Consider the following 57,671-nt stretch of genomic DNA (forward strand, 5'->3'; position numbering starts at 1 on the left):
CCCCGAGTGAGTCACCCACCCCGAGTGAGTCACCCACTCCGAGTGAGTCACCCACTCCGAGTGAGTCACCCACTCCGAGTGAGTCACCGACCCCGAGTGAGTCACCCACTCCGAGCGAGTCACCCACTCCGAGCGAGTCACCCACTCCGAGCGAGTCGCCCACCCCGAGTGAGTCACCGACCCCGAGTGAGTCACCTGCTCCCAGTGAGTCTGCACCACCGGCTCCGACACCAAAGGAGCCAGGCCGTACACTGGCACATACCGGCGCTAGCGCACTTCCTCTTGTGGGAGTAGCAGGCCTTTTGGTTGTAGCCGGTGTAGCGCTCCTTATCCGCCGTCGTTCACAGAGCTGAACATAACGCACACAGTGCTCGTGCATGACTCCTGAACACAGGTGAAAGTTATCCCCGGCCCCAGAAGAAGAGGGTGCCGGGGATACTTTGCTTAAGCAGATACGAGCAGCCGGACCCGTCTATTACACGGTCGGTTGCTGCCGGGTATCGGGGAGCGGTTCAGGCGTGTAACTCCACAGGGCAGGAACAGCCACCGTAGCCACAGCAATGGTCACAATGACCAGCCCACCACCCACAACAGCTGCCAGCGGTGAACCCACCAGTTCAGCAGCGCCTCCTACAAAGGCCATGCCCAGATTGGGGCCACCAGCCACCGTAATAATGAAGAGGCCCTGCATGCGTCCGCGTAGGGCGTCCGGCGTTGCCAGCTGAATAATGGTGGAGCGGTAGACCGAACCGAGCGCATCCGCCCAGCCCATGAAGGCCAGTGCAGCAAAAGCCAAACCCAGCGGCACCACATTCTCAGAGACTGAGGCAGTCGCTGCGCGCCCCTCATAAACCCAGGCAAGCAGGCCAAAGGCGATAAAGCCCAGCCCCCAGCCCGCATAACTGAGGGTGAGAAAACGGCCCTGGCGCCGAACGTCCTTGAGGAAGCCAGAGAAAGACACGCCCACCAGGGCACCTACCGGAGCAGCCGCCAGCAGTAGGCCTGCGCCGGCCTCGCCGCCGCCAAAGGTGAGGGCCGCCAACGCCGGAATGAGGGGGCGGGCCTGGGCGAAGAGCATGCCGAGAAGATCCACCACAAAGGTCATGCCCACCACCCTATTGCGGCGCACAAAGCCCAGCCCCTCCTGAATAGATTTCAGAGCTGACGGGCGCGCTGACCGGCCCTGCTCCGGGAGCATGGCCGGTAGCCGGTAGAGGGCCCAAATTCCGACGGTCATAGCAAAGACGTTAATGGAGTAGGTGAGCTGGTAGCCCACCGAGGCTACCAAGAGGCCGCCCAGGAGGGGCCCGGCGCTCATGCCCAGGGTTCCCACCGACATCATAAGGGTGTTGGCGGCAGGGAGCAGACGCGGCTTAATTAGGCGGGGGATAATGGCACCGCGGGCGGACTGGTTGATGGGCTGAAGCAGGGACTCGGCGGCAATGAGGGCATAGAGCACCGCCACGCTTTGGATGCTGAGCCAGGCGTGCAGGGCAATGAGCAGGGTAACGCCCCACATGCCCAGGGTTGCAGCTAAGGCGACCTTGCGTCGGTCGTAGCGATCGGCAATCACACCGCCGTAGAGGCCGCCGATTATCAGCGGCATAACAGAGACCAGGCCCACCAGGCCCACTGCCCCGGAGGAACCTGTCAGGGCGTAAATCTCCAGAGCGATGGCCACCGAGGTGATAGCAAAGCCTATGGTAGAAAAGAGCCCGCCCAGCCAGATGCGCCTGAAATCGGGGGAGTAGGTGAGCGGGGTGAAGTCCATCAGAACCTTGCCCACGGCTTACTTTCCCTTCTCCTCTGACAAGGCGACACCCTGCTCGGGCTCGGGTGCCGCTAGCAGGTCTCGAATCTGGGCGGCGGTGAGCTGAGAGGCAAAGAAGGATCCCTCATCAACCACAGCGTCAAAAAGGGCGGCTTTAGATTCCTTGAGTTCCATGACCTTCTCTTCAATAGTGCCCGCCGATACCAGGCGGTAGACCATCACATTCTTGGTCTGCCCGATGCGGTGCACCCGGTCAACGGCCTGCTGTTCGGCAGCCGGGTTCCACCAGGGATCCATGATGAAACAGTAGTCGGCGCTGGTCAGGTTCAGACCAAACCCGCCGGCTTTGAGGGAGATCAGGAAGACGGGTACGGTGCCCGACTCAAACTCTTCGAGAAGCTCCCCGCGATTGCGGGTGGAGCCGTCCAGATAAAGATAGGGAATGCCCAGATCAGAGAGTCTCGCCGCGATTTTCCTCAGGTAGCCGGTGAACTGGCTGAAAATCAGGGCCCGATGGCCGTCGTGGATGATTTCTGGCAGGTTCTGCTCCAGGTAGTCCAGTTTTGAGGACGGTACCTGCGCGTATTTATCACTGTCAATGAGCGTGGCATCCAGGGCCAGTCGGCGCAGGGTGGTCAGGGACTGGAAAATGGTGAAACGGTTCTTGTCGATATCGTCCAGCAGGCCCAGAATCTTCTGGCGCTCGCGTTGCAGGTGGGTGTCGTAGGCCTTGCGGTGGGCCGGGGCCAGAGGCACATCGATCCGCATATCGGTCTTTTCGGGCAGGTCGGCGGCCACCAGTTCTTTGGTGCGGCGCTTCATGAGCGGACGGATACGGCGGCGTAGGCGCCCCAGAGCCTTGGTTTCTTCCCCCGATTCAATGGGGGTGGCGTAGACGTCCTTAAAGGCGCGGGCGGAGGGGAAGAGGCCGGGGGCGGCGATAGAGAACATGGACCAGAGCTCCATGAGGTTGTTCTCCATAGGGGTGCCGGTAACCGCAATTTTGACGCGGGCGGGCAGGTCGCGGGCGGCGGCGTGAGCCTTGGTTTTGGCGTTTTTGACGAACTGGGCCTCATCGAGCACCAGGCCTTCAAAGGGCTGCTGGCTGCCCATCTCAAAGTAGTGGTCTTCATCGAGGCGGAAGAGGGCGTAGCTGGTGACCACCACGTGGGCCCCGGCGACGGTATCAGCAAGCCGTCGCTTCGATTTGCGCACAGATTCCTCAACTCCCACCACCTCTAGGGAGGGAGCGAAGCGCCTAATCTCCCGCACCCAGTTGGGCACCACAGAGGTGGGGGCGACCACCAGGAAGGGGGCGGACGCGCCTGCCCCGGCTTCAGCCCCGCCGGGCTGGCTGGCGGCATCAAGCGGGCTGGCAGTATCCTGCTTCTTCTGCTGGGCGTGTAGGAAGAGGGCGATGGTTTGCAGGGTTTTACCCAGGCCCATGTCATCGGCTAGCACACCTCCTAAGCCGTGCTCCCAGAGGAAGGCCAACCACTGGTAGCCCTCCACCTGGTAGGGGCGCAGAGTGGCCTGCAGGGTAGCGGGGACGTCGGCGGGGGAGTGATGATCAAGGTCGAGCAGGGCGGTAACCTGCTCGTCCCAGGCGGCAACGGTCTGAGTTTCAGCGGCCAGCTCTTCGAGTTCCTCCCAGAGGCCCACCTGGTGGCGGTTGATTTCTAGCGGGCCGGTCTTGTCGGTCAGCTGGGCAGCTTCGCGGAGCAGTTCTTGTAATTTCATGAACTCCGGGCGGTCAAGCGCGAAGTACTGGCCATTGCCCAGTAGCAGGTGGGTCTGGTTCTTAGCCAGGGCGGCAACAACCTCTGAGAAGGCCACATGCCATTCACCAACCTTGATGGCAACACCCAGCCCAAACCAGTCGCGGCGGCGGGTGTCGTCCACGGTCACGACGATCTCGGGGGCTTCGTCGAGCTCCCGGAACTCGGGGGCCGAGCCGTGGACGTCCACGCGCACGCCTTCTATTTCGCGGTAGGCGGGTAGGTAGGTTTCTAGCAGGGTGCGGGTACCCCAGTTCTCTGTTGTGTGGTGGGTGAAGGGAACACCCGGGCGAACCTTTTTGACCTCTTTGAGTACCCGGTACTCATGGGCGGTATCGCGAACATCGGCCCTGTCTTCGCCCGGGTAGCCCAGGGCATCGAGCCTGATAAAGTCTGACGAATCGCCGATGGGATCTGTTGGGTACTCCCAGTGCCAGAGCGTGGTGGCGGTGAAGGGCGGGCCTGGCTGGTCAAAGGTGACGGTCAGTACCAGGGTGGGCGTGCGCACCTCGGGCAGGTCAAGCTCTTCTGAGGTGGTGACCACCGGTAGCGCCCGGGTGAGCGCCGGGTAGAAGTCAGAGAAGAATGCCTGCACGTCGGCAGCCGGTACGGTTACCGAATTTTCGGAGATAAGCGACTCCGCTGTGGCATCCACCGGATCGGCTGCCGGGATAAGCACCAGCTGGGCTTCTGGGCCCAGCCAGGCCGGGCGGGCTTGCTCGTCAGCCAGGTGAGCCAGGGCCTTTGCGCTGGGCTGGCTTTCTTCAATGTGAGCTAGGGCGGACGGCAGCGCTGACTCCCAGCGGGCGTCCGCCGCTGCCTTGACGTAGTGCTCCTGGGCGGTTCCGCCCAGGGCAATGAAGCCCCGCCGGGTAGTGCCCATCTTGTGGGTCAAGCTGGCCGGAATCGTGTAGGGGCCCCAGCGTAGCAGGGGGGTGAGCTGCAGGGCATCTGAGGAGCTACCGCGCTCGGGCACCGGCGTCAGCGCCAGCTCGAGGTGGGCCGGGTCAGCGATCATCAGGCCGGTCTCCTGGCCCTCCAGCAGAATCGGCAGGTCGATATCTTTGGTGGCTTCTAGCAGCTGCCACAGCAGTGAGGAGTCCACGTTAGACACCGACGCCCAGTCACGGTGAGAGGAGTAGATTGACTGTGACCCGCGAATCACCGCATAAAACTCATTGAACCAGGCGGCATGTTCAGCCAGTAGCCCCGTACCGGCGCTACCGGCGGCTGAACCCGAGAATTTCTCCCAGGTTAAACCGCCCTTAATCCACTTGCCGCGGGCCCCCATCATGACCGGGCGGGCCTCTAGCGAGATGCGAGGGGCGCCAATATTCTTGGTCCACCCGTACTTGCCGGGCACCACCACTCGCAGATCGAGTGCACCGGAGACCCGGTGGTGGCGGCTATCGTAGCCGGGCCGGGCCGCCAGTGAATGTGCCAGTGACCGGCGCCAGCTGGGAAGTGGGCTGGTCGCGGTAGCTGTAACCTGCAGGAGGCTGTCTGCGTCCTGCCCTTGGCTCTGTAGCATCTCAGATGCGCGTTGCAGGCCTACCTGCCCGGCCCACTCCAAAATAGTGTCAACCTTCCCCTGCGGTGACTCTGGTCCCTCGGCCGCTGAGGTCTTCCAGCTGCTTGATGAGGCAGTCATCGCGCGTTTGGCCTTGGCCGACCGGTCTATCGCGGTCAGCATCAGAGCAACCGCGTGCTTACAGTTATGCGCAACAGGGCAGGAGCAGGCCGCAGAAAAAGCGTACGAGCCGCCCTGCACCTCGGCAGGGAAGGCCACCCGGGTTGTGTACGGGGCGGAGCCACTACCGGCGACCTCCCCCTCAAGTACACGGTTCTGTTCATCGTAGTGGTAGCGGATTACGTTTCCCTCGCGCATATACCGTTGCCCGCGTGTATATGCCTGAGAGCCCACCTGGCGAATAATGGCGGGGGCAGTCACCGGAATCTCGGGGAAAGAAGCAGACACAGGCATACCTTCGGATCAGAAGCAAACACTAGTCTTCTAGCGTATCGCACCGCCTTTCGGGGGAACCCGATAGGGTGGTTGGTCATAGCACGAAAAGTTTGGCAAACCGGTGTTTACACGGTGCAGAGGAATGCGCTATGCTTTTACCAGCTTCAAGAGATTCAACTGTCAAGCTCCGACTTTGGTTGAACGCCAACCCCATGTTCACGGGTGGCTCGGATGACGAAGCGGTCTGCATCGCGCCTTTTTGGCGCTGTTGGGTGCAGGCAAGAGCAAGTATTTGAAAGGAACGCGCACTTTACGCGCAACGACGGCATGTCAAACGCTCGACCTCACGCCCACCGTCCCCACATCACCGTTCAGAAGAACATCTCTGCCGCTTCTGTACCCGCCCGTGGCGGTTACACCGCAATGAGCATTCAGGACTACACCCGCATCTCTAACGAGCGCAGCGAATTCCTCAACTTCCTGCTGGCCCCTAACCCCAGCGGCATCCCTGCAACTGAGTACGGTGTTCTTAAAGCTGCATGAGCCAGGTAGGTCTGCTTCTCGATTCCGACGTCCTTGCCGAAATTCGCAAGGCGACCCCTAACCCGCAGGTGGTCAGCTGCCTGCGCCGCCGCTCCTACCGAACCATGTACATTTCGGTGCTGAGCCTGGGGGAGCTGAGGGGCCTCTACCCCTACCCCGAGACCGAGCGCTGGCTGGCGGAGCTCATGGACCGTTTTGGTCACCATGTGCTGGACGTTGATGCGCAGGTTTCGTTGGAGTGGGCCGGGCGGCACGCAGAGAAGCATCTTTACGCAGTGGGCGGGCAGCGCCCCGCCCCGCTGGCAACCGCAGCTCTTGAGGGGCTCATGGCCGCCACCGCCACTGTGCACCAGCTTGAAATTATTTCGGGTAAGGCACAGATTTACCGAAGCTGGGGTGTGAGCGCGGTTGACCCCTGGCAGGATGAGACTGAGGTTGCCCTGCACAGATAAAAGCGGATAGTGGCGCTCACAAGGGCATTGAAGAGCTCCATGACCGCTGTACCCTTTTTGGAGGGCACTGCCAATCGTCCGCGTTGCGTTACTTTTTTGGCGCGGGTCAGCGTTAGACTTCTTGAGAACCACATGTCTCATGTGGCTTCACATTCGCATCATAGAAATGAAAGGTGGAACCTATGGGTTTCGATTTGAACGGCACCATCGACGGTGGTGTTGATAAGGCTAAGGACGCAGTCAACGAGAAGGCTGGCAAAGAAGTAGTTAATGATGAGAAGGCCCAGCAGGCCAAGGACGTTGCATCCGACACCGCTGGCAAGCTCACCGAGAGATTCGGTAAGTAGACCATGAGAGACCGGCCGCTTCACCCGCATTCTTGCGGAGTGAGGCGGCCGGTTGCTTGTATGCCCCTTAGGGCGGGCCCGCGCGGAATAAGACAACGATTCCGGGCGCTATAGCTGATAGACCGTATACCAGCCGAAAGGAAGAACCATGCCTACTGTGTCACAGACCCATGCTGATGCCGAGAAGTTTGTTGCCGAGGGCGGTGTCGCGATTTATTGGCGCCCTGGCTGCCCCTTCTGCCAGCGTTTGGATGAGGGGCTAGGTGAACTGGGTGAACGGGCCGTGTGGGTCAATATCTGGGAGGACGCGGACGCCGAGGAGTATGTGAAGAGCGTGAACGAGGGTAACGCGGTGGTTCCAACCGTCCGCACTGCTGATACAGCTTTTGTTGCCTCTGCCCGCAGTGCGCCGCAGACCGTAGCCGAGCTCCTCGAGGGCTCAGGCAAGTAAATCAGGCGCAGAAAGCGGTTTATTTTAATCTTGGGTTCATCTTTTCCTGACAGACTGAGGGCATGATGACTTCTGTGAAAAAGACTGTTCTTGTATCTGCTATAAGCCTGGTGGCTCTAACCCTGGCGGGGTGCTCCCAGGGGGCCGAGACCACCTCTGAGCCTAGTGTCACCACCGTAACCGCTACCCCTGACGCAACAGCGTCCGCGTCAGCTAGCTCTCAAAGCACCGATGAGAGCACGGCCTCTGGTGCTGACGGAGTCGCCGATACCGCGGGCTTGCTGGCCGTCATCGATGCGGCCCTGAATGCTCACCCGGGCGGTGTTGTGGTGCAGGTTGACCGAGACGATTCTGGGTCTGAGAGCTACGATGTTGATGTAGTTCTCAACGATGTGGTGCACGATTTGACCTACGATGAGGCAGGTAACCTCACCGAGGAGCAAACTGACGATGATACTGACGACGGCTCCGGTGATGACTCTGATGAGGTTGCTCGCGCTTCAACCGCGCAGGTTCTAGCTGCGGACGCTGTTCGTACCGCTGCTGAGGGCCGGGCCGGGCAGGTTGCCACCGATGTTGACCTTGATGATCAGAGTGGGGCTCTGGCCTGGGAGGTTGAGTTTGATGACGCTGACGGCCAGGATGCCGGGACCGTGCATGTTGATGCGCTTACCGGGGATGTTATTCCTGAATCGTAAATAAAACGCTGTGGAACCTGGTATCGCCGTTGAAACTAAACCGTGCCGAAAGCGCCTGTTTTTGCCGAAGGTGCCACTTAGACTATCGCTTTCGGCAAAAACAGGTACTTTCGAGAAGCCGTACTGAAGAGTCTTTTGAATAAGCTTCAGAGGCGGGCACCACAGAATGAGCTCGGCTAGTAGTCCCGCGTCCGGGCAATCGCGGCCGCTACCACCTGGCGGGGGAGCGCCCGCGAAGCGGCAACCGCAATCTTATAGGGCAGGGACGGCACCACCACTGGCCTGCCCGCATTAACGGCAGCAATTGCCTGGCTGACTACCCGTTGCGGGGTCAGCCACAGGAAGGACGGTAAGGCAGGCTCCGCCTGCCCCATCGCGCTGTGAAACTCTGAGCGAGTCAGGCCGGGGCACACAGCCGTCACGTGGATGCCCCGCCCCGAGTACTGTAGGTGCGCCGATTCACTGACGACCACCAGAAAACGCTTAACTGCCGAATAGGTGCCGCCGGGAGTAAAAGCGGCGACCGAGGCCACGTTAATAATTCGGCCCCGCCCGCGCGCTAGCATGGCCAGGATCGCCGCGTGCATCAGCTGTAGCGGAACCCGCGCTAGCACGTCAACCTGCTCTAGGTGCCGTTCCACGGGCGCGGCGTCAAAGGCCTTACCCAGCCCAAACCCGGCGTTGTTGACCAGGATCTCTACCGGGTCTTCACTCTGACGGATACGCTCGGCCAGGGCATCGACGTCCGTGGGAAGCCGCAGGTCGGCGGGGAACACCTCAACTCGCACATCGTACCGGGAACGCAAGGTCGCGGCCAAACTTTCGAGAGGTTCAAGCCGGCGGGCTGTGAGCACTAGGTTGTACCCTGCCTCAGCGTACTGCCGGGCGAACTCCGCCCCAATACCCGCCGAAGCACCGGTGATTAAAACACACGAAGAATCAACATTCATAGGCCCACCCTACACCCGCAGTGGGGAGAAAGTGGGGGTAATATTCACCGCACTCACAGGGCACGCGCCCGCCCCCACCGGGCAGGTACCGGCGAAACGTGACATGATGAAAGACGATGAATACCACCGCGCACCCCAAACGATCCTTGCCCATGCCCCTGTGGCTCCAGGGCACCGTTGAGCTTGCCTTCGTGGCAGCGGGCTCCTACCTGGTTGTTGCCCTGCTCCTCGCGGCCGTCTGGTATACCAACGGCTTTAACAGTGGCACCCTGGCCGAGGCCATGTCTGTTGCTGGGCACGTGTGGCTACTGGTTCACGGGGTGCCACTCACCATGAATATTCCCGAGCAGGGGGGCTTCTCAGCGATTTCGGGAACCATGAGCCTGGTTCCGCTGGGCCTGACTCTGATTCCTCTGGGCCTTAGCTACCGGTCGGGCCGTAGGCTGGCGCGCGCTAGTTATGAAGGGCAGTTCTGGCAGCCCCTGGTTGGCGGGCTCGTCGCCTATGCACTGGTTAGCGTTGGAGTCAGCCTGATTTCTGCGGGCGACTCCTTCAAAACTTCGCCGCTGCTTGCGGCCATTGCGCCCCTGTGGGTCATAGCGCTGGGCATTCTAGTGGGCGGGTACTCCGAGTCGCGTTCTCTAGCCGCCATGATCGGTGTGAACGCTGCTGACTGGGTTAAGAAGTTTAGCCAGTACTCGCGGTGGGCAGGGTCTTACGCCTGGGCGCTGGTGCGTGCGGCCTGGGTTAGTTTTCTGGCCTTTGTCGCCGGTGGGGCGCTCCTGCTCGTAGTTTCTCTAATCTGGCACTGGGCTGACATCATATCGCTCTACCAGACGCTCCACGCCGGCGCGGTGGGCGGCCTGGCCCTGACTCTTTTGCAGCTGGGGCTACTGGTCAACCTGGTGGTCTACACCATGGCCTGGAGCTCGGGTGCGGGGTTCGCGCTCGGGGAGGGCACCAGCGTTGACCTGGCCGGTACCAACGTGGGGGTCATGCCGTCACTGCCGGTGCTGGGGGCGCTACCGCATGCCTCTGAACCCTGGGGGTACCTGGCCTTAGCTGTGCCGCTGGCCGCAGGTGCCCTGGGCGGCTGGTGGTTTTTCCGCGAGGGGGAGAACCATTTCGATGAATGGGTGAGCCTCAAAATCCGCTTCCGCTGGCTTTCGTGGCCGCTGTCTACCCTGGGGTTGGGGGCACTGACCCTGCTCCCCACCTTTCCTCTGGTAGCTCTGCTGGGCTGGGCCGCCAACGGCTCGCTGGGCCTGGGCCGCTTCACCGCAATAGGCCCTAACCCGCTCATATTCGGCCTTTTTTCGGCCGTCCTGCTAGCTGTGGGCACTATGGTCGGGCTGGGTGCGGCGCACCTGCTGGTGCGCGATACGTCCGGGGAGTTAGAGCGGTTTGCCGCTGCTCCCACCGCTCGTCAGGCTAAGCGGGAGGCGCGTAGAAGGCGCGCGGCAGCTCATGCTAGTCTCACGGTTCAGCAGGACGCTGACGCCCCCGCTGCTGAGCAGGAAGCTGCCGGAGACGAGCAGGAGGCGGCGGAACCCGCGCCGGCTGACGCTGAACTCGGCGGCCATGCGGACACAGAGTTTAAAGAGAGCACAGAGGCTGGAGAGGGCACAGCGTCTGGAGAGAGCACAGTGCCTGGGGATCCCGTAGCCACTTCGATACCCGGCTCCGACCCTGAACCCGAACCCACCTTCCGCCCGGTGGTCAAACGACCCAAGTCTTTACGCACCCGCCGCGAAAATCGGCTTAAAGAACTAGCTGACCGGGCAGAGAACCCCGGCTCCCGCGACTAGCGCACCGGCCCCGGGCGGCTCTGCACCATGTGCGTCAGAGATTCCGCCCGGCTCCTGGATGAACTACTGCCCGAGTAGCTGCCTCATGAGCCCGTCGCTCATATCAGAGGTGCACTGCTGCTGGCGGCTGAGCGTCAGCGCCCGCTGCAGGCAGTCGGCGTAGGCTACGGTGGCATCAAAAAAGAGAAGCTGAACGCCGGCGGCAAAGCCCAGAAAAAGGGACCAGCCAACCACCATAATCATCACAATAATTGAGAAGGCCGGGAACTTGGCCTTCGCCATTTTGACCAGAGTTATCAGGCCCACGGTAGCGGTGGCTAGTGCCAACACCAGTGTAGCTAGGGCACCCCAGCCGGGAAAAGCCGTGGAACCTACCGTCACCACTATGAGCAAGAAAGCGCACCTTGACCACACCTTAATACTCTCAAGGACGTGCTCTGGGCGGCTCGGCTGGGTAGGGTTCACGGTCTCAGACATATCCACCACCTTACCCGCCGTGAGATGCCTTCTGCCACCGGCTGACCCGGTGCTATACACTGGGGTATATGCGCATTGTGGTGATGGTGTCAGGCTCTGGCACAAACTTGCAGTCAATTCTCGATTCAATCTCAGCAGGTCAGTTGCACGCAACCGTAGTGGCCGTGGGCGCCAACAAGCCCTGCCTCGGCCTGGAGCGGGCAGAAGCTGCCGGTATCGAAACCTTTCTGGTTGAACCTAAAAATTATCGGAGTCGAGAGGCCTGGAATCGGGCCCTTGAAGAGCAACTTGCCGGCTACGGCGCCGACTACATCGTCTTTGCGGGCTTCATGCGCATTGTAGATGCCCAGCTGGTTGACCGCTTTGCGAACCGCATTATTAACACCCACCCGGCCCTCCTTCCCTCCTTCCCCGGTGCCCACGGTGTGCGCGACGCCCTAGAATACGGGGTGAAAGTTACCGGCCTGACCGTGCACCTGGTGGATTCTGGAGTCGATACCGGCCCGATTCTGGCCCAGGCTGCCGTCGAGGTGCTCGACGGCGACACCGAAGAGACCCTGCATGAGCGCATCAAGGTCAAAGAGCGGGCGCTCCTAGTGCAAACCATTGCAGATATGGCCAGCACGCTTCAAAGTCAGAACGCCTGACCCGAAGGTTTAGCCCCGATGACGGGCTGGGCCCAGGGTCGGGGCCCCACAAAACGACTCACAATCCCACGCAACCACCTGCTGAGCCGGGCCAACCCCGGCAGCACACGAAACGGAGAAAACCTGTGAGTCTCATCGAGCTCGACCGCGTCCCCCTCAAACGAGCCCTCATCTCGGTCTATGACAAAACCGGACTCGAGGACCTAGCCCGCGGCCTGCACCAAGCGGGCGTCGCTATCGTCTCCACCGGTTCCACCGCCTCCACCATCGCCGCAGCCGGCGTCCCCGTCACCGAAGTTTCAGACGTCACCGGCTTTCCCGAATGTTTAGAGGGCCGCGTTAAGACCCTGCACCCGCGCGTGCACGCCGGTATCCTGGCAGATCGCCGCAAGCAGGAACACATCGACACTCTCAACGATATGGAGATTGAACCCTTCGACCTGGTCGTCGTCAACCTCTACCCCTTCGTTGAGACCGTAGCCTCCGGCGCTGACCAGGATGCCATCATCGAAAAAATCGACATCGGCGGCCCCTCCATGGTGCGCGCAGCAGCCAAGAACCACGACGCCGTAGCCATCGTCGTTGACCCCGCCAAGTACGGCCAGGTTGTGGATGCCGCCAAGGCAGGCGGCTTCAGTCTGGCAGAGCGCCGCCGCCTGGCGTCCGCCGCCTTCGCCCACACCGCCGCCTACGACACCGCCGTCGCCACCTGGACCGCCGCCCAGCTCGAGCAGGACGAGGACGCCAACTACTGGCCCCCCTTCGCCGGTCTGGCCTTCGAACGCTCCGAGTCCCTGCGCTATGGCGAGAATCCCCACCAGGCCGGCGCCCTCTACGTTGATCCCGCCGCAGCCCCCGGCATCGCCCAGGCAGAACTACTCGGCGGTAAAGCCATGAGCTACAACAACTACGTTGACGGCGACGCCGCCCTGCGCGCCGCCTACGACTTCGACGAACCCGCCGTCGCCATCATCAAGCACAACAACCCCTGCGGCATCGCCGTCGGCGCAGCAGATGCAAACGACCCTATTGCGGACGCCCACGCCAAGGCCCACGCCTGCGACCCCCTCTCCGCCTACGGCGGCGTCATCGCAGCCAACCGCGAGGTCACCGTAGCCATGGCAGAAACCGTCAAGGGTATCTTCACCGAGGTGATTATCGCCCCCTCCTTTGCCCCCGAAGCCTTGGAGATTCTGCAGACCAAGAAGAACTTGCGCATCCTGCAGCTACCCGAAGGTTTTGCCCGCGAGGCCATCGAATACCGCCAGGTATCCGGGGGCGCCCTCTTCCAGGACGCCGACCGCCTGCACGCCGACGGCGATCGTGGAGAGAACTGGCAGCTGGTTGCTGGTGACGCCGCCGACGCAGCCACCCTCGCCGACCTCGAATTTGCCTGGAAGGCCCTGCGTGCCGCCAAGTCCAACGCGATTCTGTTGGCTCATGACGGCGCCGCCGTTGGCATCGGCATGGGCCAGGTCAACCGTGTAGACTCCTGCCGACTCTCTGTAGAACGCGCCAATACCCTGGCCGAGGGGGCCGAGCGCGCTCGCGGTGCGGTGGCTGCATCTGACGCCTTCTTTCCCTTTGCTGACGGCCTGCAGGTACTCCTGGACGCCGGTGTGCGTGCCGTGGTGCAGCCCGGTGGTTCTATTCGTGACGAAGAGGTAATTGAAGCTGCCAGGGCCGCCGGCGTGACCATGTACTTCACCGGAAGCCGCCACTTCTTCCACTAAAGGCCCTGCGCCTTCGAAAGTGCCTGTTTCTGCCGAAAACACCGGAGAAACAGGCACTTTCGGTTGTGAGCCCCGAGGCTATGCCTGGGGCCTGCGTTTCACAGCTGGGGCGCGCTGGCACTACCGGAGATACCGGTGAGAGCCTCAATGAAAATACGCTGAATATCGGCGGGTGAGTTGGCGCGGTGGGCCTCACCGCCGACGCCGTGGGCGATAGAGTTCAGTAGCTCCATATGAGCGTCATCAGAGATACCGATAAGAATGATAAAAACGGGGCGATCCGGATTCTGCTGCTGCTGGATGCGGGCAATAAGGTCTTCCTGGCTGGTGCCCCCGGTGAAGTTCTCACCGTCAGTCAGCATGATGACGCCGTTGACGGCACCGGGTTGATAGTTGGCTGTGGCGGCTTTAAAGGCAGAGAGCAGGGTGGCATTGAGGTCGGTGACGCTGTTGGGTTCCACGCTACTTGCGATAGAGATTCCCGTCTCTTGAAGAATCTCCCGCTGGGTTTTACCGTCAACGGTTTCCTCTAGGCCGCGCACGGGGACGAGCTCCCGGTAGCTGGCGGAGCTACCGTCGGGCTGGGCAGCTTTAGGTGAGGACTTCCAAAGACCTATAGAGTCGCGGGCGGGGAAGAGCTGGGAGCCTGCCAGGGCTGACTCGATGGTCAGCTCCATGCGGTTTTTGCCGCTTCCTGCGACGGGGGTGAGCATGGAGCCCGAGGAGTCGATGACAACCAGGGCGTTGAAAGGCGCGGACTGGAGGGAGTAGAGGTTCCAGATCTGGGTGAGGAAGCCTTGATTGCTGGGGGTGAGGGCGGTGTAGGCTCCTAGGCCGTGCTCGTTGCCGAGGTTTTGGCCGTCTGCGGGTCGTAAGCCCACGTGAGCAAGGGCTGCGCGGCCCTCCTCCGAATCCATGAAGTCGATAATGTGTAGGGCTGCTGTATCGATGGTGGTGTTGTTACTGTTGCTCCTGGTTTGGTAGAGGGGGTAGTCGAGGGTGAAGGAGCTCCGGCCGGGGAATGTAGCGGTCAGCCCGGAACCGGGGTGAGCAGAGGTGTAGGAGACGTAGTCTGCTTCGGTGACGAAAGCGGCTTTTTTGGTGCCCTTGTCAACGTCAGTGAGGAGTTGGTTGGCGTTCTGTATAGCTTCGGTGGCGCCGACGGATTGGGCGCGCGCGGCGGTGCCTAGAGTTAGATCTTCGAGAGTGATGGTGCCTGCAGAAGCCTCGGCTACACCGCCCATGAGAGCCGCAAAGGCTGCGGAATCTTCTCTGGGGTCGCCCATAGAGACGGTTTCACTCGCCTTGAGGGCGTCAAGCCAGGTGAGGTGAGTGAATTCGGTTTCAGAGGCAAGGACGCAGGGGGTTGAGGCCAGCGATTCGGCCAGGGGGGCGAGGCTGATACTGGCTTCGTCCATGGCAAGTTGGGCGCGTACGGTGGAGTCAGGAATCCAGAGGTTGGTAGTTACGGCACCTTCTGCTGATTCGCTCACAATGTCTTGGGCGGTCTTGCTGGTAACAAGGTTGAGGGTGATGCATGTGTCGGCGTTGACAGGCATGGTTTTGAGTGCTGCCGCCATGGGCTCAGTGGTGGCTACGGTGACGGTCTGTGTGGTGGAGCAGTTCGCGGGTATGGTGGGGACGCTAGCGGCGTCTTGGGGGTTGCCGGCGAGGTGCTGGTAGGTGAGTGTGCCACCGAAGAGCAGAATGAGAGTAGCTGCGCCAGTGGCAACCCACTTTCGGGCGTCCTTTTTCCGCTGTTCGAGGCGTTCTTGGCGGCGTGTTTTGGGGGCGGTGATAGACATGGGGTGGCGCTTCTTCCCTAGTGCGATGGGGTGCTCAGTGTGAGCGGTTACACCCGGTGTGTTTCGGGCGCTCGTAACTGGGGGAGGGCGGCCCGTTTAACGTTTTTAGTTTAGCAGGAAAGTTTATGGGGTGAGAGGGGGCTGGTAGAATGCTTCTGCTTGGCCCGGTAGGGCCTGGGCAAATGCTCTCATTAACCCGGTTGCGGCCAGAAAATGTCTCAAAGTGACAGCCACATACGGTGTGAGGCAGTGGCTTCCCCTACACTTAAAGAGATGAGAGCCGCTGTGCCCCTGCGCCAGATGGCTCCTTCAGCGTCACGTGCTCTTCTGTAACCCTCATACAGAGCCCTCGCTCATTTCTGAGCGCAGAAGAAACTGATCCACCAAAATTTATAGGAAGCGGCATGACCAACCTTTCACCCAACGTCACCAACCTGCCCCTGGCCGAGGTAGACCCCGAGGTCGCTGAAGCTATCCAGCACGAGCAGGAACGCCAGCAGAACACCCTCGAAATGATTGCTTCAGAGAACTTCGCCCCCCGCGCAGTTCTTGAAGCTCAGGGCTCTGTTCTGACCAACAAGTACGCCGAGGGCTACCCCGGCCGCCGCTACTACGGCGGCTGCGAATTTGTTGACGTGGTGGAGCAGCTGGCTATCGACCGCGCCAAGGCCCTCTTCGGTGCCGACCACGCTAACGTGCAGCCCCACTCCGGCGCCCAGGCTAACAACGCTGTCATGCATGCCCTGCTGACTCCCGGCGACAAGATTATGGGCCTCTCCCTGGCTCACGGTGGTCACCTGACTCACGGTATGAAGCTCAATGTTTCGGGCAAGCTCTACGAGGTTGTTGCCTACGGTGTGGATGAAGAAACCGGCCGCGTGAATATGGACGAGGTACGCGAGCTGGCCCTTGCAGAGAAGCCTAAGGTCATAATCGCCGGCTGGTCTGCCTACACCCGCCAGCTGGATTTTGCTTCCTTCCGCGAGATTGCAGATGAGGTTGGTGCCTACCTGTGGGTCGATATGGCCCACTTCGCTGGTCTGGTAGCAGCTGGCCTGCACCCCAACCCCGTCCCCCACGCCCACGTGGTGTCCTCCACCGTCCACAAGACCCTGGGTGGCCCCCGTTCCGGCTTTATTCTCTGCGTTGAGGATTTGAAGAAGAAGATTGACTCAGCTGTCTTCCCCGGCCAGCAGGGCGGCCCCCTCATGCACGCTATTGCAGGTAAGGCTACCGCCTTCAAGATCGCTGGCTCTGACCTCTTTAAGGACCGCCAGGCCCGCACTCTGGAAGGCGCCAAGATTCTGGCTGACCGCCTCAACCAGTCCGATATGGCAGAGGCCGGTGTTAAGGTTATCTCCGGCGGCACAGACGTGCACCTGGTCCTGGTTGACCTTCGTGACTCAGAAATCAACGGCCGCGAGGCAGAAGACCTGCTGCACGAGGCCGGTATCACCGTCAACCGCAACGCCGTGCCCAACGACCCCCGCCCGCCCATGGTCACCTCCGGCCTGCGTATCGGCACCCCAGCCCTGGCAACCCGCGGCTTCGATACAGCCGCCTTTACCGAGGTTGCTGACATCATCGCTGAAACCCTCAAGCCCGGCGTGGACGTTGCCGCCCAGCGGGCCCGCGTCACCGCCCTGTGCGAGAAGTTCCCCCTCTACTCGGGTATTGAGGAGTGGTAGAGGTGCCACAGATTCTTGACGGTACAGCAACCGCTGCCCAGATTAAGAGTGAACTGGCCGAGCGGGTTACCAGGCTCAAGGAGCAGGGAATCACCCCGGGCCTGGCGACCGTGCTGGTGGGCGATGACCCGGCCTCCCGCTCCTACGTGGGCGGTAAGCACCGCGACTGCGCTGAGGTTGGTATTGCCTCCATCAAGGTGGAGCTGCCCGAGACCGTCAGCCAGGAAGAGCTTGAAGCTGAGCTGGTCAAGCTCAACAACGACCCGGCCTGCACCGGCTACATTGTGCAGCTGCCCCTGCCCAAGCACATTGACACCCACCGGGTTCTTGAGCAGATTGCCCCCGAGAAGGACGCCGACGGCCTGCACCCCATGAACCTGGGCCGCCTCGTCCTCAACGTGGGTGAGCCCCTGAACTCGCCCCTGCCCTGTACCCCTAACGGTGTGATCGAGCTGGTGGAACGGCACGGGCTCTCCTGGAAGGGTAAGAAGGTTGCTGTGCTGGGCCGCGGTATCACCGTGGGCCGCCCCCTGGGCCTGCTGCTGACCCGCAAGGACGTCAACTCCACCGCCACCCTGGTGCACACCGGCACCAGCGATGTGGATGCCGCCCTGCGCGATGCCGATGTGATTGTTGCGGCGGTGGGTGTTCCCCACGCTGTGAAGGCGGATCAGGTTAAGGACGGCGCAATCCTGCTGGACGTGGGTGTTTCCCGTATTGAGGACCCCGAGACCGGTAAGAAGCGCCTGACCGGTGATATTTCCCCCGAGGCTGTCGCTAAGGCGAGCTGGTACTCACCCAACCCCGGCGGTGTGGGTCCCATGACCAGGGCAATGCTGCTGGTGAATGTGGTGGAGGCAGCCGAGCGCACGGCAGCTCAGGGCAGCTAAAGCTACCAAGAAAAGGGTGCCCACCCCGTTTCGCAGAGTTTACAAGGGCGGTTCACACCAACCTCGGACAATAGGCAGGTATGTGCCGCCTCTGCCGGTATAGTAGTTATCCCTTATGTATAAGTCTCTACGAATAACGAGGCTTATTCAAAAGGTTCAGAAAGAGCACCGCGGACGAATGCCCGCCTGCTAACCCTACGCCCTGGTTCGCTAGCGCTCACAAGGGCGATTCATGCCAGCCCCAAAGCCAGCAGGCGGGGGCTACGCCCGCTCTGCTCGGCACGGGTGTCACTACTTTTGGATAAGCCTCAATATTTAAATATTTTCACAGTTATTATTCTATAGAATATTTAATATAGTTTGCTCTTATGTGAGATTGTAGTGTATCTTGGAAAACGTTTAGAGCTTGTTTAATTTCTTAAATCAAGAGCGATTTTTCCAGGAACACAAGTTAGGTAGGAGCATATGACATCGGTAGCTGTTGTGGGAGCAGGCCCTAATGGATTGAGTGCAGCATGTCGCCTCGCTCAAGCAGGTTTAAATGTTACTGTCTATGAACGCTCCTCTGTGGCAGGTGGTTCCTGTAGGTCAGTGGATCTTTTTGGCAACGGCTCGGTAGTAGATTTAGGTGCTGCCGCGCATCCATTTGGGGTAGCTAGTCCTGCGTTTAAAACCCTAAAGCTTGAGGCGCACGGTTTAGAATGGATTCACCCCAAGTATCCTATGGCTCACCCTTTTGCAGGAGAGCCTGCTGCCCTGCTACATCAAGACATTGAGGCAACTGCACAATATTTGGGGCGTGATTATATAAATTGGAAAAATCTGCACGCTCCATTTAGTAACTACCCGGAGGGTATTGGTTTAAATTTAATGAATCCGTTATTAAAGTGGCCCAATAATCCAATTCTGATGGCTAAGTTTGGAGCTAAAGCAATATGGAGCGCTAAATCAGTTGCTAATACATTTTTCCATTCTGAACAGGCTAGGGCCTTGTTTGCTGGCTCGTCTCTACACTCAACATTGCCACCTAGCTATATATCAACATCCGCTTTCGGTATAGTCTTTGGTGTGTTAGGTATGACGACGGGTTGGCCGGTAGCGAAAGGTGGGTCACAGTCAATAATTAATGCGTTGCTGGAAGTTTTACATTTGAGTGGAGGGAGGGTTCAATACAATTCAGAAATTTTAAATATTAGAGATATTTCAGACAATGATATTATTGTTTTTGATCTAGTTCCATCAAGAATTCTTGGTATAGAAGGGATAGAAATATCAGAACAATATAAGCGTCAGCTAAAAAAATGGCGGCATAAATCTGGTGTTTATAAAGTCGACTATCTCTTAGACGGCCCTATTCCTTGGGAAGATTCTCGTGTTAATCAGGCAGGAACAGTACACGTAGGTGGTTCTCTCGAAGAGATGAATAATGCGGAAAAAACAGTAGCGAAAGGCAAAGTTCCAAGTAACCCTTTTGTGATGCTTGCCCAACAGCAAAATGCCGATCTATCACGAAGTGCGAGAAATGGTGAGAACATAATCTGGACCTATGCACATGTTCCTAACGGCTGTTCCCAAGATATAAGGCCTTTAATCGAAGGTCAGATTGAACGGTTTGCTCCAGGATTCAGGGAACGAATAATTACTGCTGTAGAGCATACTCCACATGATTTGGAACGGTGGAACCCTAACTTAATTGGAGGAGATATTGGAGGAGGTGCCTTGGATGGTACACAACAGATATTTCGACCGATAGCAGGAAGGCAACCATATCGATTGTTGAAAAACCGTATATATATCTGCTCATCCTCAACTCCTCCCGGGGGCGGCGTGCATGGCATGGGGGGATGGCATGCTGCTGAGGCTGTTTTAACAGACTTATTGCGGTGATGGCTGAGGCTTATTCAAAAGTAGGAACACACCCCACAACCCACCAACTAGACAACAATCCCACCAGGTGGCAAAAACTGAGTGTTAAATCGCCAGATATATCCTCAAACCGCCGGAAGCACCGTTGCTACACCAGCGTACAACCGGGCTCACCGCTACGCAATTCACCACGCTGCTAAACAGCCCTGCCCCACCACATTACCTGGGGAAAACCGTGCGGCAGACCACCAGCACCCACCTTTACTCCTCATAGCAACCCTTTTCTACCACCGGCACAACATCACCGAAGAACTTCTAGCTAACCTCTTTAACGTCTCTCAACTGACCTTTTCCGGAACCTGTTCTTTGTGTTCGGTGGGGTATTTTTTGGCGTGGTGTTTGTTATTCCTTCCGTTGGTTATGGACGGAAAGTGAAGTGCCCCGGGTTTTGTTCCTAAACAAATACCTTAGTCTCAATTATTTCCTCTTCAGAGCAACTACTCCAAAACCCCTCCTCCACCCCAACCGGGCAGCGATAACCAAGACCCTGATGCAGCCTCCTCTCATTCCACCACGCCACCCACTCAAACGTCGCGATCTCTACCTCAGCGACATCACTCCACTTCCGTGTGTGGATGAGCTCATTCTTATACGAACCATTAACGTTCTCGGCCAGAGCATTATCGTAGGAATCACCCACAGTCCCAGTAGAAGGCACAATCCCTGCTTCAGCAAGCCGCTCATTGTACACAAGACTGACATACTGGGAACCATGGTCTGAATGATGCACCAGACCTTGAGTTTTCTTCGCTGAGATAATCGCCTGATTCAGGGCCTGCAACGGCAAACGCTTCCGTCTGCATCGAATCCGACAGAGCCCAGCCAACAATTTTTCGGGAGAACACATCAGTAACAAACGCGGCGTACACAAACCCTTTCCTCGTGCGCACGTAAGTAATATCAGCCACCCACAACTTATGAGGGCCCTGGGCTTTGAACTTACGATTGACCAAGTCCGGGCGCACATCAGGCACGCCAGGCTGACGAGTGGTAATAGGCGAACGTCCCTTACCCTTTCCAGAAACACCAGCTAAGCGCATCAGCCTGGCAGTTTGCTCCCGACCAATGTCAATACCTTCCCGGCGCAAAGCATGCCACATTTTACGCACACCATACACGCCATAGTTATCAGCGTGAATCCGTCCAATAGTTTCTACTAGTGCGACATCACGCAGTGCACGGGTACTGGGGCCCCTGGATGTGACCTGGCGGTAGCCACGAGAAGAGATGAAGCCACCTTCACGATGATTCGTCAACGTCCTACAGATGAACTCGACACTGAAACGATCTCGGTGCTCATTGATGAACCGGATCATGTCCGACGTTTGGGGTCGAGTTCCGAGGCGAAAAAAGCCGAGGCGGCTTTCAGTAGCTCGTTGGTATCACGTAGTTCTTGGTTCTCTCGGCGAAGACGGGTGTTTTCGGTTATCACGTCTTCTTCTGATCGCTGTACTTGGCCGCCGTTGTCGCGGCGGGCTTGTTGGACTCATTGGCGGGCGGTGTGCCAGGATACTCCTAGTTTGGGGGCAACGTGCTTACAGGCAGCTTGGATTGTGAGTCCTTCGGCCAGGATGCGGTCCTCGATGAGGCGCACGGTGCGGTCTTTGGCTGCTTGGTTGAATTTCTTGGGCATGTTCCTGATTTTTCTATCTTGTTGGGCGGAACAAAACCTGGGACACTTCACTTTGAGACAGGCTTCGAGTTGGGGTCGTGCCATAGTGCGTCCGGTGACGCCGTGGTCTGAGTAGGTCTGGTAGCAACCGGCTTGGGTGAGGGCTTGGTGTTGGAGGTCTAGGGATTGATCTGTGGTGGAGACACGGGCGTAGCCGATTTTGGTGGAGCGTTGGGTCATAGTTTGAGGGTACCGAAAAGGCTCCCTGGTGTGTTTACCAGGGAGCCTTTTCGGTGCAGGTTTTCGGAACAGGTTTATCGGGCGTGTTGGTTGCTCAGTATTCCTGTACCGAAACCGGTGGTGCGGGGGTTGGTGTTTTATGCTGCTGGGAGGACTTTTGAATAAGCCTCAAGGCTTCTTCAAAGGCTCGGAAAGAGCACCTCGGACGCACGCCCGCCTGGCTCTCTAGCCCCGAGCCTGCTAGGCCGGGACTATATCCGAGCCTAGCAGCGCGGGTATAGTCACTCTTGAACAATTTTCTTTGAACCTTTTGCGTTCAAAACAGAAAATGGTGAATGATTCCAAAATCCATTTTTTAGCACGACACTAAAATCTCCGCGAGAAATATCCAAATAGATAGTTTCTGGATCGCACCCCAGCAATCTACCTTTAGAGAAGTAGCGTATACCTGCACCAATTTTAAATTCGTAATTGTCGATTTTAATTAGGGCTGGCGATGAAAATTCTACTGGAATCTCATTTCCATCGACCCAAAGGAAAGGTTTTGAGAAAATTTTAATAAACCATCCATTGAGCCAATTTGTTTTGACAGTTACTTGAACGTCAGGCATTCAATCCTCCTCTAAGTTTTCGAAAACTCGGCCTGAAAATATCTCTGATGTAAACATTCGGCCCCGTCGCAACCAAAACAGAACCAATCATAATTATTGCAAACGACCAAAGACCTATCATAAAAATAAAAGAAACATGAAGGAACAATGCTAGCCAAAACGAAAATGGCCTATTCTTTGATGTCCCCAATAAGAAGTACGCTATAAGCAATTCTATAACAATTGCACCCCAGGTCATACCCAAAGAAATTACCGGCACTCCTGCCATCCAGTCAAAAAGAAATGCAAACGGACCTGAAGTTCCGAACATCGGGTCTAGACTTATATAATATACTGCCGTCCCATCTTTCCACTCAGGGACAGCTGTTTTTGCGATTGAAGCATTAATATAGATCCAGACGAGCTGAATTCTCAATACATGGGAGGCAGCCCAGGAGGCCGGTTGAAAAAAAGAATTTTCAAAAGAATCTTTATTCCAATGGTTTAACCTACGATCCGACAGCGAGATAATAGCAAGAAACGCAACAACTATCTGCGCTACGGCTTCCCCACCATCTGGGAGTTTTATAGAAGACGATATTGATAGGGTAATCCACAGATGCAAGAATCCCGCGTACCTAGGATAGAATCCCGTCAATACAAATATCAAACCTATAATTAATAAAATAGAAGGAAATTCAATACCTGTATAATCAAACAATAGGCAATAAGCGCCAATATTTGATATGCCCTCACACTTCGGCCCATAAGGATTTTTATCAACAGGGACAAAAAGCGATTTCCAGTCAGTAAAAATGAGCAGAGAAATCTGTGATGCCGCTATTAAAGATCGTCCTAATGCTATTTTCCTTGAGCCTGTTGGCATTGAAGATATAGAATTATCAACATACTTCAACAATTTATCTAAAACATTCAGCATTGAATATTTAAACTAACAATGTTCTTCGGAATATAAGTGTCATTCACTAGATCTCGGTAGGACCAAGGCGTGGGAAGGGCGTTGGAAACCAAGACATCACCGCAAAGAGTTTTGATAGGTGAATTATTTTCTAGGTTGTAAGCTTCATAATTGTTTGCTTTCATAGCATCAAAACATTCATAAATGCTTTCACCAGAATTACAGCTATACCAGTCCTCGTCAGCGATGTCCTTAAGTAATTGAGCTACTTCGGGCCCTTGCGCCCGCTGTGTACGGCTGATTCCAAATAAATTTTCGATACGCCCCTGCGGGGTAACTAACAAAGATTCAAGAGAATCAGAACTGTAGTATAATAGCTCACCTTCCGAAGGAGGTTTAGTAAAAAATGCCCATCCTTGAGGCGCCATGTCGATACTTAGTATTCTAATAGGATTTTTAGCCCCTCGATCAGAAACGACATTACTAGGCAGGGAGTAAAATACTGAAATAGATAGCAGGAAGAAACCAAAAATTAAAAAAGTTAAACCAGAAATAGCTCGCCTTGACATGACCAACTCTTATGAAGCCATAGCTTTCGTAAATTCAGCAATAAGCTCTGTCTTAACCAAATCTCCATCTACTGAATTAGAGTCCATAAGATAAGAGATGGCTGCCGGTACGATAGCAAGGGCAACAGCAGCAAATGTGGCTACCGCAGCATTAGCATAAACAGCGGCGTTAGCTACAGCAACCGCAAAAACTACTACACAAACTTTTGCTCCTGCAGGACATCCAGATGTAGTAACCATCGGACGATTTGAAACACCATACTTTTCATTCATCATGCTGAAGTAATTTTCAGTTAGATTAGTTAGCGCAAGCTCAACTTTATAAGGGTTACCAGATGTCAGCGGGATGACAACTTCCTCTTCAAAATCTGAATGGTACTCAAGGTAATCATCAATTACTCTTAGAAGCAGCTTTTCATTCGCGAGTGGTCGTTCATCTGAAAAATTTAGACGCTCAAGCAACCTCGGATTTTCGTCAGCAATGGGACCAGTTCCATCGAGCAGGAGACGTAATATTTCTTTATCTGAATACCGCTCTCCTAAGCTAGAAGACTCGCGCGACAGACCACCCATATCACTAGCATTCGCGGGGAAACTGGAGTAAGCGGAAAAGATTAAAGCGAATGCAGCAAACATAGCTACTATTTTCCTAGCAAGACCCATCATCATAACCTTTCTAGACACCCATAGAGTGACTCACGTAACTGTCACCCCTAGTCTAAGGTTGCCTGTGAATAGAGTCAATAAGGTCTGGTCAAAATTTTATTCAGCACATACCGAACAGTGATCTGAGTACCGCCCCAGTTGGCAAAATGATGTTCCACATCATCGCCTCCCTTGCTGAGATGGAATCTAACCTGATTTCAGAGCGCACCCGTGCAGGGCTTGCAGCCATGAAAGCCCGAAACGGTGGGCGCGGTGCTGGTCCAGGACGTCCGGGAAAGCTAACCGTTGGACAGCAGGTCATGTTAAATACATAAATCTGCCTATCTGTTTATACAGATAGGCAGATTTATGTATTTACAGACTATCGATGTACCCGCTTACCAATTCGGTAATCGTTGTCCCGTTCTGGCTCGCATAAGTCTTGAGCTTCCGGTGCCTTGCCTCATCTAACTTAATCGTCAGCTGCTTCTTAGGCGCCGACTCAGCGGACGTGAAGGACTTCTTGAAATCTGCTTTCGTTGCACCTTGGGCGCTCGGGGTGCGGGTCATCAGATTCTTCTTTTCAGTCATTATTTATTCTCCGATCAGTGAAGTGCCCCGGGTTTTGTTCCTAAACAAATACCTTAGTCTCAATTATTTCCTCTTCAGAGCAACTACTCCAAAACCCCTCCTCCACCCCAACCGGGCAGCGATAACCAAGACCCTGATGCAGCCTCCTCTCATTCCACCACGCCACCCACTCAAACGTCGCGATCTCTACCTCAGCGACATCACTCCACTTCCGTGTGTGGATGAGCTCATTCTTATACGAACCATTAACGTTCTCGGCCAGAGCATTATCGTAGGAATCACCCACAGTCCCAGTAGAAGGCACAATCCCTGCTTCAGCAAGCCGCTCATTGTACACAAGACTGACATACTGGGAACCATGGTCTGAATGATGCACCAGACCTTGAGTTTTCTTCGCTGAGATAATCGCCTGATTCAGGGCCTGCAACGGCAAACGCTTCCGTCTGCATCGAATCCGACAGAGCCCAGCCAACAATTTTTCGGGAGAACACATCAGTAACAAACGCGGCGTACACAAACCCTTTCCTCGTGCGCACGTAAGTAATATCAGCCACCCACAACTTATGAGGGCCCTGGGCTTTGAACTTACGATTGACCAAGTCCGGGCGCACATCAGGCACGCCAGGCTGACGAGTGGTAATAGGCGAACGTCCCTTACCCTTTCCAGAAACACCAGCTAAGCGCATCAGCCTGGCAGTTTGCTCCCGACCAATGTCAATACCTTCCCGGCGCAAAGCATGCCACATTTTACGCACACCATACACGCCATAGTTATCAGCGTGAATCCGTCCAATAGTTTCTACTAGTGCGACATCACGCAGTGCACGGGTACTGGGGCCCCTGGATGTGACCTGGCGGTAGCCACGAGAAGAGATGAAGCCACCTTCACGATGATTCGTCAACGTCCTACAGATGAACTCGACACTGAAACGATCTCGGTGCTCATTGATGAACCGGATCATGTCCGACGTTTGGGGTCGAGTTCCGAGGCGAAAAAAGCCGAGGCGGCTTTCAGTAGCTCGTTGGTATCACGTAGTTCTTGGTTCTCTCGGCGAAGACGGGTGTTTTCGGTTATCACGTCTTCTTCTGATCGCTGTACTTGGCCGCCGTTGTCGCGGCGGGCTTGTTGGACTCATTGGCGGGCGGTGTGCCAGGATACTCCTAGTTTGGGGGCAACGTGCTTACAGGCAGCTTGGATTGTGAGTCCTTCGGCCAGGATGCGGTCCTCGATGAGGCGCACGGTGCGGTCTTTGGCTGCTTGGTTGAATTTCTTGGGCATGTTCCTGATTTTTCTATCTTGTTGGGCGGAACAAAACCTGGGACACTTCAAAGGGACGGACAGAGCGTATCACCGTAACAGGGGAGGAGAACCAGCTAGCGGGATAAAGCCTTCTACACTTCTTGAATAGCCTTGTGAAGAGGCTTCTTCGACTTTCTTCTGTTTTCATAACATCAGATGGATGCTGGGCTTAGCAACTTTGCAAATTTGTACGAAAACTCTTGACAGGGGAGATTTTCAGCACTTAGTCTGGGCGTGAGGAGGAAGAACTTCCACCTCCGTTATGAAGCCAAATACTTCCATAGCGACGACAACCCAGAGGAATGGTCCGAATGGAGCAGAATTTATCCTGCGGTTAAACCTACACTACGTGAATCATTTTTTTCACCAAACTCAAGGCTTGATAAGGGGATACTCGATATCGTTCATTCATTGCAGGCAATCGCTGGGGACGAGTACTATGAAGAACAATTTATAGCAGGAAAGAGACTTCTTAGGAGTGTAGTGAAAAAATTTATAAAACCTAGAAAAGAAGATACACATTATCAAACAATGCTTACTCGAGGATTTGGGTACCAAACAGAAAAACCGCCTGCATATGATATGATTTTTGAACCAGAAGAAATTTATTAATATGAAAAACAATATCATTCAAAAGATAGGGTTTGAAAAAAATCTTACATTCTATACCCTTGGTCTAGTACTTATTGCTGTGAGTGCGTTCTCAACAGCGGCCCAACCAATGTTGGTAGGATATATCACGGAAAAGTTTACATCAGGAAATGGTCTGGACAGTTTAATTCTTTGGATTTTAGGGGGGGTGTTTATTGCTGATATTGTATCATCTCTGCTGGGAAAAGTTTTTCTAGGAAAATCTTCAGAAAAATTTGTTTATAATTTACGTGTAGGAATATCAAAAACTATCTTATTTACTAATTTTGAGAATGTTCAAAAATTTGATAAAGGTGATATAAACAATCGAACTATCGAAGATGTTCCTATCGCTCAGCAACCCTATTTTGAAACGTACCCTAATTTAATAAATTCGGTGATAATAGTTATTATATGTATTTTTGGTTTGTTTTTTAGTAGCTGGCATCTGGCACTTTCTGTTATTGCTACATTTGCTATTTTTGGATTTTTTATGCTTCTAATTCTTTCTAGAATAGAGTCTAGTGCCCATCTTTCTAGGCAGACAGATTCGAAGTATTCCTCATTCCTGTATGAAACTCTATATAACTTTTTGTTGCTTAAGTCTACTAAATCTGAAGGTTGGGCTTTAAATCATCTTAGAGTGAGAGCGGCAGAAGCTAAACAGGCTGGTCAAAAATTAGTTATATGGAGTGCCTTGCTTTTGCCTGTCGTTAATATCGCAACTCAAATTAGTCTTGTACTGGTTATCGTTGGGGGTGGATATTTAATTACCCAGGGACAGCTATCATTTTCTTCTTTAGCAACTTTCCTCCTGTTTCTCATTTATATGGTATCACCTTTAGTTTCTATCGCAACTGTAATGGGCGAGCTTAAAGAATCTAAAGTTTCTCAGAATCGTTTACTTGAAATATTTAAGCATATGCCTATAGTTTCAAAACGCGGAAATAATCCCAATATTAAAATTAGTAAAAATGGATCAATTTTTATTAAACCTTTCTCCTACTCTTACGACGAGAGTGCTAGGATTAGCTATCCGGAAATACGAATAAAGGGACCTACTATTCTAGCTATTATTGGAAGTAATGGCTCTGGGAAAAGCACGTTGCTTAATTTGATAAGCGGTGTTCGTGGTGCATCTTTGGATAGTGATGGAAACGGTGGCGATACTTTCGAGAATCCTTCTATTTACTATTTGCCACAGGGAAACGACGTATTTTCTGTATCTGTTCGTGAGAATATTCTTCTTGGTTTGGATAAAACCGATGATGATATTTTCTTAGCTGCAGATATTATTGGTGTTAGAAAATTTTTAAATTCGTTACCCTCTGGTCTAGATACTCTAATTGGAGGTGAGGGACATGGGCTTTCTGGGGGGCAAAAGCAAATTATCCACATGTTAAATATGATTTTGTCCAGTTATGATGTTCTAATGCTTGATGAGTCTACTTCAAATATTGATATTGGAACTCGCAGTTTAATATCCGAGTACTTAAATGACCTCTCGACTAAAAAATTGATAATCGTTATTAGTCATGACTCAGAGATTATTGGAAATGCTCGAGAATTTGTTAATCTAACTAAGAAAGATTAAAAAGAAAGATTTATTAAAATGGTTGAGATTGTTGACTCTTACTCTGATAAAGTCAGTAAAGTATATAATACCCTATTAGGGGGCGACGAGGTTGCTGATGTAATAGCCGAGGAATGTGAGAGGTTTTTTTGAGAAAGATGTTTTAGATGTTGGGACTGGCACCGGTGACATTCTCTGTAGATGGAGTCACCTTGCAAATTCTGTATGTGGCATTGATTTATCTCATGCCATGCTTGAGCAGGCTGAGAAGGTTATCGATAAATCGCGAGTAAAACTGTATCAAGCTGATTTTATGAAGGATTTATCCTGGCTCGGCGTTTTTGATGTAGTGATATCTAACCGTGGGTCGCTTGCTTGCGTACTTTCACCTGAGCAGTTGGAATTAGCTTTAAAAAATATTTCTGCGGTTATTTCGCCTGGGGGTAAATTGGTTGTTGAGATGTATTCCTATCTTGCATATAAAAAAATATCTGAATCTCAAAAAATCCCCTTTGCTTTTGAAGGTCTCAGAGGGGTTATGTTTGCAGATATATGTGGAGATATTCTTTATTTTAATACGAGACTTGATGAGTCTCCAGTCGGGGAGATACAATTTGCAGAACGTGTTATTTTGCTTCCTGTTCAGAAAATAATTAATATTTTTGCGCGAGCGGGGTTTGTGTATGACGAAGAAGGGAGCTTTATTAGTGATGGTGATGAAGCATTTGACTGGCTTGTTTTTGATTATGCTAATTAATGAATAGCTTCTTTGAATAAACTATGCGAAAGGAATTCCCTTGGTATATATAGATTTTGCCGATGTCAGCTACGTACTACCCAACTCACGCCCCCTACTCACAGGAGTATCTTTCAAGGTTACAAACGGACAGCACCTTGCCCTTATCGGAGCTAACGGAGCGGGAAAATCAACGCTCATTAGATTACTAGAAGGTGCCGTTAGCGCTTCATCCGGACAAATCAACCACAGCGGCAATATCGGCTACCTCAGACAGTTCACGTCAAGCGGTACGGTCCGGGATTTGCTCCTTAACGTAAGCCCACAAAGAATACGTCAGGCCGCACACCGGATAGAGGAAGCTCAGCGACAACTAACGAGCAACACCGACAAAGTAAATATAGAATACGCTGATGCCATTACAAACTGGGGCGATATTGGCGGGTACGAATACGAACTCCTGTGGAACCGATGCACCAAAGATATCCTGGGCAAAGACTACTCAGAGGTAGCTAACCGCCAAGCTCAGACCCTATCGGGAGGTGAACAGAAACGGTTAGCACTCGCAGCTCTCTTCGAGAGTGAATTCGACATTCTGGTTCTTGATGAGCCCGATAATTATCTCGATGTATACGGAAAACAGTGGTTTGAACGCACCCTTAACGGTTCTGCTAAAACTGTGCTCTACATTAGCCACGACCGTCACCTTCTAGAACAGACTGCTCACACAATTGTCTCTCTAGAGCTCAACGAATCCGGGAACGTTGCCTGGACCCACCACGGCAAATTCTCGTCCTTTTTAGAAGCCCGCAAAAGGCGTTTCGATAGATTTGAGGAAATTAACCGGCGCTGGCACGAGGAACACCTCAAGCTCATAAACCTGGTAGAACGGTACCGAATTAAAGCCGTTTACAACGACAACATGGCTTCACGCTACAAGGCAGCCCAAACCCGTCTGAAAAGGTACGAGAGCACAACTGCTTTACAAAAATTACCGCGCCCACAAGATATCACCATGAAATTTCCGGATATTGAACCCGGGAGCCAGTCTGTGGTCTGTTCATCGCTTTCGATTGATGGGTTAACCGGACCGTTGAGCACCACTATCCGCACCGGAGAGAGAATCGCAGTGAGCGGGAAAAACGGTGTGGGTAAGTCGCATTTTCTTAAGCTTTTGGGTTCGACAGCTGATCTAACTGAACATGAGGGGCTGGTGCCTGCTGGTGAGCTGTATGAACCGGTGAGATACTCGGGTACCTATTCTTTGGGTGCGGGGATTCGTCCTGGCTGGTTTTCTCAAACGCATGAACGTCCTGATCTTAAGGGGCGTTCCTTGGTGGATATTCTGCATCGGGGTACCTCTATACGTGAGGGGATGCCGGAGGATGAGGCTTTGGAAGCCCTAGCAAAGTATGAGTTGCAGTTTGTTGCTTTCGATAACTTTGAGAATCTATCGGGTGGGCAACAGGCGAGGTTCCAGATTTTGTTGTTAGAGCTGGGTGGTGCGTCGCTTTTGCTTTTGGATGAGCCTACAGACAACCTTGATTTGGAGTCTGCTCAGGCTTTGCAAGCAGCGCTGAGGGATTATAGGGGTGCTGTTATTGCTGTGACTCATGATAGATGGTTTGCTCAGGAGTTTGAGAGGTTTATTATTTTTGAGCGAGATGGTGAGGTTCGTGAAAGTTACCATCCAGACTGGGAGATGAGCTGAAGGGCTAGCGGGTCGAATGAGCTGAGCCGTGCTGGTGCGTAGCGTGTCTGTTGCTGCGGTGGGTGAATATTTCATATTAGTGCAATAGAACTCTTTGCAGATTAGCGAAACTGGCTGCAAGTCGGAGGCCTATAAGCCTAGCGTTCGACCCGCACCTCAAAGTCGTAGCGGTCAGCCCGGTAGAGGGTCTGGGTGCTTTCCACCGCCAGCCCGCGGCCGGTAAAGCCCACCTTCTCCACCCGCAGGGCGGCGGTGCCCTGGGGCACTTCTAACCAGGCCGCCTCCTCCTTGGTTAGGTTGGTGGCCGAAAGACGCTGGACGGCAGACTCAACGCTAAACCCGCTCCGGCGCAACTGGGCGTCCAGGGAGCCGGTCATCTCGGGTTCCAACTGAGCAAAAGCCTCCGGTAAAAAGTGGGCGGTTTCAAAGGCAATGGGGGAGCCATCGGCACTGCGCAAGCGCCTAATCTCAATGACCTTAGCCCCGGCGTCCAGCACCAGGTCTCTAGCAACCAACGGGGGAGCCTCCACCATATGGCAGGAGAGCGTCACCGACTGGGGGCGGTGCCCGCGAGCCTTCATATCCTCGGTAAAAGAGCGGAGGGAGGGCGCCTTGACCGTATCGTGCCGCTGCGCCACAAAGGTGCCAGAGCCCTGCACCTGGTAAATCAGGTTGAGCTCAGTTAACTCGCGTAGGGCGCGGCGCACGGTATCGCGAGAGACTCCGAATTCTTTTTGGAAAGCCTGTTCGGTGGGTAGGGGAGTGTGCGGCTGGCTCTGCTGCACGTACGTATCTTGGACGGCACGTGCTACCCACCGATACTTGGGTTCTGGGCGCTCAGAGTTCATAGATTCCACTTTACGCTGACCGTACCCATGCTCGATTCAGCGCGGTGCCTTTTCCTTTGACATAATAGAAGCCATGCACTCTAACGGTCACGAAAATTCAGCCCAAAAACAGAACACCAAAATCGTCGTGGTGGGGGCCGCCATCGGTATGGTTACCCTGGTGCTCCTGCTGGTGTGGGCTATTATCCAGGCAGCTAACGAAGCCTCAGCTCTGGGCTGGATTCTGGCCGGTATTATCACCGCCTGGCTGGGCATTGCCGCCTACCTGCTAGGCAACGTGAACCGTACTCTGGCCGCCCAGCGTAGGGCCTATGAGCAGCACGCCGTGGCGCGGGCCGAGTATGAGTCTAATGTGCACACCGAGAAGCTGGCCCACTCCTTCCAGATCTGCCTGGTACAGTCCAAGGTAATTGCCGAGCAGCTTGAGGCCAACAACGATGACTCCCGCGACATGATTGACCGCGCTCTAGACACCATCAATTTCACCGCCAAGAACGGTATGGAACTGGCCCGCGAAGGGGCCTAAATACAGCGAAGGACGCCCCGTGAGCGATTCACAGAACACCCCCGAAGAGACCAGATTCGAGGCCGCCATCCCCAACGCATCGACGGGGAAGCCCCGCGCCTTTTCGGGTGCGCAGCCCTCGGCAGATTCCATGCACCTGGGCAACTACATCGGTGCGGTCAACAACTGGGTGGGGCTGCAACAGGATCATGACTGCCTCTACTTCATTCCCGATATGCACTCGATTACTGTGCCCCAGGACCCGGCGGTTCTACTGGAGCGTACCCGTACGACCGCTGCCCAGTATATTGCAGCCGGTATCGACCCCGAGAAGACCCCGCTCTTTGTGCAGTCGCACGTTCCTGAGCATGCTCAGCTTGCCTGGGTGCTCAACTGCATCACCGGCTACGGTGAGGCGGCCCGCATGACCCAGTTTAAAGATAAGTCAGCCAAGCAGGGTGCCGACAAGGCCTCGGTGGGCCTCTTCACCTACCCGGTGCTCATGGCGGCCGATATTTTGCTCTATCAGGCTGACGTGGTGCCGGTAGGCGAGGATCAGCGTCAGCATCTGGAGCTGACCCGTAATCTAGCTCAGCGCTTCAACTCCCGCTTTGGCGATACCTTTGTGGTACCCGAGCCAATTATCCTTAAAGAGACCGCCAAGATTTATGATTTACAGAGCCCCGATGCCAAGATGAGTAAGTCGGCGGCCACCGATAAAGGCATTATCTGGTTGCTCGATGACCCCAAGAAGACCGCCAAGAAAATTAAGAGCGCGGTCACTGACGCGGGAACCGAGATTACCTACGACCGGGTCAACAAGCCCGGTGTCTCTAACCTGCTCTCCATCTATTCTGCCGTGACCGGCAAAGCCATTGACCGGCTTGTGGCCGAGTACGAGGGCAAGATGTACGGCCACCTCAAGGTTGATGTGGCTGAGGCCGTGGTAGAGGAGCTTGCGCCGATTCGCGAGCGCGCCCTTGAACTGGTGGGCGACCCAGCTGAGCTTGACCGTCTACTGGCTATTGGCGCCTCCCAGGCTCGTGAGATAGCGTCGGTCACCGTCAAACGTGTCTATGACGCGGTCGGTTTTCTGCCCGCCCTCTAGGCCATAGCCTGCCTGAATTGTGATTTCTTCGCCGACGATAGACCCAGACCGCAGGTATCTCAGCATTGTTGCTGGGGTGCCTGCGGTGGTGGCTGAGCGCCTGGTGGCTTGGCGGGCAGGCCAGGGCCTGGTGGGCCCTGCTGCTGAGAGCTGCCATATTACTGTGCTGATTAGTGAGGACGCCGGTGGTAACCCCCTGAACGCTCTTAGGCGGGCTGTGGCCGGCTTGGGCCCGGTGCAGGTGGGGCTAGGGCCTGTGGCGAGTTTTGAGCCGGTCACTCCAGTGACCTACCTGCCGGTCGTAGTCGGGAGCGACCGGCTCAACCTGATCCATACAGCCTGCCAGAAGGCGGTGGGGGAGTCAGTGTCACCCTTCCCCTATGAGCCGCATTTGACCCTGGCTAACCATGCCCCGGTTCCTGCCCTGGAGGCGTCCTTGCGTGACTTTGCGGCTCTGCCTGCCGAGCTTGCCCGTTTCACTCTTACCGACTTGACGGTCTATCGCTTTAGGGAGGGTAGCTGGCAGGAGCTGGGCAAGGTAAGACTCTAAACAGGGGCCCTGTTGGCTGGCATGAAGCGCCAACCAACAGGGCCCTGATGGTGAGGGCTTAGTGGTTGTGTTCAGCCTCGGTGGTAGTGACCAGTTCGGCGGTGCGGGAGATGCCGTTGATTTCGTTGGGTACCTGGGGCAGGTCAACTGAAGCGAAGACTTCGGCTGAGCCTGAGGCGATGTTTGCCAGCGAAACAACATGGAGCTTCTTGGCGGCGGGGTCGGTCACGTAGGCGGTTTCACCGTCAACCCAGATAGCTGGGCGGGGGTCTTGCCAGACGGTTGACTCGGTCCAGGAGTCCATGATGTCTACGGAGCCGAGTTCGGTGCCGTCCTCAGCCCAGAAGCGGAGCTTACCGTCGGTGGTCAGCAGCAGGTGGGAGTTTTCGGGGCCGCGGGCCAGGGAACGGAAGGTGTAAGAGACACCCTCAGGCAGGGCAATTTTGGTGCGCTCTGCGGTGTCGGTGTTGATGAGGGAGAACTGTTCGGGGCGTTCAAGCTCGGCTTCTTTGTCGGTCTTGTAGTCGGCTAGAACGATGGCCGAGTCGGGGTCACCTGCCTGATTGCCGGAGCGGGAGTAGGGGTCTTCGGGGTTGGTGATTTTGGTGAAGGAGCCGTCCTTGTAAATCAGGGCACCATCCTGGCAGCCGAGGGTAAAGGCACCGTTTGCGGCGATGGCTTCGCCGTGAATACCGGGGCAATCGTTGTTTTCTGTGACCACGGAGCCGTCTGCATCAATGACTGCCGCGCCGGTGCGGGCGTCCTCGGTACCCACGGAGACCAGGTACTGGTCATTGTCGAGGGGGATGGCTAGGCCGTGGTGGGCGGCGGGCAGGGTGATGGTTTCGGTGCTGATGCTGGTGGCGGTGTACTGGTCGTCTGCGGTGAGGTCGGCGGGGTGGTAGACCTCGATGGTGCCGGTGTTGTCTGCGAACATGGCGCTTCTGCCGTGGTCGGTGATGACGTGGCCGGTACCGTCCGCTGCAAAGGAGAGCGAGGTGAGGGTGGGGGCGGTGGTGTAGTAGTGGTCGTGATCCCCGTGAGCCTGGGTCCAGGCTCCCATATCGAGCATGGTGTAGGAGGAGCCGTCTGCTACGACCAGGTGGCGGTTGTCGCCTGCTGGCTGAAGGCGCAGAAAACCGTCTTTTTCGATGGTGTCGATGACTTCGAAGGTCTTGCCGTCCAGAATCATGACGCCGCCGTCATAGGTCAGGGCAATGCGGGAGGTGGGTGCCGAGGCTTCGGTGATCTCGGCGCGTTCTGCGGATGCGCTGGTAGCTGCGCTGGCGCTCTCGGACGGGGCAGATGAGGATGTGGTGCCGCAGCCTGCGAGAGCTAGGGCGGCTATGGCGGTAAGTGAGGTTAAGGTAAATCGTACTGTAGTGTGCATACCCACCACTCTAAACTAAATGAGAATCATTTGCATATTTAAGGCCCGAGGGCTCAATTTTGTGTAAAAAACGGGCGTTTTACTACACAAAATTGAGCCCTCGTGTGGGGTGCCCTCTGCTAGAGCAGGTTGCTGAGCCCGCGTTCCTTGAGGGTGTTCACCGTGTTTTTGACGCTCTGAGCGTCGTCGCGCACGGTAACCAGTAGGGCATCTGCGGTGTCAACAATAACTACATCCTCAATACCAATCACCGAAATTTTGCGGCCGGTATTGTTGACGACAATCCCGGTTGACTCTTCACTAATCACGCTGGCTTTATCGCCCAAGACAACGAGGTGGTCGCCGCTTTTTTCGATGTTGAGTCGAGCGACGGCGTCAAAGTCTCCCACATCGTCCCAAGAGAAGGAGCCGGGTACCATGGCAACGTCACCGGCGGCGGCAGCGGGCTCTGCTACAGCGTAGTCGATAGCGGTTTTGGGGAGGGTGTTCCACAGCCGGTTCATGCAGGCTTCGCGGTGCGGAGTATCCCAGGCGCGAGCAATCTCGGTGATGCCCGCATGGAGTTCTGGCTCGTTGGCTTGGAGGTGCTGCAGCATGAGAGCTGCTGGAGCCACGAACATGCCAGCGTTCCAGGTGTAGTCGCCCGATTTGAGGTATTCGGTGGCGGTAGCCTCATCAGGTTTCTCAACGAACTGCTCCACCGCGAGCACGTTCGGGGCGTCGGCTAGGCCCAGGTTCTGGGTGGCCTTGATGTAGCCAAAGGCGGTGGAGGGTTCAGTTGGCTCAATACCGATTGTCACAATCTTGCCTGCCGCAGCTGCCTGCACGGCCTCGCGGACTACGGCCTGAAAATCCTCAACCGGGCTGATTACGTGGTCGGCGGCAAAGGAGCCGATAATGGCTTCTGGGTCACGCTCGTGCAGAATTGCGCAGGCCAGGCCAATAGCCGCTGCGGAGTCGCGGGGGGAGGGCTCAAGCACTAAATCTGAGGCCCGTAGTTCGGAGAGCTGTTGGGTGACGGCGTTGACATGGGCTTGCCCGGTGACGACGAGGACGCTACCCGAGGCTAAATCCACGAGACGGTCGTAGGTGGATCGAAGAAGGGATGATCCTGTTCCGGTCAGGTCAAGCAAAAATTTAGGTTCTACAGCGCGAGAGAGGGGCCATAGGCGGGATCCTACGCCGCCGGCCGGAATGAGGGGGTAGAACCGTTCAAGTGGTGTTCTCATTATTTCTACAGTGTACCCAGAATCGAAGTCATAATGACGAAATCTTTTGTGTGCTCTGTACGGCACCGCTCACTTTTACGGAAAATCGCTTTCGAACCTCCCCTGTGATACCGCCGCTGGTGGGCATAAGGGCATTAAAATCTTTTCTATTTGGGGCTAGTTGAGGGGTGCAAGGATGCTGACATGGTGTAAGTAAGCAGCCTCAAAACCTGGTAATCTTGCTGTTGAGTAGAACACACACAATAGGTATGTTGCGTGGGTGTGCCGGTGGCTGAATGCATCGGTGCGCCGTTACTGCATCACACAGGAGGTTATTCAGTGCCGAATACATCCAAGGGCACGCTGTATCGCGGCCGTGAAGGTATGTGGTCGTGGGTTGCCCACCGCATTACCGGTATCGCCATTTTCTTCTTCTTGCTGGTTCACGTGCTTGATACCGCAGTCGTTCGTGTCTCACCTGAGGCCTACAACGCCGTTATGCACATCTACAAGAACCCCATCATGGGTCTGGGTGAAGCTGTGCTGGTAGCAGCTATCGTCTACCACGCTTTCAACGGCATTCGCATTATTCTGGTGGACTTCTGGAAGAACGGCGCTAAAAACCAGAAGGCTATGCTCTGGGGCGTACTGGTGCTCTGGGGCGTCGTCATGGTTCCCTTCCTCATCCGTCATCTCATGCTCGTCTTTGGGGGTCACTAAGCTATGGCAACTCCTCTGAAAACCAAGATTTCTGTTCCCCGCAGCCGCGACAACACTGTCTCGGGTATCAAATACAACCGAGCCTCATCTAAGCGCAATAACTTCGAGATGCTCGCCTGGCTCTACATGCGAGTATCCGGTGTTCTGCTGGTTATCCTGATTTTCGGCCACCTCTTCGTCAACCTCATGATGGGGGAGGGCGTGCACCGCATCGACTTCGGTTTTGTCGGTGGCAAGCTGGCCAACCCCTTCTGGCAGGTTTGGGACCTTCTGCTCCTGTGGCTGGCTATGTTGCACGGTGCTAACGGTATCCGCGTCATCATCGACGATTACGCAGAAAAGGACGGCGTGCGCTTTGCCCTGAAGGTGGCGCTCTTTGTGGCTACCGCTTTCGTGATTTTGCTGGGCACCCTGGTCATCTTCACCTTTGACCCCTGCCCCGCCGGTGCATCCGCAGATCTTCTGCCCTCCTTCTGCCCCGCCCCGTAAGCTATTGGCGCTCTAGATTGTAGAAAGAAGCATTCAGACAATGCAGGTACATAAGTACGACGTCGTTATCATCGGCGCAGGCGGCGCAGGTATGCGAGCCGCTATCGAAGCTGGCCAGCGCGTGCGCACCGCTGTGCTCACCAAGCTCTACCCCACCCGCTCCCACACCGGCGCAGCCCAGGGTGGCATGTGCGCGGCCCTAGCTAACGTCGAAGAGGACAACTGGGAGTGGCACACCTTTGACACCATCAAGGGTGGCGACTATCTAGTAGATCAGGATTCGGCCGAGGTCATGGCTAAGGAAGCCATCGACGCGGTGCTCGACCTGGAAAAGATGGGCCTGCCCTTCAACCGTACCCCCGAGGGCCGTATTGACCAGCGCCGCTTTGGCGGCCACACCCGTGACCACGGTAAGGCTCCTGTGCGCCGCGCCTGCTACGCAGCAGACCGCACCGGCCACATGATTTTGCAGACCCTCTACCAGAACTGCGTCAAGCACAACGTAGAGTTCTACAACGAGTACTACGTGCTCGACTTGGTCATGGTCGAGGACGAGGACGGTGTGCGCCGCCCCGCAGGCGTGGTCTCCTACGACCTGGCTACCGGTGACGTGCACGTCTTCCAGGCTAAGAGCGTCATCTTTGCCTCTGGTGGCTGCGGCAAGATTTTCAAGACCACCTCCAACGCCCACACCCTGACCGGTGACGGCATGGCCATTGCCCTGCGCAACGGTATTCCGCTGGAAGATATGGAGTTCGTGCAGTTCCACCCCACCGGTCTGGCTGGCCTGGGCATCCTGGTCTCAGAGGCGGCCCGCGGTGAAGGCGGTATTCTGCGTAACTCCGACGGTGAACGCTTCATGGAGCGCTACGCTCCCACCATTAAAGACCTGGCTCCCCGCGATATCGTGGCCCGTTCTATGGCTAACGAGGTGCGTGAGGGCCGAGGATGTGGCCCCAACAAGGACTACGTCCTGCTTGATCTGACCCACCTGGAGCCCGCTCATATTGATGAGAAGCTACCGGACATCACCGAGTTCGCCCGCACCTACCTGGGCGTTGAGCCCTACACTGAGCCAGTCCCGGTGTTCCCTACCGCCCACTATGCTATGGGTGGTATTCCCACCAACATCAAGGCAGAGGTGCACTCCAACTCTGAGGACGTTATTCCCGGCCTCTACGCTGCCGGTGAGGTAGCCTGCGTATCGGTCCACGGTTCCAACCGCCTGGGCACTAACTCCCTGCTCGACATCAATGTCTTCGGTAAGCGCGCCGGTATCTACGCGGCTGAATACGCAGCCTCAGCTGACTTCCTGCCCGTCCCCGACGACGCAGCCGACACCACCCTGGAACTGCTCAACCGGATTCGTAGCGGTGAGGGTACCGAAAAGGTCGGCGTTCTGCGTAAGGAATTGCAGGATGTGATGGACGCCGACATGCAGGTCTTCCGCACCGAGGCAACCATCCACAACGCCGTCAACAAGATTGTTGAGCTCGAAGAGCGCTACAAGAACATCCAGATTCAGGACAAGGGCAAGCGCTTCAACCTCGACCTGCTTGAAGCGGTTGAGCTGGGCTTCCTGCTGGAGCTGGCTAAGGTCATGTCGGTTGCTGCCTTGCACCGCAAGGAGTCCCGTGGCGGCCACTTCCGCGAAGACTACCCCGACCGCGACGACGCTAACTTCATGAAGCACTCAATGGTCTACCTGGACGAGGACGCCGAGATGGAAGGCATCAAGGGCCTGCGCTTTGACACCAAGCCCGTAACCTTCACCCGCTACGAACCGATGGAGCGTAAGTACTAAAATGGCTGATTTTGAAGCACGTGAACCCGAATCCAAGGTTGAGCTGAACTCTGAGTCAGGCGAAGCGGGCGCTATCCCCACCTTCGACGTGACTGTGCAGGTTCGCCGCTACAATCCCGAAGAGTCAGCAGAGGCCCACTGGGACGAATTCAAGCTGACCATGTACGGCACAGACCGTGTGCTCGACGCCCTGCACAAGATCAAGTGGGAGATTGACGGCTCGCTCTCCTTCCGCCGCTCCTGTGCTCATGGCATCTGTGGCTCCGATGCTATGCGTATCAACGGCCGTAACCGCCTGGCCTGCAAGACCCTGCTCAAGGATCTTGACCTGTCCAAGCCGATTACCGTTGAGCCCATCAAGGGTCTGCCCTGCGAGAAGGACCTCATCGTAGACATGGAGCCCTTCTTCCAGGCCTACCGCGAGATTATGCCCTTCTTGGTCAACGACACCCACGAGCCGGAGCGTGAGCGCTACCAGTCGCAGGAGGACCGGGCACGCTTTGACGACACCACCAAGTGTATTCTCTGCGCAGCCTGCACCTCGTCCTGCCCGGTCTTCTGGACCGATGGCCAGTACTTTGGCCCCGCTGCTATCGTCAACGCCCACCGCTTTATCTTTGACTCTCGCGATGACGCCGGTGACATGCGCCTGGAGATTCTCAACGATAAGGAAGGCGTGTGGCGCTGCCGCACCACCTTCAACTGCACCGAGGCCTGCCCCCGCGGTATTGAAATCACCAAGGCTATCGCCGAGGTCAAGCAGGCTATTCTGGCCCGTTCCCTCTAAGCATCCACAAAGAGTCGCGTTCCACCCCAACTGTGGAACGCGACTCTTTTGTACGAATGGAATCGCGGGTGCGGCAGGCTCACAGCGAGCGTAAGTCCGTCGCACCCCAAAACCCCTCTGTGGGCAAAACAATTCAGGGAGCAGGGCTATTAGGGCTACTCTATATACATGTCGTCCTATTCTTTTGCAGCGAGCTCCCTCGATCTCAGTAGCCAAATCTTTGCGCAGCGTGTTCGTACCCTGCTACCTGAGCTGGTGACCTTTCGTCGCCAGGTACACCAGCACCCGGAGCTTTCCTACCTCGAGTACAAGACGACCGAGCGAATCTTCCGCACCCTAACCGATGCAGGCCTAGCCCCTCAGCGCCTGAAAGGCACCGGCTGCTACGTTGACGTAGGTGACGGCCCCCTCGCGGTGGCCCTGCGCGCAGATATAGACGCGCTACCCATCCAGGAGGAAACCGACCTGCCCTACGCTTCAAGCATTCCCGGGGTTATGCATGCCTGCGGGCACGATATCCACCAGACCGTTATGGTCGGCGTCGCTATCGTCCTGCACCGGCTCAACGAAGAGCTACCACTGGGCGGCACCGTCCGCATCATCTTCCAGCCCGCTGAGGAGCAACTGCCCGGCGGCGCCGTCGACGTCATCGCCCAGGGCGTGCTCGAAGGCGTACCCAGGGCCTTCGCCCTGCACTGCGAACCTAAAGTAGACGTGGGCAAGATTGGCACCCGCATCGGCGCCATCACCAGCGCCTCAGACACCATCAAAATTACGCTCAAGGGCCGCGGCGGCCACACCTCCCGCCCCCACCTGACCGAGGACGTCATCTACGCCCTCTCCCAAATCGCCATCAACGTGCCCGCCGTGCTCTCCCGGACAACAGACGTGCGCTCCGGAGTGCTGGTTGCCTGGGGGCAGATTGAGGCAGGGGTGGCCCCTAACGCTATTCCTTCCACAGCTTTTCTGGCCGGCACCATGCGCTGCCTGGATGCGGACGTGTGGAAGCAGGCCGGTACCATGCTCGATGAGGTGATTGACCAGATTGCTGCCCCCTACAAGGTAGAAGTTGAGCTTGAGCACTACCCGGGGGTGCCGCCGTCCGTCAATACCGAAGATGAGGTAGCTATGATTGAGGCTGCCTCCCGCGCAGAGCTGGGGGAGGACTCCGTGGTGCTGGTGGAACAGTCTATGGGTGGCGAGGATTTTGCCTGGATGCTCCAGGAGGTACCCGGCGCCCTCATCCGGCTGGGAACCCGTATGCCCGGGGGCGTTACCTACGACCTGCACCGCGGCGATTACGCACCGGACGAGCGCGCTATCGAGTACGGGGTGCAGGTTATGGCGGCCACCGCCTTACGAGCTATTCGCACAGAACTTACTCACCGGTAACCTCATGCTGAAAAAACGGTAAAGCTGAAGTAAGATGTGTTGTATTACGCAAACTTTCTCTGAAAGCACACCTCACACACTGTTGGCGTACACTAGGCGTCAGCTGCTTTCAGGGCCGTACGAAAAGGACCTTTATGGCTCTCTCACGTAAGCACATGGCATCAACCGGTTCCATTCTCGGTGTAACTGCTCTTCTTCTTGCCGGTTGCGGCGCCGCCCCCGAAGAATCCTCCTCAGCGTCGAGTGAGAACAGCGACTACCTGGGTTGCATTGTCTCAGACTTTGGTGGCTTCAACGACAAGTCTTTCAACCAGAACTCCTACAAGGGCCTGAAGGATGCCGTATCCGAATACGGAATCAAGTTTAAAGAAGCCGAGTCTTCTTCTGAGCCGGAATATGGCCCCAACGTCAGCCAGATGGTTCAGGCTGGTTGTAACCTGACCATCACCGTTGGTTTTGCACTGGCTGACACCACCAAGGAAGTTGCAACCGCTAACCCCGACATGCACTTCACCATCGTTGACGATAACTCCATCGAACTCGACAACGTGCGCCCCATCGTCTTCGATACCGCTCAGGCTGCCTTCCAGGCAGGCTACCTGGCAGCCGCCCAGACCAAGACCGGTAAGGTAGCAACCTACGGTGGAGCTGAGTTCCCCACCGTCACCATCTTCATGGACGGTTTTGCTCAGGGCGTTGCTTACTACAACGAGCAGAAGGGTGCCGATGTTGAGGTTCTGGGCTGGAACACCGAGGCCCAGTCGGGCACCTTCACCGGTGACTTTGAGGACGCTGGTAAGGGCAAGACCAACACCCAGACCTTCCTGGACCAGGGCGCTGACATCATCCTGCCCGTCGCTGGCCCTGTGGGTATCGGTACCCTTGAAGCTGTCCAAGAGTACAACTCCACTAACCCCGAGAACACCGCGTCCGTTATCTGGGTTGACTCCGACGGTGTTGAAACCAACCCCAACTTCTCGGGCATCATCATGACCTCCATCATGAAGAAGATGGACGCTGCGGTTACTGAAACCATCAAGGCTGATATGGACGGCAACTTCACCAACGAAGCCTACGTCGGCACCCTTGAAAACGACGGCGTTGGCCTGGCCCCCTTCCACGACTTTGACTCCCAGATCTCAGACGAGATTAAGGCTGACCTCGACAAGATTAAGGAGGACATCATCTCGGGCACCATTAAGGTGGAGACCGCAGGGTCACCCACCAACCAGTAAGCTACGCCCCGGTTAGCTCATGCGAGCTGGTGCCTCGCAGCGGCTCACACCACCTACCCGGTAGGGGTGTGAGCCGTTTGTGTGGGGAGTGATTCAAACCTAATGACCACATCCACCGGCTAAACTGGGCACAAACACACCCGTAGACCGCGCACACAAGCGGCGGGCTGCACGTCGGTTCTCTCACAGAAAGCCACCCCATGAAACTCGAACTGCGCAAGGTCACCAAACGCTTCGGTGACTTTACCGCGAACGACAGCATTGACCTGACGGTCAATCCCGGTACAGTGCACTGCCTGCTGGGTGAGAACGGCGCGGGTAAGTCCACGCTGATGAACGTCATCTTTGGCCTCTACCAGCCCACCGAAGGCCAGCTTCTCATCGACGACCAGCCGGTCGAGTTCTCGGGCCCCTCAGATGCCATGGCCGCCGGTATCGGCATGGTGCACCAGCACTTCATGCTCGTCCCCGTTTTCACCGTAGCCGAGAACGTAGCGCTGGGCTCAGAGTCAGTGAAGGGCGGCACCCTGGATCTCGAAACCACCCGCCAGAAGATTCGCGAGATTTCTGACCGCTACGGCTTTGCCGTTGACCCGGACGCCGTGGTCGAGACCCTGCCCGTGGGTGTGCAGCAGCGTGTAGAGATTATCAAGGCCCTGGTGCGCGACGCCGAAATCTTGATTCTAGACGAGCCTACCGCCGTGCTCACCCCCGCCGAAACAGACCAGCTACTGGGCATCATGGACCAGCTGCGCAAGGACGGTAAATCCCTGCTCTTTATCTCCCACAAGCTCCGCGAGGTGCGAGAAATCTCTGACGATATCACCGTTATCCGCCGGGGCAAGGTCGTGGGCCACGCAGACCCGTCTATGTCTACCACCGAACTGGCCTCCATGATGGTCGGCAAGGCTGTATCCCTCACCGTCGAGAAGACTGCCGCCCGCACCAACGATAAATCCTTTGCGGTCACTGACCTCACCCTGGTTGCTGGCAATGGTGTACCCCTTCTCAAGGGTGTTTCCTTCACCGTGCAGGGTGGCGAAATCCTGGCCATAGCCGGCGTGCAGGGCAACGGTCAGACCGAACTGGCTGAATCCATCATCGGCTTGCACCCCAACGCCACCGGCTCCCTCTCTCTCAACGGCAAGGAACTCCTTGGGCTGAGTACCAAGCAGGTACTGCGCGCAGGCGTGGGTTTTGTACCCGAAGACCGTAGCAAGGACGGCCTAATCAACTCCTTCTCCATCTCGGAGAACCTGATTCTTGACCTCTTCGACACCAGGGATTTCTCTTCTGCCGGAACCCTCAACCGTGCAAAAATTGCGGAGAACGCAGACCGTGCGGGAACCGAGTTCGACATCCGAATGGGCTCCAAGGAGCACACTGCCTCCACCCTGTCTGGCGGCAACCAGCAGAAAATTGTGGTCGCCCGCGAACTCTCCCGCCCCCTCGAACTCTTCGTCGCCTCCCAGCCCACCCGCGGTGTAGATGTCGGCTCTGTTGAGTTCATCCACAAACGCATCGTTGAAGAACGAGACAGGGGTGTACCCGTCATCATCGTCTCCACCGAACTCGATGAAGTCTACGGCCTGGCCGACCGTATAGCCGTATTCTTCCACGGTGAGCTGATGGGCATCGTCCCGCCTGACACTCCCCGCTCAGTGCTTGGCCAGATGATGGCCGGTGCCACCTACGAGGAAGCGCAGGCCGCTGCCGCCGAACACGAAGACACCGGTGCAGGTACGGACGCCCCTCCAACCGCCTCCCACGCCAAGCACATGGCCGAGACCCCCAAGGCCCCCTGGGCAGAAGGAGAAAAAGCGTGAGCGACAAGAAACCCGCAGCGCAGCAGGTAGACCCCGCCCTCGCTGCCGACAAGGCAGTAGCAACAACCCCGCCCACCGACGTCCCCTCACAGCTGGTCCCCACCGAAAAGCCCTCCACTTTCGCCCGCATCGCAGGCGGTAGTATCGGCCTTTCCATCGGTGCAGCCCTTGCCGCCTTCATCGTTGGCGGCCTGCTCATTGCGGTCACCGACCCCGCCACCCAAAAGGCCGCGTCCTACTTCTTTGCCCGCCCCACCGACACCCTCTCGGCGGGGTGGCAGGCAGCTACCGACGCCTATCTGGCCCTGCTTCAAGGCTCCATCTATAACCCCGCAGGGCGTAGCTTTACCCAGCAGATCCGCCCTCTCACCGAAACGCTGACCGTAGCCACCCCGCTCATCTTCGCGGGCCTGGGCGTGGCGCTCTCCTTCCGCGCCGGGCTCTTTAACATCGGTGCCCAGGGGCAGATTATTCTCGGTGCCATTATCTCCGGCTGGGTCGCGATCAACGCGGGCCTACCTGCGGCGCTCACCATCCCCCTGGTCGTCCTCGGCGGTATCGTGGGCGGCGCCATCTGGGGTGGCATCATCGGCGTGCTCAAAGCAAAAACCGGTGCGCACGAGGTCATCCTCTCCATCATGATGAACTACATTGCCGCCAACCTACTGGTCTACCTGCTCAAGAGCCCCGTCCTACAGCGCGCAGGTAGCTCCAACCCCATCTCCGAGCAGCTCCCCGAAACCGCGGTCTTTCCCGCCCTGCTCGGCCCCTCCTTCCGCCTGCACCTGGGCTTTCTCCTCGCCCTGGTAGCCGTGGCCTTCGTGGGCTGGCTCCTGAACCGCTCCACCATCGGCTTCCGCCTGCGCGCGGTCGGCGCTAACCCTCACGCCGCCCGCACAGCGGGCATCTCTGTGGCCTCCGGCTACATTATCGTCATGGCTATCTCCGGCGCCCTGGCTGGTCTGGCCGGTACCGCCCAGGTCGCAGGCACCGAGAAGGTGCTCACCACCGGCATCGCCGCCTCCCTGGGCTTTGATGCCATCACGGTAGCCCTCCTCGGCAGATCCAAGCCGCTGGGTACCCTCTTCGCCGCCATCCTCTTCGGTGCCTTCCGCGCAGGCGGCGTCACCATGCAGGTCAACACCGGTACCTCAATCGACATCGTGCTCGTACTGCAGGCGCTCATCGTCCTCTTCATTGCGGCACCTCCGCTGGTCCGATCCATCTTCCGGCTGCCCGACCCCACCGGCAAGCCCAAGCCTAAGAAAAAGAAGACCGCCAAGAAGGCAGTGGAGGCATAACCATGAGCGTCATCGCAATTCCCCAAACCACCGCCAGCGCCACTGACGAAAAGCTGGCCGTCAAAAACTGGAAGAACCCCGTCATCTACACGGTGTTGGGCCTGCTAGCCTCCCTGCTCATCGCCCTCCGCGCTCCTCAGAAAACCATCTCCCTGGGCATCGCCGACGGCGTCAGCTGGTTCCAGGCAGAACCCCTGCAGATTACCCCCCAGGTCTACGGCTGGGTGGCTACCATCGTCATGCTCGGTGTGGCAGGCTACGCCCTAGCCACCACCAAGGCCGGTAAACCCCTGGGCCGCTGGCTGGCACCCGTCTTCTGGCTGGCTTTCTCCACCGGTCTACTGGTCTGGGCCATTGGCTCCACCGCCAAGCCCGAGCTCTCCCTGGTCTCCCTGCTCAACGGAGCTGTGCTACTTTCTATCCCCATGATTTTTGGTTCCATGGGTGGTCTGCTCTGCGAACGCTCCGGTATCGTCAACATTGCCATCGAGGGCCAGCTACTCCTCGGCGCCTTTTCCGCTGCCCTGGTTGGCTCCATGACCGGCAGCCCCTGGGTCGGCCTGCTCGCAGCCATGGCAGGTGGCGTGATGGTCTCAGCCCTGCTGGCCCTCTTCTCCATCAAATATCTGGTCGACCAGGTCATTGTGGGCGTGGTGGTCAACGTACTGGTCTCGGGGCTCACCGGCTTCCTGTTCTCCCGCGTCCTAGAACCAAACGCCGCGACGCTCAACTCAGCGCCCCGCCTACCCTCTTTCGCTATACCCGGTCTCTCTGAGATTCCCGTGCTCGGGCCTGTGCTCTTCAACCAGTCCGTACTGGTCTACCTCATGTACCTTGTTGTGGCAGCTATCTGGTTCGCCCTCAATAAGACCCGCTGGGGCCTGCGCACCCGCGCCGTCGGCGAACACCCCAAGGCCGCTGATACCCTTGGCGTCAACGTCAACCGCCTGCGCGCCACCAACGTCCTCGCCGCCGGTGCAGTCTCAGGCATGGGTGGAGCCTTCTTCACCCTGGTCTCTGTCTCCTCCTTCAACTCCGACATGACCGCTGGGCAGGGCTATATTGCCCTTGCCGCTCTCATCTTCGGCCGCTGGACGCCCCTCGGAGCCCTCTCCGCCGCCCTGCTCTTCGGCTTCTCACTGAACCTACAGTTTGTGCTCTCCATCCTGGGTACCAGTGTTCCCACGGAGCTACTGGCCATGCTGCCCTACCTGGTCACCATCTTCGCGGTAGCTGGCCTGGTCGGGCGCTCTCGCGGCCCCGCCGCAGTAGGCACCCCCTACGTCAAGGAGTAGGTCCGGACGGAAACGTGGCCGCCTCACTTGCAAAGCAAGGGGCGGCCACAGCCGTCTTAAGGTTCGCGCGTATGGGGCGGAGATGGACGCCCCTTCGCCGACTAACCTTCTCAAGCTCGCCCTGGAGGGCTCGCTTGATTCATGTAGCCTCGCAGGCTCGGCTAATTCGCAGAGATTTCTGTTTCGCTTCGCGGAAAACCCTGCTCATCCCAGCCAGTCGGCTACCGGGGCGTCCACCTCCACCCCGTCCTTGCACAACATATACGAGGAAAGATACCAATGACTGCACAAGACATTGACTGGGACCAGCTCACCGCTGCCGCCACGGAGGCCCTAGCCCACTCCTACTCGCCCTACTCCCAGTACCCGGTTGGCGCTGCCGCCCTCACCGAGAGGGGCCGCCTCATCACCGGAGCCAACATTGAAAACGCCTCCTACGGGCTGACCCTGTGTGCCGAATGCTCCCTTATCTCCGAGCTCTTTCGCACCGGTGGCGGCCGCCTAGTCGCCTTCGCCTGCGTTGATGGGCAAGGTCAGGCCCTGATGCCCTGCGGCCGTTGCCGCCAGCTCCTCTACGAACACAGCGCCCCCGGTATGCTCCTTCGCTCCACCGGCGGCGTCCTCACCATCGAGCAGATGCTCCCCGACGCTTTTGGCCCCGAACGCCTCCCACCGAGCACCCGGTAACCTTTTCTGGTTCTTTCACCGCCTGCTGGCAGCCACCGAATGCGAATGCTCTGGTGGACTGGCATACTGGAAGATAGCGAGACCGTAATCAGCACATCACGGAGAGCCGTGGCGGCGCCGCCACCCGGACCAGGAAGGAAGGGCTCATGAACACTGAAGCTTTTGACGCTGTAGATATCATTCGCGCCAAACGCGACGGTGAAATCCTGACTGACAACCAGATTGACTGGGTTATTGATGCCTACACCCGGGGCGTTGTAGCAGACGAACAGATGAGCGCCCTGGCCATGGCTATCTTTTTGCAAGGCATGGGTAGAAAGGAAATCGCCCGCTGGACCGATGCCATGATTCGCTCGGGCGAGCGCATGGATTTCTCATCGATTATCGGTACCGGCAAGAAGCTGGCCACCGCCGATAAGCACTCCACCGGCGGTGTAGGCGATAAAATCACCCTGCCCCTAGCGCCCCTGGTCGCTGTCTACGGCGTTGCCGTTCCCCAGCTTTCAGGCCGTGGCCTGGGGCATACCGGTGGCACCTTAGATAAACTCGAAGCGATTCCCGGGTGGCAGGCCAATATCTCTAACGATAAAACCCTGCAGATTCTTGGCTCGGTGGGTGCCGTCATCTCAGCGGCTGGCTCCGGCCTGGCACCAGCGGATAAGAAGCTCTACGCCCTGCGCGATACCACCGCCACGGTCGAGGCCATCCCCCTGATTGCCTCATCAATTATGAGCAAGAAAATAGCCGAAGGTACCGGTTCCCTGGTGCTAGATGTCAAGGTCGGGTCGGGCGCCTTCATGAAGGACGTTGACCGCGCTCGCGAACTTGCCCAAGTGATGGTTGAGCTGGGGGAGGGGGCTGGAGTGAAGACCAGCGCCCTGCTGACCAATATGGATACCCCATTGGGCCTAGCCGTGGGTAACGCCAACGAGGTTGCCGAATCCGTTGAAGTGTTGGCCGGTGGCGGCCCCTCCGACATCGTAGAGCTCACCGTGGAACTGGCCCGCGTTATGCTGGCTAACTCCGGTGTGGAGGCCGACCCTGCCGAGGCTCTGGCGGACGGCCGGGCTATGGATCGCTGGCGCCAGATGATTTTGGCCCAGGGCGGTGACCCTGACGCGCCCCTACCGCAGCCGGCAGAGACGCACACCCTGGTGGCCGACGCAAGCGGAATCCTGACCCGCCTAGACGCGCTAGCGGTGGGCGTGGCGTCCTGGCGCTTGGGTGCAGGCCGCGCCCGTAAGGAGGATGCCGTTCAGCTGGCCGCTGGCGTTCAGATTCACGCCAAGCCCGGAGACACCGTCACCGAAGGTCAGCCCCTACTCACCCTGATGACCGACACCCCCGAGCGTTTTGACCGCGCCCTTGAATCTCTCAAGGGTGCATGGACTATCGGAGGGGACTACCACCCCACCGACCTGATTTTGGGCCGTATTAACGCCTAGTAAATATCACATCCCTCACCCTTCGTACGAAAAGAGAAAACAGTGGGTCTTTTTAGCCGCAAGAAAAATCAGCCCGAGCACCAAGCCTCCCCGGAGCGCAATACTCCCGCCTCTGAATCGAGCGCTACCGTGCATGAAGCCAGCCCGAAGGCCGCAGCTTCAACTCCTGCTTCTGCCCCAGCCTCTGCGACGCAGGTGCCCGCCGGTGAAGGCCTGCGTAGGATCGTTGAACTGATGCGTACCAAGTCTGAAGGCCAGGTCACCCTGAATCTGTCCCAGCAGGGTAACGACATGAACTTTGCTCTCTATCAGCAAGGTCAGCAGGTTGAGTCCGGTGTGGTAGCCCCGGGTACCGAATGGTTCGATGCCGTCGTTGCCCTCTACACAGAAGAGGAGAAGAGCGAACGTGGTGCCTGGGCCCGAGCCCAGGTGGTTGTTGACCCTGCTAGTGATTCTGACTCTGCGGTGCAGGCTTCGTTTATGGACGCTGAAACGAGCACCACCCATAACCTCAAGTACGGTCTTGACATGGGTGGGGCTGCGGCCTCTGGTGCGGAGCCCGGGCAGCAGGGCCTAGCCTCAGCCGAGGCTGAGGGGCAGGCGAGCGACGCTGTCACTGAGACCGCAGAAGCTGACGCCCAAGGCCAGCAGGGCGCAGACGAAGAGTTCAGCGGGGGCGCTCAGGGTGAGACCGCAGCGCAGGCAGAAGAGCGCATGAACCGTATTTCAGCCCGCCTGGCTCAGAGCGAAACCCCGCAGGCTGAGACAGCTGAGAGTGCTTTTGAGACCGCAGAGTCTCAGAACTCTGAACCTCAGAACTCTGAGACCCAGTACACCGGTACTCGGTACTCCGATGCCCAGCACTCTGATGCCCAGCCTTCGGGCATCCACCGGGGCGAGTACGTAGCCCAGCGTTTTGCTCGGCCTGTGGATACCACCGCAACGGCTGAGAGTGATCTCGCCGCAGCCGATGAGGGGCAGCCCCACCATGTTGGCACTGGTGAAGATGGTGCGCACGGGGTAGAAGAGAGCCCTGCCGATACTCCCGAGGCCGTTGAAAATAGTGAGGTGGCCGAGGCCACCGAGACATATGAGCCTGCTGGGACAGGCGAAACTGTTGAGACCGCCGAGGGCGTTGAAACGGTAGCGGCAACTGAGTACGCCCCCGTTGAAACTACCCCGGTTGACGATTCAGCCACCTACCGTGAGGGTGCTGTGACTGCTGAGCCAGCCACGAGCTACCCTGCAACTGCGGGTATGAGCGCTTACGGCGTGACCAACACCGACCTGATTGGTGGGAGCACAGAGGTTGAAGATACTGCGGTTGAAGGCACAGCGGAGCTACCTGACCACCTTGATGACAGTGAGTTCGAGGACGACCCAGCTCCCGCCGAAAGCGCCCCGGTGGTTGAAAGTAGCCACTCGGCGTCCTCACTGGATGCACCCATGACCGGCTCCAGCGTTGATGTTTCCCCCTCCTATTCCTCCCAGGAGCAGACCAAACCGTCCTCCACCCGCAAGGCTCCGGGTAACCTGGTGCTGACCGAGGCTGAGGTTGTCTCCCGGTTTGCCCCCGCCTATGAGGCTCTGTTTGGGGCGGAGGGGAGCGCCCGCGACGTCTCTACCGTGCTGATTCGTGTGCGCACCCTGGGTTCCTACTACGACGCTCTGACCCACGTGCGTCGTAATGGTTTTTGGGAGCAGGTGCGCACCTTCGAGCTCATCCCAGAAGAAACTCTGGGTGTGCTGCAGCTCAAGGCTGACTCCTACAAGGAGGGCTACGGCTCACCGCTGGCCATCAGCATCCGGTTTACCCCCGGAACCCCCGTTGATACCGACTTCAGCTACACCGATGAAGAAGCCTTCGTGCGCTACCCTGAGCACCTGCCGGCCCAGCAGTATGTGGAGGAGCTGCGCATGTTCCCCCGCACCGGCGAGCACATTCCAGCGCACATGAACGAGGCCCTGGCCTCCTGGAACTTCTAAGTCCTACCCGATTCACCGCCCCGGCTACCCGCCACAGATTCATCTGACGTGCGGAGCCGGGGCACCTTTTAAGGAAAGCCCATGCCCCTGACAGACACCGACTGGATTCAGAACCTCCCCAAGGTGTGCCTGCACGATCACCTGGACGGCGGTTTGCGCCCCGAAACCCTCATTGAACTGGCAGGCGGCGCGGGGCACGAGCTACCCACCACAGACCCGGTTGAGCTGGCTGGCTGGATTAGGGCCGCAGCTCACTCAGGCTCGCTGGCCCGCTATTTAGAAACCTTTGAACACACGGTGGCTGTCATGCAGACCGCTGCTAACCTGCGCCGGGTAGCCCGTGAGCACGTGTTGACCCTAGCTGCTGACGGGGTGATATACGGTGAGGTGCGCTGGGCGCCTGAACTGCACACCCGGCAGGGGCTGACCCTGGCTCAGGCTGTTGAGGCTGTGGCTGAGGGGCTCATGGACGGTATGGAAGAAATCGCCCGCGCCGGGGGCCGTATTCTGGTTAACCAGATTCTCTGCGCTATGCGCCAGAACCAGAACTCGCGCAGGGTCGTTGCGGCCGCCCTAAACTACCGGGCCCTGGGGGTGGTGGGGTTCGACCTGGCCGGGCCCGAGGATGGTTACCCCGCAGCTGATCACGCTAAGGCACTTGATTTGGCGGCAGCGAACTTTCTTCCGGTCACCCTGCACGCGGGTGAGGCTCACGGGCTGGCCTCAATCCGTGAGGCGCTGGTTGTGGGGCGGGCGCAACGGCTGGGCCACGGTGTGCGCATCACCGAAGATATCACGGCCCGCACCGTAGCTGAGCTTGACCCAGCCGGTGACTTGCTACCGGGGGCCGACCGTGACCAGACTGTGCTGCAGCTGGGCGAGGTAGCCGAGCACATCAAAAACCGCCGTGTCACTCTGGAGACCTGCCCCTGCTCCAACCTGCAGACAGGAGCAGCGCAGAAGGCTAAGCACGTGGGGGCAGGCCTGCCTTTTGAACCTGCCCGAACCGTGGCGGAACACCCGGTTGCCCTTCTGTTACGTGCCGGTTTCGCTGTGACCGTCAACCCCGATAACCGGTTGATGAGCTCCACCAGTATGACCCACGAGTTTACCGAGCTGGCTGAACATCAGGGTTTCGGCCCGGCTGACTTTTTCGAGCTAACGCTCAACGCTGTTAACGGGGCCTTCTGCTCCTTTGACGAGAAGCAGGCACTGGCCCAGAGCGTCCAGGTGGCCTATGCGCAACTAGGAGTTCAGGAGGGCAGTGCATGAGAGAGGGGCAGGAATCGCAGAAGCAGAACGGGGCGGGAGTCGGAGCCGATTTTGAGCGCCTGCTGGAACTCATGGGCACCTTACGCAACCCTGGCGGTTGCACCTGGACGGCCACCCAGACGCACGAAAGTATCATGCACTACCTGGTGGAAGAGACCTACGAGGTGGTTGAAGCTGTGGAGGCACCCGGGGGAGCGGACCTAGCCCTGCTCCGAGAAGAGCTGGGCGATGTCTTGCTGAACCTTATCTTCCACGCGCAGATAGCCTCAGAGCTACCCGCCAATCAGGGCGGTTTTAGTATGCGTGATGTAGTCAACGGCCTGGTCGATAAACTCATCCGCCGTAACCCCCACGTATTCGGTGACGGGCAGGCGGTGGAGAGTAGCAACATGACAGCGCAGCAGATTTACGAGGCCTGGGATGAGCTGAAAAAGTCCGAGAAACCCGAGCGCACCAGCCCGCTGGACGGTATCCCACCCGGCCTGCCAGCGCTTGCAGCCGCCTCAAAAACCCAAGAAAAACTCGAGAAGGTGGGGCGAGGCGTCCCGCCTGATGGCCTGCTACCTGAGTTTGCGACCGAAGAAGACCTGGGAGCCTACCTGTACGCTCTGGTGGGGCAGGCTCGGGCTGCTGGCCTCGACCCCGAGCGGGCTCTGCGAGGGTTCCTTCGGCGTATTGAGGCATAGGGCGGAGTACTTGCTCGGGCTTGCCAGGGAGTTTGACCGTGCCGGTGGCACTCCGAACTGTAGCCGCCCTCATAGGGTCGGTACGACCCTTGCTGCTGTGAGCCAACGCAGGGGGTGCGACGCAGAAGAAAACCGTGGGAAATATTGAATTCCTGTGTGCTTATGTGGGTTTTTTGGTAGAATGAAAGCATAAATGCGCCGGGTTGCTTGCCCTGTGAGCACTCGCTCAGCGCCATACAGCCATCTTCATTTTCTTATCCTCCAAGGAGCATATTCATGGCTTTGATAACCGCAGTTCACGCCCGTCAGATTCTTGACTCACGCGGCAACCCCACCGTTGAGGTAGAGGTCCTGCTCGAAGACGGCGCCTTTGGCCGCGCAGCAGTTCCCTCAGGCGCATCCACCGGTGAATGGGAGGCTGTAGAGCGTCGCGACGGCGACAAGGCTGTCTACCTGGGCAAGGGCGTTTTGGGCGCCGTTTCAGCCGTCATCGACGAGATCGCTGAAGAAGTGATTGGCATTGACGCTACCGACCAGCGCGCAGTTGACGCAGCCATGATTGCTCTGGATGGCACCAATAACAAGGGCAAGCTGGGCGCAAACGCTATCCTGGGTGTCTCCATGGCCGTTGCCAAGGCCGCCGCAGAGTCAAGCGATTTGCCCCTCTACAAGTACCTGGGCGGCCCCAACGCTCACGTGCTACCCGTTCCCATGATGAACATCCTCAACGGTGGCTCACACGCTGACTCCAACGTTGACATCCAGGAATTCATGATCGCCCCCATCGGCTTCGACACCTTCTCCGCTGCTCTGCAGGCTGGTGTTGAGGTTTACCACGCTCTCAAGAGTGTTCTGCACGACCGTGGCCTGTCTACCGGTCTGGGCGACGAGGGTGGCTTCGCTCCCAACCTCGACTCCAACGCTGCAGCTCTTGACCTGATCATCGAGGCCATCGAGAAGGCCGGCTACAAGCCCGGTGAAGAAATCGCCCTAGCTCTGGACGTCGCTTCTTCCGAGTTCTACAAGGACGGCGCCTACGACTTTGAAGGTCAGAAGAAGTCCGCAGCTGAAATGTCTGCCTACTACGCTGACCTGGTTGCCAAGTACCCCCTCGTTTCCATCGAGGATCCCCTGGATGAGAACGACTGGGACGGCTACAAGACCCTCACCGCCGAAATCGGCGACAAGGTTCAGATTGTTGGCGACGACCTCTTCGTGACCAACCCCGAGCGTCTGGCTCAGGGTATCGAGGGTGGCGCTGCTAACGCCCTGCTTGTGAAGGTAAACCAGATTGGTTCACTGACCGAGACCTTCGACGCCATGAGTATGGCTCAGCGCAACGAATACCGTTGCATGGTTTCACACCGTTCAGGTGAGACCGAGGACGTCACCATCGCTGACCTGGCTGTTGCTACCAACGCTGGCCAGATTAAGACCGGTGCCCCCGCCCGCTCCGAGCGCGTTGCTAAGTACAACCAGCTGCTGCGCATTGAAGAAGAGCTCGGTGAGCAGGCTGTTTACGCTGGCAAGGGTGCCTTTCCCCGCTTCGCGCGCTAGGGCCTCTCTATAGCGGATTCTAGAGCCGGTGGACGGTAGCCCCGTCCACCGGTTCTTGTTGTGCTACGGCTTTTAAAGACACCTTACTCATTGAAGAACAGTTAGGGAGCACTCAAAGGGGGCTTGTGAAGAACCTGGTTGATGTAGCCTCTACGCGTCACCTGAAGAAATATGAGGACGGAGCAAAAAATAGCCTTGACCTGCATGTTCGCTTCGCGTAATTTGTTTTGTAAGTCACACTACAAGGAGGGCGCTATGAAGAACAAGGGTAGCCTGATGGGTCTATGTATCGCCTTAGGTATAGGCATCGGCGTTGCGTTTGGCGTTGCTATGAACAATATTGGTGCAGGAATCGCCCTCGGGGTTCCCATCGGCGTCATTTTTGCTATAGCCTTCGGGGTTTTTAAAAACGAACACAAGTAAGTTCGGTAAGAATAATCTTATGAAAGGTCGTTCAGAACTATGTCAGTCTTCAAGCTGGATGAAAATATTCGCGTTGCGGGCAAATGACTCAAGGTATCCAGCAAAGCCACAATTCTGCGGCACCTCGTAAAAATCCATCTTGATGATGAACTTGTCTACGAGGAGAAAAAGGGGTTCCCGTTTGAACTAGAAGAGAACCTCTCAGGCCTCCAAGGTGTTACCGTCAGAATGAAAGCGGGGGCCTGGGGTGACTTTGAGCTCGAAATCCTCGAAAACGCCCCAAGCATTCAAAGTATTTACCGAGCCAAGGGCTAGAGCCTGCTTATCGAATGTGCCACTTTTTGCCGAAAGTGCCGCCTAGAGTGGCACACTCGGCAAAAAGTGGCGCATTCGCCCTGTGTAGGTGGTTCACGCCGGTGCAGTCAGATTGGTTACGAGGGTGTGCTGCGAGGTCGTTGCCAGAGCTCAGTAAGGAACTTCAAAGACCCACTGTGGGTAAGCCCCTGTAGCTACCGTTATAGACTAGGGGAGAGCACAACAGGTAGACCACGGGGAGACCATGACGCCGAGCACTCCAGGCAAACAGCAGAACACTCCGGGCCAGCACAAGCCCAACCCCATCGCCGCTTACTTCGGCTTTGGGGTGGGTAAGCCGAAGCCCACCCCCGTCCGCGAGCTCAAGAAAACCGCCGGGCGCAGAAAACCAAAAGCAGCCGCCCGCTCAGCGAAGAGCCCCAACAAGTTCACTCCAGCCGAACAGCAACTTGATCAGCCGGTAGCTGCACACTCTTTCTCGGGGCATTTCATCACTTTCGCTATCGTGCTGGTCATCGTCGCGCTGACGGTCTACACCCCGCTTACCTCTTTTATCCGCCAGCACAATGAAATTAAAACAACCCAAGAGTCCATAGCTGCCCTACAGGCCGAACAGGACTCCCTGAACGCTCAAATCAGCTGGTGGCAGGACGATAACTACGTTAAACAACAGGCCCGAAGCCGCCTCTTCTACGTGCAACCGGGAGAGACCCCCTACCTGGTGGTGGGGCTCGACTCTGCAAGCGGCCTAGCTGACGGTACCTCCGCGGCAGCTAAAACCGCCCCCGAAGATGCCTGGACCACCAAACTTTGGGGCTCCCTGCAGCTAGCTGCCGACGACACCTCGACCAGCCCAGCGGCCAGCTCAGATCCCAGCCCCGCGGCCAGCGAACCAGCAGCCACGGCCCCCGCAGAGACGGTGAACCCTGCAAGCTCCGGTGGTTCTGCCACTCCAACTCCCTCCGCACGCTGACAGCCCCCGCCCAACCCTGCAACCGGTAAACTAAAACAAGACTTCACCGACAGAACACCCTGCCCCACAAAGGACCCTATGAGCACCCACACCCCTCACGGCTTTGGCGTGACCGCCGAGACTCTCACCCCTACCGAGCAGGACGTGCGTGTGCTTTCAGCCCAGCTGGGCCGTGCAGTGCGCGACGTCGTTGAAATACCTGCCCGCTGTATCTGCGGCAACCCTCTTGTCGCTGCAACTGCACCGCGCCTTACGGGAGGCTCGCCCTTCCCCACCACCTTCTACCTGGCCCACCCCGTCATCACCGCCGCAGCATCACGGCTCGAAGCTGAGGGACTCATGTATGAGATGACCGACGAAGTCTCAGATAACGAAGAGAAGGCGGCCGCCTACGCCGCAGCCCACGAGAACTACCTGGCCGAGCGTGAACGCATCCGTGTTAAGGCTGGCCTGGCTGAAGTCCCCGAAATTGAGGGTGTCTCAGCTGGTGGCATGCCCACCCGCGTCAAGTGCCTGCACGCCGTGCTCGGCCACACCCTGGCCGTAGGCCGCGGCATCAACCCCTACGGGGACCAGACCCTTGACCTGATCGCTCAGTGGTGGACCCCTGAAACTTGCCACTGCGACCCCACCTGGCGCGACTAAGCCGCCCACCGGCGTCCTGCCCACAGCCCACAACCGTACTCAAACCCCCCGGAGGTAAGCCCATGCGCGTTGGCGCCATCGACTGCGGAACCAATTCAATTCGCCTGCTCATCGCAGATGTTCAGGCCACCGCGACCGGCCCTGCTCTCATTGACCGCGAACGCCACATGAAGATTGT

General features: G+C 57.1%; 53 protein-coding genes, 3 pseudogenes and 1 riboswitch (1 of these 57 running past the window's edge). Of the genes and pseudogenes, 40 read left to right on the forward strand and 16 right to left on the reverse strand.

Annotated elements, in window-relative coordinates:
* The first annotated feature begins 251 nt into the window (after nt 1-251).
* On the forward strand, nt 252-353 hold the full coding sequence (locus L6966_RS12265; protein ID WP_369127142.1) for an LPXTG cell wall anchor domain-containing protein: 102 nt from the start codon (nt 252-254) through the stop codon (nt 351-353).
* Nucleotides 354-475: 122 nt separating this feature from the next.
* Here L6966_RS12265 and L6966_RS10340 read toward each other — a convergent pair whose 3' ends face one another.
* On the reverse strand, nt 476-1,786 hold the full coding sequence (locus L6966_RS10340) for an MFS transporter (RefSeq protein WP_237233340.1): 1,311 nt from the start codon (nt 1,784-1,786) through the stop codon (nt 476-478).
* 3 nt (nt 1,787-1,789) lie between these two features.
* A complete protein-coding gene (locus L6966_RS10345) occupies nt 1,790-5,527 on the reverse strand; it encodes a DEAD/DEAH box helicase (protein ID WP_237233341.1) in 3,738 nt (1,245 codons plus the stop codon).
* 150 nt (nt 5,528-5,677) lie between these two features.
* Nucleotides 5,678-5,806, forward strand: a riboswitch (SAM riboswitch).
* 36 nt (nt 5,807-5,842) lie between these two features.
* On the opposite strand from L6966_RS10345, the gene L6966_RS10350 reads away from it, so the two are divergent.
* From L6966_RS10350 to L6966_RS10370, 5 genes are all read left to right on the forward strand, one after another.
* Nucleotides 5,843-6,058, forward strand: a complete 216-nt coding sequence (locus tag L6966_RS10350) for a nuclease PIN (protein WP_083091505.1) — start codon at nt 5,843-5,845, stop codon at nt 6,056-6,058.
* A complete protein-coding gene (locus L6966_RS10355; RefSeq protein WP_083091507.1) occupies nt 6,055-6,510 on the forward strand; it encodes a PIN domain-containing protein in 456 nt (151 codons plus the stop codon). Before L6966_RS10350 ends, L6966_RS10355 begins: the two co-directional genes overlap by 4 nt.
* Before the next feature lie 182 nt (nt 6,511-6,692).
* Complete coding sequence (locus L6966_RS10360) at nt 6,693-6,857, forward strand: ribosome recycling factor (protein WP_237233342.1); 165 nt, start codon at nt 6,693-6,695, stop codon at nt 6,855-6,857.
* A gap of 148 nt (nt 6,858-7,005) precedes the next feature.
* A complete protein-coding gene (locus tag L6966_RS10365; protein WP_083091510.1) occupies nt 7,006-7,308 on the forward strand; it encodes a glutaredoxin domain-containing protein in 303 nt (100 codons plus the stop codon).
* A gap of 62 nt (nt 7,309-7,370) precedes the next feature.
* Nucleotides 7,371-8,006, forward strand: coding sequence for a PepSY domain-containing protein (locus L6966_RS10370; protein WP_237224065.1), 636 nt, complete (start codon nt 7,371-7,373; stop codon nt 8,004-8,006).
* Nucleotides 8,007-8,182: 176 nt separating this feature from the next.
* Here the strand turns inward: L6966_RS10370 and L6966_RS10375 are convergent, their stop codons facing one another.
* The gene (locus L6966_RS10375; RefSeq protein WP_083091518.1) at nt 8,183-8,956 is read right to left on the reverse strand and encodes an SDR family NAD(P)-dependent oxidoreductase; all 774 of its coding nucleotides are present in this window, start codon (nt 8,954-8,956) and stop codon (nt 8,183-8,185) included.
* A gap of 116 nt (nt 8,957-9,072) precedes the next feature.
* On the opposite strand from L6966_RS10375, the gene L6966_RS10380 reads away from it, so the two are divergent.
* The gene (locus L6966_RS10380) at nt 9,073-10,764 is read left to right on the forward strand and encodes a cell division protein PerM (protein ID WP_237224066.1); all 1,692 of its coding nucleotides are present in this window, start codon (nt 9,073-9,075) and stop codon (nt 10,762-10,764) included.
* Nucleotides 10,765-10,827: 63 nt separating this feature from the next.
* Here the strand turns inward: L6966_RS10380 and L6966_RS10385 are convergent, their stop codons facing one another.
* A complete protein-coding gene (locus L6966_RS10385; RefSeq protein ID WP_237224067.1) occupies nt 10,828-11,241 on the reverse strand; it encodes a hypothetical protein in 414 nt (137 codons plus the stop codon).
* Between the two features lie 68 nt (nt 11,242-11,309).
* On the opposite strand from L6966_RS10385, the gene purN reads away from it, so the two are divergent.
* On the forward strand, nt 11,310-11,888 hold the full coding sequence (gene purN / locus L6966_RS10390) for a phosphoribosylglycinamide formyltransferase (RefSeq protein WP_237224068.1): 579 nt from the start codon (nt 11,310-11,312) through the stop codon (nt 11,886-11,888).
* Nucleotides 11,889-12,013: 125 nt separating this feature from the next.
* Complete coding sequence (purH, locus tag L6966_RS10395; protein WP_083091526.1) at nt 12,014-13,621, forward strand: bifunctional phosphoribosylaminoimidazolecarboxamide formyltransferase/IMP cyclohydrolase; 1,608 nt, start codon at nt 12,014-12,016, stop codon at nt 13,619-13,621.
* 98 nt (nt 13,622-13,719) lie between these two features.
* Here purH and L6966_RS10400 read toward each other — a convergent pair whose 3' ends face one another.
* The gene (locus L6966_RS10400) at nt 13,720-15,426 is read right to left on the reverse strand and encodes a substrate-binding domain-containing protein (RefSeq protein ID WP_237224069.1); all 1,707 of its coding nucleotides are present in this window, start codon (nt 15,424-15,426) and stop codon (nt 13,720-13,722) included.
* Between the two features lie 404 nt (nt 15,427-15,830).
* On the opposite strand from L6966_RS10400, the gene glyA reads away from it, so the two are divergent.
* The 4 genes from glyA to L6966_RS12270 all read left to right on the forward strand — a co-directional run bounded on the left by glyA (nt 15,831) and on the right by L6966_RS12270 (nt 20,305).
* Nucleotides 15,831-17,114 (forward strand): serine hydroxymethyltransferase, encoded by a 1,284-nt coding sequence (glyA, locus tag L6966_RS10405; RefSeq protein WP_237224070.1) that lies wholly within the window; start codon nt 15,831-15,833, stop codon nt 17,112-17,114.
* 2 nt (nt 17,115-17,116) lie between these two features.
* The gene (locus L6966_RS10410; protein ID WP_237224071.1) at nt 17,117-18,004 is read left to right on the forward strand and encodes a bifunctional methylenetetrahydrofolate dehydrogenase/methenyltetrahydrofolate cyclohydrolase; all 888 of its coding nucleotides are present in this window, start codon (nt 17,117-17,119) and stop codon (nt 18,002-18,004) included.
* Between the two features lie 465 nt (nt 18,005-18,469).
* Complete coding sequence (locus tag L6966_RS10415; RefSeq protein WP_083091530.1) at nt 18,470-19,891, forward strand: phytoene desaturase family protein; 1,422 nt, start codon at nt 18,470-18,472, stop codon at nt 19,889-19,891.
* A gap of 81 nt (nt 19,892-19,972) precedes the next feature.
* Entirely contained in the window at nt 19,973-20,305 is a 333-nt protein-coding gene (locus L6966_RS12270; protein WP_143539099.1) for a transposase family protein, read from the forward strand.
* 19 nt (nt 20,306-20,324) lie between these two features.
* Here the strand turns inward: L6966_RS12270 and L6966_RS10420 are convergent.
* The 6 genes and pseudogenes from L6966_RS10420 to L6966_RS10445 all read right to left on the reverse strand — a co-directional run bounded on the left by L6966_RS10420 (nt 20,325) and on the right by L6966_RS10445 (nt 24,496).
* A pseudogene (locus L6966_RS10420) lies at nt 20,325-21,563 on the reverse strand (IS3 family transposase).
* A gap of 63 nt (nt 21,564-21,626) precedes the next feature.
* Nucleotides 21,627-21,782: pseudogene (locus L6966_RS10425) on the reverse strand (recombinase family protein); the annotation flags it as partial.
* A gap of 281 nt (nt 21,783-22,063) precedes the next feature.
* Nucleotides 22,064-22,393, reverse strand: coding sequence for a hypothetical protein (locus L6966_RS10430; RefSeq protein WP_143539109.1), 330 nt, complete (start codon nt 22,391-22,393; stop codon nt 22,064-22,066).
* Nucleotides 22,386-23,312 carry a sporulation-delaying protein SdpB family protein gene (locus L6966_RS10435; protein WP_237224072.1) on the reverse strand — a complete coding sequence of 309 codons (927 nt, stop codon included), beginning with the start codon at nt 23,310-23,312 and terminating at the stop codon, nt 22,386-22,388. Before L6966_RS10435 ends, L6966_RS10430 begins: the two co-directional genes overlap by 8 nt.
* Nucleotides 23,306-23,860 carry an SdpA family antimicrobial peptide system protein gene (locus L6966_RS10440; RefSeq protein WP_237233343.1) on the reverse strand — a complete coding sequence of 185 codons (555 nt, stop codon included), beginning with the start codon at nt 23,858-23,860 and terminating at the stop codon, nt 23,306-23,308. The genes L6966_RS10435 and L6966_RS10440 overlap by 7 nt, the downstream gene beginning before the upstream one ends.
* Nucleotides 23,861-23,869: 9 nt before the next feature.
* The gene (locus L6966_RS10445) at nt 23,870-24,496 is read right to left on the reverse strand and encodes a sporulation delaying protein family toxin (protein WP_143539110.1); all 627 of its coding nucleotides are present in this window, start codon (nt 24,494-24,496) and stop codon (nt 23,870-23,872) included.
* A 152-nt stretch (nt 24,497-24,648) separates the two neighbouring features.
* Between L6966_RS10445 and L6966_RS10450 the strand changes: the two genes are divergently transcribed.
* The gene (locus L6966_RS10450) at nt 24,649-24,840 is read left to right on the forward strand and encodes a recombinase family protein (protein ID WP_257618017.1); all 192 of its coding nucleotides are present in this window, start codon (nt 24,649-24,651) and stop codon (nt 24,838-24,840) included.
* A gap of 40 nt (nt 24,841-24,880) precedes the next feature.
* On the opposite strand, the gene L6966_RS10455 is transcribed toward L6966_RS10450, so the two are convergent.
* Nucleotides 24,881-25,096, reverse strand: coding sequence for a plasmid partition protein ParG (locus L6966_RS10455; RefSeq protein WP_237224073.1), 216 nt, complete (start codon nt 25,094-25,096; stop codon nt 24,881-24,883).
* Between the two features lie 40 nt (nt 25,097-25,136).
* Nucleotides 25,137-26,375 (reverse strand): annotated as a pseudogene (locus L6966_RS10460) (IS3 family transposase).
* A gap of 255 nt (nt 26,376-26,630) precedes the next feature.
* On the opposite strand from L6966_RS10460, the gene L6966_RS10465 reads away from it, so the two are divergent.
* The 4 genes from L6966_RS10465 (at nt 26,631) to L6966_RS10480 (ending at nt 31,046) form a co-directional block, all read left to right on the forward strand.
* Complete coding sequence (locus L6966_RS10465; protein ID WP_237224074.1) at nt 26,631-27,008, forward strand: hypothetical protein; 378 nt, start codon at nt 26,631-26,633, stop codon at nt 27,006-27,008.
* Between the two features lies 1 nt (nt 27,009).
* The gene (locus tag L6966_RS10470) at nt 27,010-28,620 is read left to right on the forward strand and encodes an ABC transporter transmembrane domain-containing protein (RefSeq protein WP_083093120.1); all 1,611 of its coding nucleotides are present in this window, start codon (nt 27,010-27,012) and stop codon (nt 28,618-28,620) included.
* Between the two features lie 115 nt (nt 28,621-28,735).
* Nucleotides 28,736-29,356 carry a class I SAM-dependent methyltransferase gene (locus L6966_RS10475; RefSeq protein ID WP_237224075.1) on the forward strand — a complete coding sequence of 207 codons (621 nt, stop codon included), beginning with the start codon at nt 28,736-28,738 and terminating at the stop codon, nt 29,354-29,356.
* A 40-nt stretch (nt 29,357-29,396) separates the two neighbouring features.
* Complete coding sequence (locus L6966_RS10480; RefSeq protein ID WP_083093126.1) at nt 29,397-31,046, forward strand: ABC-F family ATP-binding cassette domain-containing protein; 1,650 nt, start codon at nt 29,397-29,399, stop codon at nt 31,044-31,046.
* A gap of 137 nt (nt 31,047-31,183) precedes the next feature.
* Here the strand turns inward: L6966_RS10480 and L6966_RS10485 are convergent, their stop codons facing one another.
* Entirely contained in the window at nt 31,184-31,894 is a 711-nt protein-coding gene (locus L6966_RS10485) for a GntR family transcriptional regulator (protein ID WP_237224076.1), read from the reverse strand.
* Nucleotides 31,895-31,967: 73 nt separating this feature from the next.
* Here L6966_RS10485 and L6966_RS10490 point away from each other — a divergent pair, with 73 nt between their 5' ends.
* The 3 genes from L6966_RS10490 (at nt 31,968) to L6966_RS10500 (ending at nt 34,057) form a co-directional block, all read left to right on the forward strand.
* The gene (locus L6966_RS10490) at nt 31,968-32,420 is read left to right on the forward strand and encodes a hypothetical protein (RefSeq protein WP_237224077.1); all 453 of its coding nucleotides are present in this window, start codon (nt 31,968-31,970) and stop codon (nt 32,418-32,420) included.
* 19 nt (nt 32,421-32,439) lie between these two features.
* Nucleotides 32,440-33,507 (forward strand): tryptophan--tRNA ligase, encoded by a 1,068-nt coding sequence (trpS, locus tag L6966_RS10495; protein ID WP_419721893.1) that lies wholly within the window; start codon nt 32,440-32,442, stop codon nt 33,505-33,507.
* An 88-nt stretch (nt 33,508-33,595) separates the two neighbouring features.
* On the forward strand, nt 33,596-34,057 hold the full coding sequence (locus L6966_RS10500; RefSeq protein ID WP_237233344.1) for a 2'-5' RNA ligase family protein: 462 nt from the start codon (nt 33,596-33,598) through the stop codon (nt 34,055-34,057).
* A 58-nt stretch (nt 34,058-34,115) separates the two neighbouring features.
* Here L6966_RS10500 and L6966_RS10505 read toward each other — a convergent pair whose 3' ends face one another.
* Both L6966_RS10505 and L6966_RS10510 read right to left on the reverse strand, forming a co-directional pair.
* Nucleotides 34,116-35,447, reverse strand: a complete 1,332-nt coding sequence (locus L6966_RS10505) for a hypothetical protein (protein WP_237233345.1) — start codon at nt 35,445-35,447, stop codon at nt 34,116-34,118.
* A 119-nt stretch (nt 35,448-35,566) separates the two neighbouring features.
* Complete coding sequence (locus L6966_RS10510; RefSeq protein WP_237233346.1) at nt 35,567-36,676, reverse strand: mannose-1-phosphate guanylyltransferase; 1,110 nt, start codon at nt 36,674-36,676, stop codon at nt 35,567-35,569.
* Nucleotides 36,677-36,994: 318 nt separating this feature from the next.
* On the opposite strand from L6966_RS10510, the gene sdhC reads away from it, so the two are divergent.
* From sdhC to L6966_RS10605, 19 genes are all read left to right on the forward strand, one after another.
* Nucleotides 36,995-37,375 (forward strand): succinate dehydrogenase, cytochrome b556 subunit, encoded by a 381-nt coding sequence (gene sdhC / locus L6966_RS10515; RefSeq protein WP_237233347.1) that lies wholly within the window; start codon nt 36,995-36,997, stop codon nt 37,373-37,375.
* Between the two features lie 3 nt (nt 37,376-37,378).
* Nucleotides 37,379-37,864, forward strand: a complete 486-nt coding sequence (locus L6966_RS10520) for a succinate dehydrogenase hydrophobic membrane anchor subunit (protein ID WP_083093145.1) — start codon at nt 37,379-37,381, stop codon at nt 37,862-37,864.
* A 40-nt stretch (nt 37,865-37,904) separates the two neighbouring features.
* On the forward strand, nt 37,905-39,668 hold the full coding sequence (sdhA, locus tag L6966_RS10525) for a succinate dehydrogenase flavoprotein subunit (RefSeq protein WP_083093147.1): 1,764 nt from the start codon (nt 37,905-37,907) through the stop codon (nt 39,666-39,668).
* 1 nt (nt 39,669) lies between these two features.
* On the forward strand, nt 39,670-40,455 hold the full coding sequence (locus L6966_RS10530; protein WP_083093150.1) for a succinate dehydrogenase iron-sulfur subunit: 786 nt from the start codon (nt 39,670-39,672) through the stop codon (nt 40,453-40,455).
* A 168-nt stretch (nt 40,456-40,623) separates the two neighbouring features.
* Nucleotides 40,624-41,847 (forward strand): amidohydrolase, encoded by a 1,224-nt coding sequence (locus L6966_RS10535; protein WP_237224081.1) that lies wholly within the window; start codon nt 40,624-40,626, stop codon nt 41,845-41,847.
* 134 nt (nt 41,848-41,981) lie between these two features.
* Nucleotides 41,982-43,082, forward strand: coding sequence for a BMP family lipoprotein (locus L6966_RS10540; protein WP_237224082.1), 1,101 nt, complete (start codon nt 41,982-41,984; stop codon nt 43,080-43,082).
* A 200-nt stretch (nt 43,083-43,282) separates the two neighbouring features.
* Nucleotides 43,283-44,908 carry an ABC transporter ATP-binding protein gene (locus L6966_RS10545; protein ID WP_237224083.1) on the forward strand — a complete coding sequence of 542 codons (1,626 nt, stop codon included), beginning with the start codon at nt 43,283-43,285 and terminating at the stop codon, nt 44,906-44,908.
* Complete coding sequence (locus tag L6966_RS10550; protein WP_372237709.1) at nt 44,905-46,209, forward strand: ABC transporter permease; 1,305 nt, start codon at nt 44,905-44,907, stop codon at nt 46,207-46,209. Before L6966_RS10545 ends, L6966_RS10550 begins: the two co-directional genes overlap by 4 nt.
* A gap of 2 nt (nt 46,210-46,211) precedes the next feature.
* Nucleotides 46,212-47,504, forward strand: coding sequence for an ABC transporter permease (locus tag L6966_RS10555; protein ID WP_237233348.1), 1,293 nt, complete (start codon nt 46,212-46,214; stop codon nt 47,502-47,504).
* 279 nt (nt 47,505-47,783) lie between these two features.
* Nucleotides 47,784-48,191: a cytidine deaminase gene (locus L6966_RS10560; protein WP_237233349.1), complete on the forward strand. Its 408-nt coding sequence runs from the start codon at nt 47,784-47,786 to the stop codon at nt 48,189-48,191.
* Between the two features lie 146 nt (nt 48,192-48,337).
* Complete coding sequence (locus L6966_RS10565) at nt 48,338-49,636, forward strand: thymidine phosphorylase (protein WP_237233350.1); 1,299 nt, start codon at nt 48,338-48,340, stop codon at nt 49,634-49,636.
* Nucleotides 49,637-49,678: 42 nt separating this feature from the next.
* Nucleotides 49,679-51,622 (forward strand): hypothetical protein, encoded by a 1,944-nt coding sequence (locus L6966_RS10570; RefSeq protein ID WP_237233351.1) that lies wholly within the window; start codon nt 49,679-49,681, stop codon nt 51,620-51,622.
* An 81-nt stretch (nt 51,623-51,703) separates the two neighbouring features.
* On the forward strand, nt 51,704-52,894 hold the full coding sequence (locus L6966_RS10575) for an adenosine deaminase (RefSeq protein WP_237233352.1): 1,191 nt from the start codon (nt 51,704-51,706) through the stop codon (nt 52,892-52,894).
* Nucleotides 52,891-53,580 (forward strand): MazG nucleotide pyrophosphohydrolase domain-containing protein, encoded by a 690-nt coding sequence (locus L6966_RS10580; RefSeq protein ID WP_237233353.1) that lies wholly within the window; start codon nt 52,891-52,893, stop codon nt 53,578-53,580. The genes L6966_RS10575 and L6966_RS10580 overlap by 4 nt, the downstream gene beginning before the upstream one ends.
* Before the next feature lie 276 nt (nt 53,581-53,856).
* Entirely contained in the window at nt 53,857-55,137 is a 1,281-nt protein-coding gene (gene eno, locus L6966_RS10585; protein ID WP_083093178.1) for a phosphopyruvate hydratase, read from the forward strand.
* A 255-nt stretch (nt 55,138-55,392) separates the two neighbouring features.
* Nucleotides 55,393-55,560 carry a glycine zipper domain-containing protein gene (locus L6966_RS10590; RefSeq protein ID WP_237233354.1) on the forward strand — a complete coding sequence of 56 codons (168 nt, stop codon included), beginning with the start codon at nt 55,393-55,395 and terminating at the stop codon, nt 55,558-55,560.
* A gap of 559 nt (nt 55,561-56,119) precedes the next feature.
* Nucleotides 56,120-56,848, forward strand: coding sequence for an FtsB family cell division protein (locus L6966_RS10595; RefSeq protein WP_237233355.1), 729 nt, complete (start codon nt 56,120-56,122; stop codon nt 56,846-56,848).
* A gap of 78 nt (nt 56,849-56,926) precedes the next feature.
* Nucleotides 56,927-57,493, forward strand: coding sequence for a DUF501 domain-containing protein (locus tag L6966_RS10600; RefSeq protein ID WP_237224091.1), 567 nt, complete (start codon nt 56,927-56,929; stop codon nt 57,491-57,493).
* A 62-nt stretch (nt 57,494-57,555) separates the two neighbouring features.
* Nucleotides 57,556-57,671 carry the beginning of a Ppx/GppA phosphatase family protein gene (locus tag L6966_RS10605; protein ID WP_237233356.1) on the forward strand. It continues 841 nt past the right edge of the window, so only the first 116 of its 957 coding nucleotides appear in the window; the start codon lies at nt 57,556-57,558; the stop codon falls past the right edge of the window.

The organism is Rothia nasisuis (assembly GCF_928381405.1).
GTDB classification, from domain to species: domain Bacteria; phylum Actinomycetota; class Actinomycetes; order Actinomycetales; family Micrococcaceae; genus Rothia; species Rothia nasisuis.

Excerpts from the sequence above, each read along its gene's own strand:
- L6966_RS10575 (WP_237233352.1), top strand. The coding sequence starts at position 51,704 with ATGCCCCTGACAGACACCGACTGGATTCAGAACCTCCCCAAGGTGTGC.
- L6966_RS10350 (WP_083091505.1), top strand. The coding sequence starts at position 5,843 with ATGTCAAACGCTCGACCTCACGCCCACCGTCCCCACATCACCGTTCAG.
- L6966_RS10400 (WP_237224069.1), bottom strand. The coding sequence starts at position 15,426 with ATGTCTATCACCGCCCCCAAAACACGCCGCCAAGAACGCCTCGAACAG.
- L6966_RS10470 (WP_083093120.1), top strand. The coding sequence starts at position 27,010 with ATGAAAAACAATATCATTCAAAAGATAGGGTTTGAAAAAAATCTTACA.
- L6966_RS10355 (WP_083091507.1), top strand. The coding sequence starts at position 6,055 with ATGAGCCAGGTAGGTCTGCTTCTCGATTCCGACGTCCTTGCCGAAATT.
- eno (WP_083093178.1), top strand. The coding sequence starts at position 53,857 with ATGGCTTTGATAACCGCAGTTCACGCCCGTCAGATTCTTGACTCACGC.
- L6966_RS10540 (WP_237224082.1), top strand. The coding sequence starts at position 41,982 with ATGGCTCTCTCACGTAAGCACATGGCATCAACCGGTTCCATTCTCGGT.
- L6966_RS10430 (WP_143539109.1), bottom strand. The coding sequence starts at position 22,393 with ATGCCTGACGTTCAAGTAACTGTCAAAACAAATTGGCTCAATGGATGG.
- L6966_RS10365 (WP_083091510.1), top strand. The coding sequence starts at position 7,006 with ATGCCTACTGTGTCACAGACCCATGCTGATGCCGAGAAGTTTGTTGCC.
- L6966_RS10580 (WP_237233353.1), top strand. The coding sequence starts at position 52,891 with ATGAGAGAGGGGCAGGAATCGCAGAAGCAGAACGGGGCGGGAGTCGGA.
- L6966_RS10505 (WP_237233345.1), bottom strand. The coding sequence starts at position 35,447 with ATGCACACTACAGTACGATTTACCTTAACCTCACTTACCGCCATAGCC.
- L6966_RS10545 (WP_237224083.1), top strand. The coding sequence starts at position 43,283 with ATGAAACTCGAACTGCGCAAGGTCACCAAACGCTTCGGTGACTTTACC.
- L6966_RS10565 (WP_237233350.1), top strand. The coding sequence starts at position 48,338 with ATGAACACTGAAGCTTTTGACGCTGTAGATATCATTCGCGCCAAACGC.
- L6966_RS10380 (WP_237224066.1), top strand. The coding sequence starts at position 9,073 with ATGAATACCACCGCGCACCCCAAACGATCCTTGCCCATGCCCCTGTGG.
- L6966_RS10520 (WP_083093145.1), top strand. The coding sequence starts at position 37,379 with ATGGCAACTCCTCTGAAAACCAAGATTTCTGTTCCCCGCAGCCGCGAC.
- L6966_RS10590 (WP_237233354.1), top strand. The coding sequence starts at position 55,393 with ATGAAGAACAAGGGTAGCCTGATGGGTCTATGTATCGCCTTAGGTATA.
- L6966_RS10445 (WP_143539110.1), bottom strand. The coding sequence starts at position 24,496 with ATGTTTGCTGCATTCGCTTTAATCTTTTCCGCTTACTCCAGTTTCCCC.
- L6966_RS10385 (WP_237224067.1), bottom strand. The coding sequence starts at position 11,241 with ATGTCTGAGACCGTGAACCCTACCCAGCCGAGCCGCCCAGAGCACGTC.
- L6966_RS10510 (WP_237233346.1), bottom strand. The coding sequence starts at position 36,676 with ATGAGAACACCACTTGAACGGTTCTACCCCCTCATTCCGGCCGGCGGC.
- purN (WP_237224068.1), top strand. The coding sequence starts at position 11,310 with ATGCGCATTGTGGTGATGGTGTCAGGCTCTGGCACAAACTTGCAGTCA.
- sdhA (WP_083093147.1), top strand. The coding sequence starts at position 37,905 with ATGCAGGTACATAAGTACGACGTCGTTATCATCGGCGCAGGCGGCGCA.
- L6966_RS10600 (WP_237224091.1), top strand. The coding sequence starts at position 56,927 with ATGAGCACCCACACCCCTCACGGCTTTGGCGTGACCGCCGAGACTCTC.
- L6966_RS10455 (WP_237224073.1), bottom strand. The coding sequence starts at position 25,096 with ATGACTGAAAAGAAGAATCTGATGACCCGCACCCCGAGCGCCCAAGGT.
- L6966_RS10560 (WP_237233349.1), top strand. The coding sequence starts at position 47,784 with ATGACTGCACAAGACATTGACTGGGACCAGCTCACCGCTGCCGCCACG.
- glyA (WP_237224070.1), top strand. The coding sequence starts at position 15,831 with ATGACCAACCTTTCACCCAACGTCACCAACCTGCCCCTGGCCGAGGTA.
- L6966_RS10440 (WP_237233343.1), bottom strand. The coding sequence starts at position 23,860 with ATGTCAAGGCGAGCTATTTCTGGTTTAACTTTTTTAATTTTTGGTTTC.
- L6966_RS10555 (WP_237233348.1), top strand. The coding sequence starts at position 46,212 with ATGAGCGTCATCGCAATTCCCCAAACCACCGCCAGCGCCACTGACGAA.
- L6966_RS10370 (WP_237224065.1), top strand. The coding sequence starts at position 7,371 with ATGATGACTTCTGTGAAAAAGACTGTTCTTGTATCTGCTATAAGCCTG.
- L6966_RS10415 (WP_083091530.1), top strand. The coding sequence starts at position 18,470 with ATGACATCGGTAGCTGTTGTGGGAGCAGGCCCTAATGGATTGAGTGCA.
- L6966_RS10360 (WP_237233342.1), top strand. The coding sequence starts at position 6,693 with ATGGGTTTCGATTTGAACGGCACCATCGACGGTGGTGTTGATAAGGCT.
- L6966_RS10595 (WP_237233355.1), top strand. The coding sequence starts at position 56,120 with ATGACGCCGAGCACTCCAGGCAAACAGCAGAACACTCCGGGCCAGCAC.
- L6966_RS10435 (WP_237224072.1), bottom strand. The coding sequence starts at position 23,312 with ATGCTGAATGTTTTAGATAAATTGTTGAAGTATGTTGATAATTCTATA.
- L6966_RS10530 (WP_083093150.1), top strand. The coding sequence starts at position 39,670 with ATGGCTGATTTTGAAGCACGTGAACCCGAATCCAAGGTTGAGCTGAAC.
- L6966_RS10490 (WP_237224077.1), top strand. The coding sequence starts at position 31,968 with ATGCACTCTAACGGTCACGAAAATTCAGCCCAAAAACAGAACACCAAA.
- L6966_RS10375 (WP_083091518.1), bottom strand. The coding sequence starts at position 8,956 with ATGAATGTTGATTCTTCGTGTGTTTTAATCACCGGTGCTTCGGCGGGT.
- L6966_RS10485 (WP_237224076.1), bottom strand. The coding sequence starts at position 31,894 with ATGAACTCTGAGCGCCCAGAACCCAAGTATCGGTGGGTAGCACGTGCC.
- L6966_RS10535 (WP_237224081.1), top strand. The coding sequence starts at position 40,624 with ATGTCGTCCTATTCTTTTGCAGCGAGCTCCCTCGATCTCAGTAGCCAA.